General features: G+C 71.8%; 48 protein-coding genes and 2 pseudogenes (1 of these 50 cut by a window edge). 28 read left to right on the top strand and 22 right to left on the bottom strand.

Annotated features, from left to right (window positions below):
• The 3 genes from ACIQCZ_RS10320 to ACIQCZ_RS10310 all read right to left on the bottom strand — a co-directional run.
• Positions 1-347 carry the 5' end (the start) of a 3-oxoacyl-ACP reductase gene (locus ACIQCZ_RS10320; RefSeq protein ID WP_402281207.1) on the bottom strand. Its footprint begins 595 nt before the window's first position, so the window shows 347 of its 942 coding nt (coding positions 1-347); the start codon lies at positions 345-347; its stop codon lies off the left edge, out of view.
• 62 nt (positions 348-409) lie between these two features.
• Complete coding sequence (locus ACIQCZ_RS10315) at positions 410-1,486, bottom strand: Zn-dependent alcohol dehydrogenase (RefSeq protein ID WP_351079672.1); 1,077 nt, start codon at positions 1,484-1,486, stop codon at positions 410-412.
• A gap of 43 nt (positions 1,487-1,529) precedes the next feature.
• A complete protein-coding gene (locus ACIQCZ_RS10310; RefSeq protein ID WP_402281206.1) occupies positions 1,530-2,402 on the bottom strand; it encodes a MaoC/PaaZ C-terminal domain-containing protein in 873 nt (290 codons plus the stop codon).
• A gap of 277 nt (positions 2,403-2,679) precedes the next feature.
• Between ACIQCZ_RS10310 and ACIQCZ_RS10305 the strand changes: the two genes are divergently transcribed.
• Genes ACIQCZ_RS10305 through ACIQCZ_RS10290 form a run of 4 tightly spaced genes read left to right on the top strand, consistent with a single transcriptional unit; the run spans position 2,680 to position 6,231 of the window.
• Entirely contained in the window at positions 2,680-3,630 is a 951-nt protein-coding gene (locus ACIQCZ_RS10305) for an ABC transporter ATP-binding protein (protein ID WP_402281205.1), read from the top strand.
• A complete protein-coding gene (locus ACIQCZ_RS10300; RefSeq protein ID WP_402281203.1) occupies positions 3,630-4,349 on the top strand; it encodes an ABC transporter permease in 720 nt (239 codons plus the stop codon). Before ACIQCZ_RS10305 ends, ACIQCZ_RS10300 begins: the two co-directional genes overlap by 1 nt.
• An 11-nt stretch (positions 4,350-4,360) precedes the next feature.
• Positions 4,361-5,593 (top strand): sensor histidine kinase, encoded by a 1,233-nt coding sequence (locus ACIQCZ_RS10295; RefSeq protein ID WP_402281202.1) that lies wholly within the window; start codon positions 4,361-4,363, stop codon positions 5,591-5,593.
• 5 nt (positions 5,594-5,598) lie between these two features.
• Complete coding sequence (locus tag ACIQCZ_RS10290; protein WP_402281285.1) at positions 5,599-6,231, top strand: response regulator; 633 nt, start codon at positions 5,599-5,601, stop codon at positions 6,229-6,231.
• Between the two features lie 24 nt (positions 6,232-6,255).
• Here the strand turns inward: ACIQCZ_RS10290 and ACIQCZ_RS10285 are convergent, their stop codons facing one another.
• The 3 genes from ACIQCZ_RS10285 to ACIQCZ_RS10275 form a co-directional block, all read right to left on the bottom strand.
• On the bottom strand, positions 6,256-7,686 hold the full coding sequence (locus ACIQCZ_RS10285) for a DHA2 family efflux MFS transporter permease subunit (RefSeq protein ID WP_402281200.1): 1,431 nt from the start codon (positions 7,684-7,686) through the stop codon (positions 6,256-6,258).
• A gap of 249 nt (positions 7,687-7,935) precedes the next feature.
• The gene (locus ACIQCZ_RS10280) at positions 7,936-9,132 is read right to left on the bottom strand and encodes a lipid-transfer protein (protein WP_402281283.1); all 1,197 of its coding nucleotides are present in this window, start codon (positions 9,130-9,132) and stop codon (positions 7,936-7,938) included.
• A gap of 81 nt (positions 9,133-9,213) precedes the next feature.
• The gene (locus tag ACIQCZ_RS10275; RefSeq protein WP_402281199.1) at positions 9,214-11,391 is read right to left on the bottom strand and encodes an acyl-CoA dehydrogenase; all 2,178 of its coding nucleotides are present in this window, start codon (positions 11,389-11,391) and stop codon (positions 9,214-9,216) included.
• Between the two features lie 365 nt (positions 11,392-11,756).
• Between ACIQCZ_RS10275 and ACIQCZ_RS10270 the strand changes: the two genes are divergently transcribed.
• Positions 11,757-13,571, top strand: a complete 1,815-nt coding sequence (locus ACIQCZ_RS10270; protein WP_402281198.1) for an MFS transporter — start codon at positions 11,757-11,759, stop codon at positions 13,569-13,571.
• Between the two features lie 55 nt (positions 13,572-13,626).
• Here ACIQCZ_RS10270 and pepE read toward each other — a convergent pair whose 3' ends face one another.
• Positions 13,627-14,355 (bottom strand): dipeptidase PepE, encoded by a 729-nt coding sequence (pepE, locus tag ACIQCZ_RS10265; RefSeq protein ID WP_391742290.1) that lies wholly within the window; start codon positions 14,353-14,355, stop codon positions 13,627-13,629.
• A gap of 56 nt (positions 14,356-14,411) precedes the next feature.
• Entirely contained in the window at positions 14,412-15,242 is an 831-nt protein-coding gene (locus tag ACIQCZ_RS10260; protein WP_351079736.1) for an IclR family transcriptional regulator, read from the bottom strand.
• 172 nt (positions 15,243-15,414) lie between these two features.
• On the opposite strand from ACIQCZ_RS10260, the gene ACIQCZ_RS10255 reads away from it, so the two are divergent.
• The 8 genes and pseudogenes from ACIQCZ_RS10255 (at position 15,415) to ACIQCZ_RS10220 (ending at position 23,421) form a co-directional block, all read left to right on the top strand.
• Positions 15,415-16,368 carry a DUF1177 domain-containing protein gene (locus ACIQCZ_RS10255; protein ID WP_376215666.1) on the top strand — a complete coding sequence of 318 codons (954 nt, stop codon included), beginning with the start codon at positions 15,415-15,417 and terminating at the stop codon, positions 16,366-16,368.
• Positions 16,368-17,756, top strand: a complete 1,389-nt coding sequence (locus tag ACIQCZ_RS10250; protein WP_402281196.1) for a cytosine permease — start codon at positions 16,368-16,370, stop codon at positions 17,754-17,756. The genes ACIQCZ_RS10255 and ACIQCZ_RS10250 overlap by 1 nt, the downstream gene beginning before the upstream one ends.
• Complete coding sequence (locus ACIQCZ_RS10245; RefSeq protein ID WP_376215671.1) at positions 17,753-19,081, top strand: M20/M25/M40 family metallo-hydrolase; 1,329 nt, start codon at positions 17,753-17,755, stop codon at positions 19,079-19,081. The genes ACIQCZ_RS10250 and ACIQCZ_RS10245 overlap by 4 nt, the downstream gene beginning before the upstream one ends.
• Before the next feature lie 132 nt (positions 19,082-19,213).
• Positions 19,214-19,500: pseudogene (locus tag ACIQCZ_RS10240) on the top strand (VapC toxin family PIN domain ribonuclease); the annotation flags it as partial.
• A gap of 136 nt (positions 19,501-19,636) precedes the next feature.
• Entirely contained in the window at positions 19,637-20,293 is a 657-nt protein-coding gene (locus tag ACIQCZ_RS10235; protein WP_402281194.1) for a class I SAM-dependent methyltransferase, read from the top strand.
• A gap of 24 nt (positions 20,294-20,317) precedes the next feature.
• A complete protein-coding gene (locus tag ACIQCZ_RS10230) occupies positions 20,318-21,262 on the top strand; it encodes an N-acetylmuramoyl-L-alanine amidase (protein ID WP_402281192.1) in 945 nt (314 codons plus the stop codon).
• Between the two features lie 192 nt (positions 21,263-21,454).
• Positions 21,455-22,291, top strand: coding sequence for a hypothetical protein (locus ACIQCZ_RS10225; RefSeq protein WP_402281190.1), 837 nt, complete (start codon positions 21,455-21,457; stop codon positions 22,289-22,291).
• Between the two features lie 122 nt (positions 22,292-22,413).
• Entirely contained in the window at positions 22,414-23,421 is a 1,008-nt protein-coding gene (locus tag ACIQCZ_RS10220) for an LLM class F420-dependent oxidoreductase (protein ID WP_402281281.1), read from the top strand.
• Positions 23,422-23,560: 139 nt separating this feature from the next.
• On the opposite strand, the gene ACIQCZ_RS10215 is transcribed toward ACIQCZ_RS10220, so the two are convergent.
• From ACIQCZ_RS10215 to ACIQCZ_RS10195, 5 genes and pseudogenes are all read right to left on the bottom strand, one after another.
• The gene (locus ACIQCZ_RS10215) at positions 23,561-24,163 is read right to left on the bottom strand and encodes a VOC family protein (protein WP_402281188.1); all 603 of its coding nucleotides are present in this window, start codon (positions 24,161-24,163) and stop codon (positions 23,561-23,563) included.
• Positions 24,160-24,453, bottom strand: a pseudogene (locus tag ACIQCZ_RS10210) (histidinol phosphatase); the annotation flags it as partial. The pseudogene ACIQCZ_RS10210 and the gene ACIQCZ_RS10215, both read right to left, overlap by 4 nt.
• Positions 24,454-24,604: 151 nt before the next feature.
• On the bottom strand, positions 24,605-25,381 hold the full coding sequence (locus tag ACIQCZ_RS10205) for a maleylpyruvate isomerase family mycothiol-dependent enzyme (protein WP_402281186.1): 777 nt from the start codon (positions 25,379-25,381) through the stop codon (positions 24,605-24,607).
• Between the two features lie 41 nt (positions 25,382-25,422).
• On the bottom strand, positions 25,423-25,989 hold the full coding sequence (locus tag ACIQCZ_RS10200) for a hypothetical protein (RefSeq protein WP_402281279.1): 567 nt from the start codon (positions 25,987-25,989) through the stop codon (positions 25,423-25,425).
• 160 nt (positions 25,990-26,149) lie between these two features.
• On the bottom strand, positions 26,150-29,119 hold the full coding sequence (locus ACIQCZ_RS10195) for a BTAD domain-containing putative transcriptional regulator (protein ID WP_402281185.1): 2,970 nt from the start codon (positions 29,117-29,119) through the stop codon (positions 26,150-26,152).
• A 355-nt stretch (positions 29,120-29,474) separates the two neighbouring features.
• Here ACIQCZ_RS10195 and ACIQCZ_RS10190 point away from each other — a divergent pair, with 355 nt between their 5' ends.
• Positions 29,475-29,672 (top strand): hypothetical protein, encoded by a 198-nt coding sequence (locus ACIQCZ_RS10190; RefSeq protein WP_388580060.1) that lies wholly within the window; start codon positions 29,475-29,477, stop codon positions 29,670-29,672.
• A gap of 94 nt (positions 29,673-29,766) precedes the next feature.
• Here the strand turns inward: ACIQCZ_RS10190 and ACIQCZ_RS10185 are convergent, their stop codons facing one another.
• The 3 genes from ACIQCZ_RS10185 to ACIQCZ_RS10175 form a co-directional block, all read right to left on the bottom strand.
• Positions 29,767-30,840 carry a prenyltransferase gene (locus tag ACIQCZ_RS10185; protein ID WP_402281184.1) on the bottom strand — a complete coding sequence of 358 codons (1,074 nt, stop codon included), beginning with the start codon at positions 30,838-30,840 and terminating at the stop codon, positions 29,767-29,769.
• Positions 30,837-31,592 carry a class I SAM-dependent methyltransferase gene (locus ACIQCZ_RS10180; protein ID WP_402281182.1) on the bottom strand — a complete coding sequence of 252 codons (756 nt, stop codon included), beginning with the start codon at positions 31,590-31,592 and terminating at the stop codon, positions 30,837-30,839. Before ACIQCZ_RS10180 ends, ACIQCZ_RS10185 begins: the two co-directional genes overlap by 4 nt.
• 62 nt (positions 31,593-31,654) lie before the next feature.
• On the bottom strand, positions 31,655-32,986 hold the full coding sequence (locus ACIQCZ_RS10175) for a glycosyltransferase family 4 protein (RefSeq protein WP_402281180.1): 1,332 nt from the start codon (positions 32,984-32,986) through the stop codon (positions 31,655-31,657).
• 229 nt (positions 32,987-33,215) lie between these two features.
• Between ACIQCZ_RS10175 and ACIQCZ_RS10170 the strand changes: the two genes are divergently transcribed.
• The 8 genes from ACIQCZ_RS10170 (at position 33,216) to ACIQCZ_RS10135 (ending at position 40,235) form a co-directional block, all read left to right on the top strand.
• Complete coding sequence (locus ACIQCZ_RS10170; protein ID WP_402281178.1) at positions 33,216-33,845, top strand: TetR family transcriptional regulator; 630 nt, start codon at positions 33,216-33,218, stop codon at positions 33,843-33,845.
• 92 nt (positions 33,846-33,937) lie between these two features.
• A complete protein-coding gene (locus tag ACIQCZ_RS10165) occupies positions 33,938-34,288 on the top strand; it encodes a DUF4190 domain-containing protein (RefSeq protein ID WP_402281176.1) in 351 nt (116 codons plus the stop codon).
• 209 nt (positions 34,289-34,497) lie between these two features.
• Entirely contained in the window at positions 34,498-35,745 is a 1,248-nt protein-coding gene (locus ACIQCZ_RS10160; protein WP_402281175.1) for a substrate-binding domain-containing protein, read from the top strand.
• A 3-nt stretch (positions 35,746-35,748) separates the two neighbouring features.
• Complete coding sequence (locus ACIQCZ_RS10155; RefSeq protein ID WP_402281173.1) at positions 35,749-36,540, top strand: ABC transporter ATP-binding protein; 792 nt, start codon at positions 35,749-35,751, stop codon at positions 36,538-36,540.
• Entirely contained in the window at positions 36,537-37,280 is a 744-nt protein-coding gene (locus tag ACIQCZ_RS10150) for an ABC transporter ATP-binding protein (protein WP_402281172.1), read from the top strand. Before ACIQCZ_RS10155 ends, ACIQCZ_RS10150 begins: the two co-directional genes overlap by 4 nt.
• Positions 37,280-38,167: a branched-chain amino acid ABC transporter permease gene (locus ACIQCZ_RS10145; RefSeq protein ID WP_402281170.1), complete on the top strand. Its 888-nt coding sequence runs from the start codon at positions 37,280-37,282 to the stop codon at positions 38,165-38,167. The genes ACIQCZ_RS10150 and ACIQCZ_RS10145 overlap by 1 nt, the downstream gene beginning before the upstream one ends.
• On the top strand, positions 38,164-39,318 hold the full coding sequence (locus ACIQCZ_RS10140) for a branched-chain amino acid ABC transporter permease (RefSeq protein WP_402281168.1): 1,155 nt from the start codon (positions 38,164-38,166) through the stop codon (positions 39,316-39,318). Before ACIQCZ_RS10145 ends, ACIQCZ_RS10140 begins: the two co-directional genes overlap by 4 nt.
• Positions 39,315-40,235 carry an alpha/beta fold hydrolase gene (locus ACIQCZ_RS10135; protein ID WP_402281167.1) on the top strand — a complete coding sequence of 307 codons (921 nt, stop codon included), beginning with the start codon at positions 39,315-39,317 and terminating at the stop codon, positions 40,233-40,235. Before ACIQCZ_RS10140 ends, ACIQCZ_RS10135 begins: the two co-directional genes overlap by 4 nt.
• A 218-nt stretch (positions 40,236-40,453) precedes the next feature.
• Here the strand turns inward: ACIQCZ_RS10135 and ACIQCZ_RS10130 are convergent, their stop codons facing one another.
• The 5 genes from ACIQCZ_RS10130 to ACIQCZ_RS10110 form a co-directional block, all read right to left on the bottom strand.
• The gene (locus ACIQCZ_RS10130) at positions 40,454-42,430 is read right to left on the bottom strand and encodes a helix-turn-helix domain-containing protein (RefSeq protein WP_402281166.1); all 1,977 of its coding nucleotides are present in this window, start codon (positions 42,428-42,430) and stop codon (positions 40,454-40,456) included.
• A gap of 30 nt (positions 42,431-42,460) precedes the next feature.
• Positions 42,461-43,303: a 3-hydroxybutyrate dehydrogenase gene (locus ACIQCZ_RS10125; RefSeq protein WP_402281164.1), complete on the bottom strand. Its 843-nt coding sequence runs from the start codon at positions 43,301-43,303 to the stop codon at positions 42,461-42,463.
• Between the two features lie 207 nt (positions 43,304-43,510).
• A complete protein-coding gene (locus ACIQCZ_RS10120) occupies positions 43,511-44,266 on the bottom strand; it encodes a copper homeostasis protein CutC (RefSeq protein ID WP_402281162.1) in 756 nt (251 codons plus the stop codon).
• Positions 44,263-45,786 (bottom strand): M81 family metallopeptidase, encoded by a 1,524-nt coding sequence (locus tag ACIQCZ_RS10115; protein ID WP_402281160.1) that lies wholly within the window; start codon positions 45,784-45,786, stop codon positions 44,263-44,265. Before ACIQCZ_RS10115 ends, ACIQCZ_RS10120 begins: the two co-directional genes overlap by 4 nt.
• A 22-nt stretch (positions 45,787-45,808) precedes the next feature.
• Positions 45,809-47,029, bottom strand: coding sequence for an ROK family protein (locus tag ACIQCZ_RS10110; RefSeq protein ID WP_402281159.1), 1,221 nt, complete (start codon positions 47,027-47,029; stop codon positions 45,809-45,811).
• 282 nt (positions 47,030-47,311) lie between these two features.
• On the opposite strand from ACIQCZ_RS10110, the gene ACIQCZ_RS10105 reads away from it, so the two are divergent.
• The 5 genes from ACIQCZ_RS10105 to ACIQCZ_RS10085 are packed head-to-tail and all read left to right on the top strand — an operon-like array spanning position 47,312 to position 53,673.
• Positions 47,312-49,129, top strand: coding sequence for a peptide ABC transporter substrate-binding protein (locus tag ACIQCZ_RS10105; protein WP_402281157.1), 1,818 nt, complete (start codon positions 47,312-47,314; stop codon positions 49,127-49,129).
• Positions 49,130-49,179: 50 nt separating this feature from the next.
• The gene (locus ACIQCZ_RS10100) at positions 49,180-50,139 is read left to right on the top strand and encodes an ABC transporter permease (protein WP_382943603.1); all 960 of its coding nucleotides are present in this window, start codon (positions 49,180-49,182) and stop codon (positions 50,137-50,139) included.
• Entirely contained in the window at positions 50,136-51,035 is a 900-nt protein-coding gene (locus ACIQCZ_RS10095) for an ABC transporter permease (RefSeq protein WP_376273313.1), read from the top strand. Before ACIQCZ_RS10100 ends, ACIQCZ_RS10095 begins: the two co-directional genes overlap by 4 nt.
• Positions 51,032-52,741: a dipeptide ABC transporter ATP-binding protein gene (locus tag ACIQCZ_RS10090; RefSeq protein ID WP_402281154.1), complete on the top strand. Its 1,710-nt coding sequence runs from the start codon at positions 51,032-51,034 to the stop codon at positions 52,739-52,741. Before ACIQCZ_RS10095 ends, ACIQCZ_RS10090 begins: the two co-directional genes overlap by 4 nt.
• Positions 52,738-53,673 carry an ROK family protein gene (locus tag ACIQCZ_RS10085; protein ID WP_402281151.1) on the top strand — a complete coding sequence of 312 codons (936 nt, stop codon included), beginning with the start codon at positions 52,738-52,740 and terminating at the stop codon, positions 53,671-53,673. Before ACIQCZ_RS10090 ends, ACIQCZ_RS10085 begins: the two co-directional genes overlap by 4 nt.
• Positions 53,674-53,886: 213 nt before the next feature.
• On the opposite strand, the gene ACIQCZ_RS10080 is transcribed toward ACIQCZ_RS10085, so the two are convergent.
• Positions 53,887-54,873 (bottom strand): aldo/keto reductase, encoded by a 987-nt coding sequence (locus tag ACIQCZ_RS10080; protein ID WP_402281149.1) that lies wholly within the window; start codon positions 54,871-54,873, stop codon positions 53,887-53,889.
• A gap of 225 nt (positions 54,874-55,098) precedes the next feature.
• On the opposite strand from ACIQCZ_RS10080, the gene ACIQCZ_RS10075 reads away from it, so the two are divergent.
• Complete coding sequence (locus ACIQCZ_RS10075; RefSeq protein ID WP_402281147.1) at positions 55,099-56,571, top strand: PHB depolymerase family esterase; 1,473 nt, start codon at positions 55,099-55,101, stop codon at positions 56,569-56,571.
• The last annotated feature ends 340 nt before the right edge of the window (positions 56,572-56,911 follow it).

Raw genomic sequence — 56,911 nt, 5'->3', positions numbered from 1 at the left:
TCGGTCATGGAGAAGATCATCCGGTCGCGCAGGATCCCGGCGTTGTTGACCAGGATGTCGAGCTTTCCGTACGTGTCGACGGCCAGCTCCACCAGGGCGCGGGCCTGGTCGTGGTCGGAGACGTCGCCGAGGTGCGCGACCGCCCGGCCGCCCGCCGCCCGGATCTCCTCGGCGACCTCCTCGGCCGGGGTCGCGGACGCCTCGCCCGAGCCGTCGCGGCCCGGCTGTCCGTAGTCGTTGACGACGACGGACGCGCCGAGCCCCGCCAGTTCCAGTGCCTCGGCGCGTCCGAGGCCGCGGCCCGCGCCCGTGACGATCGCGGACATGCCGTCCAGGGGAAGTGACATCGGAATCTCGGAGTCCTCTCAGGTGGGAACAAGGAGCGAGCAGGGCGGGAACGGAGCGGGGATCAGAGTTCGACGCAGGTACGCAGCGACTCGCCGGTCCTCATCTGGTCGAGGGCGTCGTTGATGCCGTCGAGCCGCACCCGGTGCGTGATCATCGATTCCAGGTCGATCCGGCCGGCCCGCCAGAGCGCGATGGCCCGTTCGTACGACCGGAGCACGTCCCCTCCCCCGTACATGGAGGGCAGGATCCGCTTCTCGTCGAAGAACAGCTCGAACATGTTGGCCTGGAAGTTGTCGTCCATCGCGCCCGCGCCGACGATGCAGAGGGTGCCGCCGCGCCGGGTGTTCTCGTACGCCGTGCGGGCGGTGGCGGACTTGCCGACGACCTCGAAGACGTAGTCGAAGCCCTCGCCCGCGGTGATCCGCTGCTTGGCGTCGGTGAGTTCGTCCGGAGAGACGGCCTCGGTCGCGCCGAACCGCAGCGCCGCCTCGCGCCGGGAGGCCACCGGGTCCACGGCCACGATCTGGGCGGCGCCCCGCACCCTGGCGCCCTGGATCGTGGAGATGCCCACTCCTCCGCAGCCGATGACGGCGACCGACGAACCCGTCTCCACCTGTGCGGTGTTGATGGCCGCTCCCAGGCCCGTGGTCACCCCGCAGCCGATCAGTGCGGCGATCTCGAACGGCACGTCGTCGGGGATGGGCACCGCGCAGCCCGCGCCGACGACGACCTCCTCGGTGAAGGTGCCGGTGCCCGCGAAGCCGAAGACGTCTCCCCCGGGGCGCTTGAAGTTGGGGGTGCCTGCGTTCATGAAGCCGGCCAGGCAGAGGTGGGTCTGGCCGCGTCTGCAGGACGGACACGCCCCGCAGGCGGGCAGCCAGCAGACCAGCACCCGGTCCCCCGCGCTCAGCCCGGTGACGCCGTCGCCGACGTCGACGACCTCGCCCGCACCCTCGTGGCCCGGGATGAAGGGGGCGGGCTGCGGCAGCACCCCGTTCATCGCGGAGACGTCGGAGTGGCACAGTCCGGTGGCCCGGATGCGGAGCCTCACCTTGCCGGGGCCGAAGCCCACCGCCTCGACGTCGTCGAGGACCTCCAGTTTGTCCTGACCGATCTCGTGCAGTACGGCTGCGCGCATGGTGCGGCTCCCCTCATGGGCCCGTGGACCTCTTGGAGTTGGTTCAGGAGTGTTCGACGAACGTGTCGCCGAGGACCGGGGCGTCGTCCCGCTCGACGGCCCCCACCTCGACCCGGACGCGGTCCTCGCCGGTCCACATCCGGATGCGGAGGGTCTCGCCGGGGAGGACGACCCCGACGAATCGGGTGCGGTAGGAGCGGATACGGGTCACGTCACCGCCGAGCACCGTGTCGGTGACGGCCTTCAGTGTCATTCCGTAGGTGCACAGCCCGTGCAGGATCGGCCGGTCGAAGCCGGCCAGCCGGGCGAACTCGGGGTCGGCGTGCAGCGGGTTCCAGTCCCCGGAGAGCCGGTACAGCAGCGCCTGGTCGGGCCGGATCGGCCGCTCCACCACATGGTCGGGCGCGGTCTCGGGACGGGCGACCCGTTCGGACGGTCCGCGCTCACCGCCGAAGCCGCCCTCGCCCCGGACGAAGATCTGGGCGTCGTTCGTCCACAACGGGCCCTCGTCGTCGGCGGCTTCGGTACGCAGCACCAGTACGGCCGCCTTGCCCTTGTCGTACACCGCGGCGACCTTCGAGGTCTGTACGGCGGTGCCCTTCACGGGGATCGGCCGGTGCACGCGTACGGACTGCCCGCCGTGCAGGACGGCGGCCAGGTCGACGTCGACACCGGGCGAGGAGAGCCCGCCGACGACGCCCGCGCCCGCCCCCGCGACGGTGGCGAAGGAGGGCAGCACCTGGAGCCGTGACTCCAGGGTGTAGCGCAGTTCGCCGGGGTCGGTGGCCGGGTCGGCCCGGTCGGGGTCGGCTCCGGCGCCGATCCCCAGGTGGTAGAGCTGCACGTCCTTGTGGTCCCAGCTGATCCGGGTGGACCGCGGTTCGGCGGCGACAGCCTTTTCGGCATCAATGGGCATGGCGAAGCTGCTCCTTGATGGTGGGAAGACCTCGGCGCGGCCGTCCGCACCGTCGGCCGCACCGAGGTCGTGCGGGACCGGCCGCCACGCCCCGTTCTAGAACGCGTTCTAGCCGATGACCCCATGTATAACGCAGCGTCCAGCAGTTGTGAAGACCACTGCTGACGTGGCGTCAGATCCGTTGCCGGGCCCGTCGCGCACCCATGACAAATGTCATCGCGAAGTCCGTACGCACACCCCTGCCCGGCCTCGGGCCCCTTTCCGTAGCGTCGTGGCCATGAAGCAGACAACGGGGAATCCGGCCGCGGTGGACCTCACCGGGGCGGTCAAGACCTTCGGCCGGGCGGGCCGGACCGTACGGGCCGTGGACGGGATCGACCTGTCCATCGGCCGCGGCGAGACCGTCGCCCTGCTCGGCCGCAACGGCGCGGGCAAGTCCACCACCATCTCCCTCCTGCTGGGGCTGGACGAGCCGGAGTCCGGCAGTGTGCGGGTGCTGGGCCGAACCGCCGAGCAGGCGGTCCGGGCCGGTCTGGTCGGCGCGATGCTCCAGGACGGGAGGCCCATCCAGCGAGTCACCGTCCGCGAGCTGATCACCTTCGTCGCCTCGACCTACCCGCGGCCGATGCCGGTGGCCGAGGCGCTCTCCCTGGCGGGCGTCACCGGGTACGCCGACCGGCGCGTCGACAAGCTCTCCGGTGGCCAGACCCAGCGCGTCCGTTTCGCCGTCGCGCTGGCCGGAAACCCGGAGCTGATCGTCCTGGACGAGCCGACCGCCGCCCTGGACGTGGAGGCGCGCCGGACGTTCTGGGAGTCGATGCGGGCCTACGCCCGGCGCGGCAACACCGTCCTGTTCTCCACCCACTATCTGGAGGAGGCCGACGAGAACGCCGACCGGATCGTCGTCATCGACCGGGGCCGGATCGTCGCGGACGGGAACGGCGACACGATCAGGGGCTCGGTCGGCAGCAGCCTCGTCTCCTTCGACCTGGCGGGCCGGCCGACCGAGGGCCTGGAACTGCTGCCCGGCGTCGTCACCGTGGAGGTGACCGGGGACCGGGCGCTGCTGCACACGGACGACTCGGACGCCACCGTCGTGGAGCTGGCCCGCCTCGGCCTGATCCATGGCCTCCAGGTCTCCCGCGCCACGCTGGAGGACGCCTTCCTCGCCCTCACCGCACCGGCCGCCGGGGCGGCCCCGACCGATATCGAGAAGGAGATCGCGTGATGTTCCGCTACATCGTGCTGGAGGTCCGCCGGACCCTGCGTGACGGCTTCTTCCTGATCTTCGGGACCGGGATGCCGGTGATGATGTACCTGCTCTTCACCAACATCGGCGGTGGCGCTGCCGATGAGTGGAAGACGGCCTCGATGGTCGGCATGGCCGCGTACGGAGCACTGGGCTCCGCCATGTCGATCGGTACCGGGGTCGCCTCCGACAGGACCCTCGGCTGGCTGCAGCAGCTGCGGGTCACTCCGCTCGCCCCTTCGCACGCGGTCGTGGGCCGGGCGATCAGCGGTTCGGTGACCGTGCTGCCGACGATCCTGACGGTGCTGCTGGCCGGCGGACTGGTCAACGGGGTGCGGCTGTCCGCCTGGCAGTGGACCGCCCTGACGCTGCTGCTGTGGATCGGGGCGCTCCCGTTCACCCTGCTCGGCCTCGGCAACGGCTACCGGCTCACTCCGCAGGGCACCGGGGTCGTCAACATGGCCTGCCTGATGGGCTTCGCGATCGCCGGCGGGCTGTGGTTCCCGCTGGAACTGCTTCCCGGATGGCTCCGTTCGATCGGCCGGTTCACCCCCGCCAACCGGTTCGCCGACCTGGGCTGGGCGGCCACCGACGGACACGCGCCCGGCGGCGGCACGATCGCCGTGCTCTGCGCGTGGCTCCTGCTGTTCGGTACGTACGCCGTGGTCTCGTACCGTCGGTCCGCGAGGACCGTGTGACAGGAGTGGACATGGCCGGGATTCGGACGGTTCGGTGGACGGGTACGCGTCGGGAACGGCGTGCACAGCGGTGCGAGAACCAGCGTCCGGGCCCGCCCGGACCGTACACCCTGCTGCCCTGGCTGCTGATGGGCATGGGCGCCTTCTCCAACCTCTTCCAGGGCGAGGCGCCCAACCCCTGGCTCGGCGGTGTCGGGCTGTTCGTCTTCAACTCGCTCTACATCTCCGTGGTGTTCCGCGGCTTCGACAGGAAGAAGCGCGAGAGCCCGGTGTCGTACTGGCTGCTCGCGGCGATGGCCGTCGTCACGTTCGGGCTCGCGATCGGCTACGGCGGGAGCTGGCTGCTGTTCTTCCCGCTGCTCTCGCTGGCCTGCGGCACCATACTGCGCAACCGGCGGCTGGCCGCCGGTCTGCTCTCGCTCTCCGTGGTGGCCACGGTCATCGCCGTGTGGCGCGGGGACGGCGGCTCCACCCCGTGGACCATCGGGTACGGCACCTTCATCTCCGGCGCCGTGACCGCCGCGATCCTCACCCTCGCGGAGACCGTGACGGAACTGCGCGCGACCCGGCAGGAACTGGCCCGCACCGCCGTCGAGAAGGAGCGGCTGCGGTTCTCCCGCGATCTGCACGATCTGCTGGGCCACACGCTCTCCGTGATCGTGGTCAAGTCGGAGGCCGCGCGCCGACTGGCACCGCGCGACATGGATGCGGCGCTCCTTCAGGTCGCGGACATCGAGTCCGTCGGCCGCCAGGCCCTCACCGAGATCCGTGAGGCCGTCACCGGCTACCGCGAGGGGAGCCTCGCCACCGAACTGGACCGGGCCCGCTCCGCGCTGACCGCCGCCGGGATCGAACCGGTGCTCCGCCGCTCCGGGCCGCCGCTCGCCCCGCAGGCGGAGGCGCTGCTGGGCTGGGCGGTGCGAGAGGCCGTCACCAATGTCGTACGCCACTCCCGCGCCACCACCTGCACGTTCATGGTCGACGGCACGCCCGAACGGGTCCGGCTGACGGTCACGGACGACGGCTGCGGACCGGACCCCGACGCACCGGCCACCCCCGGCATCGGCGGCACCGGACTGACCGGCCTGACCGAGCGCCTCGCCGCGGCGGGCGGCTCCCTGAAGGCGGGCCCGAGGCCGGAGCGCGGCTTCGTGCTCACCGCCGAACTGCCGGTGGACGGGCCGCACCCGGCGGACGGGAAACCGGCCGCCGGGCACGCCCCGAGCCCTACGCTGGGCCGGTGAACGAGATGCCGCAGGATCACCGTCCCACCACGTCCGTACGCGTCCTCCTCGCCGAGGACCAGGGGATGATGCGCGGCGCGCTCGCGCTGCTGCTCGGACTGGAACCGGACATCGAGGTGGTGGCCCAGGTGGCCGCGGGGGACGAGATCGTGGACGCCGCCCTGCTGTCCCGCCCCGATGTGGCGCTCCTGGACATCGAACTCCCGGGCCGCAGCGGCCTGGACGCCGCCGCCGATCTGCGCGAGGAGGTGCCGGACTGCCGGGTGCTGATCCTCACCACGTTCGGCCGTCCCGGCTATCTGCGCCGCGCGATGGAGGCCGGGGCGGCGGGGTTCCTGGTCAAGGACGGACCGGTCGAGGAGCTCGCCGACGCGATCCGCCGTGTGCTGAGGGGCGAGACGGTCATCGACCCGGCGCTGGCCGCCGCCGCGCTCAGCGCCGGTCCCAGCCCGCTGACCGCGCGGGAACGGGACGCGCTGAACGCCTCGGTGGACGGGGCGACGGTCGCCGACATCGCGGCGAAGCTGCATCTGTCCGAGTCGACGGTGCGGAACTATCTGTCGTCGGCGATCGGCAAGACCGGTACGCGCAACCGGATGGAGGCGGTACAGGCGGCGCGGCAGCAGGGGTGGCTGTAGGCGGGCGGGACGGCTTTGTCCGGGTCAGTGCGGAGCGGACCGGTGGCGCGGCAGCCACAGCGCCATCAGCAGCAGTCCGCCCAGCAGCACCGTGCCGGCCGTGCGGAACGCCAGTGCGTACCCGGCGGTGAGCTCCGCCGCCCCGGTGCCACCCGCGGTGCGTGCCGCGGCGACGGTGGAGAGCGCGGCGAGACCGAGCGCGCCGCCCATCGTGCGGGAGGTGTTGACGAGACCGGAGACCAGACCGGATTCACCGGAAGCCGCGCCCGTGATGGCCAGCGAGGCGAGCGGGGTGGACGCCAGACCGGCACCGGTCATCATCAGGACGCCGGGCAGACAGACCGAGGTGAGGTAGGAGCCGTCGGTCCCCATCGTGGACTGCCAGCCGAAGCCCGCGGCGGCGACGGTCGTACCGATGAGCGCCAGGTTCTTCGCACCGACCCGGGCCATGACGCGGGGCGCGCACTTCGAGCCGAGCACGACGGCCAACGACGTGGGCATCAGGGCGAGTCCGGCCTCCAGCGGGGTGTAGCCCAGCACGGTCTGGGCGTACACCGTCATGAAGTACCACATGGAGAACGTCGCGGAACCGATCACGAACATCGCCGCGTTCGCCGAGGTCACCGCCCGCGCACCGAGCACCCTGAGCGGCATCAGCGGCTCCGCGGTCCGAGCCTCCACGGCCACGAAGGCGATGAGCACGGCCACCCCGCCGAGCAGCGGCACCAGGGTCGCGGCGGCGGTCCAGCCCGACTCCTCGGTCTGCACGATGCCGTACGCGACGGAGGCGAGGCCCGCCGTGACGAGGACCGCGCCCAGGAGGTCGATCCGCCGCCGCTCGGCCGCCCGGCCCTCGGCGAGCCAGAGGGCGGCACCGGCCAGGACGAGCACACCGACGGGCACGTTGATCAGCAGCACCCACCGCCAGGAGAGCAGATCGGTGAGCGCTCCGCCGATCAGCCCGCCCGCCGCGCCGCCGCCCGCGCCGACGGCCATCCAGGTGCCGATCGCCTTCGTCCGGGCGGGGCCCTCGGGGACGGCGGCGGTGAGCAGGGTGAGGGTGGCGGGGGCGAGCACGGCGGCACCGAGTCCCTGCGCGGCACGGGCGGCCAGCAACTGCCAGCCCTCCTGGGCGAGTCCGCCGCCCAGGGAGGCCGTGGTGAAGAGCCCGAGGCCTATGAGGAACATCCGCTTGCGCCCGTATATGTCGGCGGCCCGTCCGCCGAGCAGCATGAATCCGGCGAACGCGATCGAGTAGGCGTTGAGCACCCACTGCAGTCCCGCCGCGCTCATCCCGAGGTCGGAGCGCATGGACGGCAGGGCGACGTTGACGACGGACACGTCGAGCACGACGAGGAACTGGCCGGTACAGGCGGCGAGCACCGCCGCCCAGGTGCGGGTCCTGGGCCGGTGCAGCCGGGGTGCGGGCGTCGTGACGTCAACCATGACGGTCATCCTCGCAGCCGTTCGGAGGCCCGTACATCGGTATTCGGACCGACCCCGGCCCGGTCCTGCGACGTAAGGGCTGTCCCGTGATCCGCGGTGGATCAGCGCGCGGCGTCGGATGCGGTGCATCGTAAGGCGGAGGGGCGTCCGCATACTGGATGTATGTGGACGTTCCGACAACGCGGCGAGGTGCCGTAGCTGTCGTCGCGCGCCCGCCGGGGATTACGGGACAGCCCTTACCGGGACGCGCGCCGGCCGTCAGCGCCGCAGCAGCGTCACCACCGCCGCCCCGCCGAGCCCGATGTTGTGCGCCAGGCCGACCCGCGCGTCCTTCACCTGCCTGCCCTGCGCCTCCCCCCTGAGCTGCCAGGTGAGTTCGGCGGCCTGGGCGATTCCGGTGGCGCCGAGCGGGTGCCCCTTGGAGATCAGCCCGCCGGACGGGTTGACCACCCACCGGCCGCCGTACGTGGTGGCCCCCGACTCGACGAGCTTCCCGGACTCGCCCTCGCCGCACAGGCCGAGCGCCTCGTACGTGAGGAGTTCGTTGATGGAGAAGCAGTCGTGCAGCTCGATGACGTCGAGGTCGGCGGCCGAGAGCCCCGAGGCCTCGTACACCTGCCGGGCGGCGGCACGCGACATCGGCTGTCCCACGGCGTCGATGCAGGTGCCGGAGGCGAAGGAGTCGTCGGTGTCGGTGGTCATGGCCTGGGCGACGATCTCGACCGCCCGGTCGGCCAGGCCGTGGCTCTCGACGAACCGTTCCGACACGACGACCGCGGCGGCCGCCCCGTCGGAGGTGGGTGAGCACTGGAGCTTGGTCAGCGGCCGGTGGATGGTCTTCGTGGCGAGGATCTCCTCGACCGTGTACGGGTCCTGGAACTGGGCGTACGGGTTGTTCACCGAGTGCCGGTGGTTCTTCGCGCCGACCGCGGCGAGCTGGGCCTCGGTCGTCCCGTACCGCTCCATGTGCTCACGGGCCGCGTTGCCGAATATCTGGGCGGTGGGCGGGCTCATCCCGAAGCCGTGGGCGGCGGCCATGATCCCGTAGTGCCGGGCCACGGGTGATGTCCGGAAGTCCGAAGCGCCGCCGTCGGCGCCGCCGCCGCCGAGCGCACCGCGCGCCATCTTCTCGAAGCCGAGCGCGAGGACGCAGTCGCTGCCGCCGCCCTCGACGAACTGCCGGGCCGTCATCAGCGCGGTGGAGCCGGTGGCGCAGTTGTTGTTGACGTTGTAGACGGGCACACCGGTCAGCCCGAGTCCGTACACGGCGCGCTGGCCGGCGGTGGAGGCCTGGAAGCAGTAGCCGACGACGGCCTGCTGGACCTGGTCGTAGGTGAGCCCGGCATCGGCGAGCGCCGCCGTCCCGGCCTCCTTCGCCATGTCCCAGTACTGCCAGTCGCGGGTCTCGGGCTTCTCGAACTTCGTCATGCCGACACCGACGACGTACGCCTTCATGAGCTTCATCGGCTTCATCGGCACGGACTGCGTGGGCTGCACGGATTGCGTGGGTTTCGTGGGCTTCATGGGCAAGTCCCTTCAATCGCGCGGGAGGCCGAGGATGCGCTCGGCGACGACATTGAGCTGAACCTGGGTGGTGCCGCCCGCGATGGTCAGACAGCGGGACATCAGGAAGCCGTGCACGGCCCGCTCCCCCGCGCCTTCGCCGACCGCGCCGGCCGGGCCGAGGAGTTCGAGGGCCAGTTCGGCGACCTTCTGCTGATGGGTGGTCTGGACGAGTTTGCGGACGGAGGCCCCCGCGCCCGGTTCCAGACCGGACACCTGCCGCAGGGTGGTCCGCAGTCCGATGCAGGCCAGTGCGTGGGCCTCGGCCGCGAGTGCTCCGATACGGGCCCGGTACGTGCCGTCGAGTTCGCCGGAGCGGGCGATCAACGCCTCCAGGCCGGTGTCGAAGGTCATCTGGTCGGCCATGTGGACGCGTTCGTTGCCGAGGGTGTTGCGGGCGACCCGCCAGCCGTCGTCGATCTCGCCGACGACGGCGTCGGCGGGCAGCAGGACGTCGTCGAAGTAGACCTCGTTGAAGAGACAGTCGCCGGTGATCTCCTTCAGCGGGCGGATGTCGATGCCCTCGGTGTTCTTCATGTCGACGAGGAAGTAGCTGAGCCCCCGGTGCTTGGGGGCGTCCGGGTCGGTCCTGGCCAGCAGGATTCCGTGGTCGGCCGACCGGGCTGCGCTCGTCCACACCTTCTGCCCGTTGATCCGCCAGCCCTCCTCGGTCCGTTCCGCCCTCGTGCGGAGCGAGGCGAGGTCGGAGCCCGCGCCGGGTTCGGAGAACAGCTGGCACCAGAGGAGTTCGCCGCGCAGGGTGGGCAGCACATAGCGCTCCTGCTGCTGCGGTGTCCCGTGGGCGAGGAGCGAGGGCACCACCCAGGTGGCGATCCCCAGATCGCTCAGCTTCACCCCTTGATCCCTCAACTCCTGCTGCACGGCGAGCTGCTGGACGGGTCCGGCACCCAGACCGTAGGGGGCGGGGAGGTACGGGGCGGCGTGGCCGGTGGGCGCGAGGGCGCGGCGGGCGGCCTTCGGGTCGAGGCCCCGGGCGGTGGCTACGGCCTCGCGCGCCTCGGCGCGGTGGGCGGCGGCCTCGGCGGGGAGTTCGAGGACGAGCTCGCGGCGCGCCCCGCCCTCGGCCAGCCGGGCGGCCCGCAGCCGATGGGCGTCGCCGGCCCCCAGCAGCTGCCGGGCCACCAGGGCCCGGCGCAGATACAGATGGGCGTCGTGTTCCCAGGTGAAGCCGATGCCGCCGAGGATCTGGACGCAGTCCTTGGCGCAGCCGTAGGCGGCGTCGAGGGCGTCCGACGCGGCGAGGGCGGCGACCATGGACCGTACGTCCGGGTCCTCCTCGTCGGCGGCGCGGGCCGCGTCCCACACCAGCGCACGGGCCCGCTCGACCCGTACGAGCATGTCGGCGCAGAGGTGCTTGATGCCCTGGAACCGCCCGATGGGGCGGCCGAACTGTTCGCGGACCTTGGCGTACTCGGCCGCGGTGTGCAGCGCCCTGGCCGCGGTTCCGCACGCTTCGGCGGAGAAGAGGACGGCGGCGAGGTCACGGACGTGCGCGGTGTCGGTCCGTACGACGCGTTGTGCGGGGACGAGTACGCCCTCGGCGCGGATCTCGGCCGTGGGGCGGGTCGGGTCGGCACTCCGGTGCGGGCGGGCGGTGAGCCCTCGGGTGGCGGCGTCGACGGCGAACCACAGGGTGCCGGTGGCCGATTCGGCGGAGAGCAGGAGGAGGTCGGCGTCGGCGCCGGAGAGGACCGGTGGGGCCGTTCCGTCGAGGAGATGGCCGTCCTCGTGCTCCACGGCGGTGAGGGTGCCGGGGCCGAGCGCGACGGCGCCGATGCGCGTACCGGCGGCGAGGTCGCGTACCTGCTCGTCCGCGCCCGCCGCGTGCAGTACGGCGCAGGCGAGGGCGCTCGCGAGGTACGGACCGGGAAGCGCGGCCCGGCCCGCCTCCTCCAGGACCACGGCCAGGTCGAGGAGTTGACCGCCTCCGCCGCCGCACGCCTCCGGCAGATGGATGGACAGGAGGCCCTGTTCGGCGAGCCCGTCCCAGTATCCCGGGCGCACGCCGGGGGTGGCAGGGGTGTCGGCGTCGAGGAGCTTGCGGATCTCCTCCGGTGGTACGGCGCGTGCCAGCCACCCCCGTACGGCCTGCGCCAACTCCTTCTGTTCTTCGGTGATTCCGATGCCCATGCGGATCCTCGCCGGTCGCAGCCACTGGAACGGCGCAAGAGTAGAACACGTTTCATTCTGACGGAAGGTCAGCGCAGCGCCGGATGACGGCCGGCACGACGGCCGGAGGGATGACCGGGGAACGTCCGGGAAGCGGCCGGGAACGGGCAAGGGAGTGGTTCGGGGCGCCCGGATCGGCGCACGCTCCGGGCCGAGTGCGCGGCCGTGCCTCGTTCGCGCCGTTGTGCCCCGTTCGCTCCTCGTTCACCGGAATACCCCGGCGACAAGGAAGGTTTCACCCTGCACATACTTGGCGGTCGGCGCTGCCCGCGCCGGATCCGCACCCCGCTCCACACCCTCGATCACGCTGCCCGGAGGCCGCACGGATGCCACAGCCGACGAACGAACAGCACAGCGGGGAACTCCCCGATCCGCGGCCGCGCAGGGCGGGCGGCGGGGTCGTCCCCGTACTCGCCTTCGCGGGTATCACCGTCGCGGTGATGCAGACCCTGCTCGTCCCCGTCATCAAGGACCTGCCCGCCCTTCTGCACACCGATCCGTCCAACGCCACCTGGGTGATGACCGCGACCCTGCTCGCGGGCGCCGTCGCGACCCCGATCATGGGGCGGCTCGGCGACCTCTACGGCAAGCGGAAGATGCTGCTCGCCAGTCTCGCCGTGATGGTGATCGGTTCACTGATATGCGCCTTCACCGACGATCTCGTGATCATGATCGTGGGGCGCGCGCTCCAGGGCTTCGCCATGGGTGCCATTCCGCTGGGCATCGGCATCATGCGCGACGAGCTGCCGCGCGAGAAGCTCGGCTCGGCGATGGCACTGATGAGCTCCTCGATCGGGGTGGGCGGTGGACTCGCGCTGCCCGCCGCCGCGCTGGTGGCCCAGCACGCCGACTGGCACACCCTGTTCTTCGGCGCGGCCGGTCTCGGCGTGCTCTCGATGGCGCTCACCGTCCTCGTCGTGCCGGAGACCACGCTGCGCGCTCCCGGCCGGTTCGACCTGATCGGCGCGCTCGGGCTCTCCCTCGGCCTGGTCTGTCTGCTGCTGCCCGTCACCAAGGGCAGTGACTGGGGCTGGACGTCGGGGAGCACGCTCGGACTGATCGCCGCCGCCGTGGTGATCCTCGTCCTGTGGGGCCTCTTCGAGCTGCGCAGCCCGGCCCCGCTGATCGATCTGCGGACCACGGCCCGGCGCGAGGTGCTGCTCACCAACCTCGCCTCGATCATGGTCGGGGTCGCGTTCTACGCCGTCTCGCTCGTCCTGCCGCAGCTGCTCCAGCTGCCGGAGTCGACGGGGTACGGGCTCGGCCGGTCGATGGTGGTCGCGGGGCTGTGCGTGGCGCCGCTGGGTCTGACGATGATGTTCGTCGCCCCGCTGTACGCCCGGCTGTCCGCCCGCCGGGGCCCCAAGGTCTCGCTGATGCTCGGCATGCTGATCATCGCGATCGGTTACGGGGCGGGGCTCGGGCTGATGAGCGCCGCCTGGCAGACGGTCGTGATCGCGGTGGTGCTCGGGGCCGGTATCGGACTCGCCTACTCCTCGCTGCCCGCGCTGATCATCGGAGCCGTGGATCCGTCCGAGACGGGAGCGGCCAACGGTCTGAACACCTTGATGCGGTCGATCGGCACGTCGGTGTCCAGCGCGGTGATCGGGATGGTGCTGGCCAACACCTCGGTCCGGACGGGCGGGGTGTCGCTGCCCTCGATGGAGGGGTTCCGCATCTCGTTCCTGATCGCGACGGGCGCGGTGGTGGCCGGGCTGGTGCTGGCCTCGTTCCTGCCGTCGCGGCGCGAGGCGATGCGCCCGGCCCTGCTGGCGAGCAGCGACCACGACGCACCGGTCGCCGCGCGCTCCGTCTCCCGCCCCGTCACCGGCTCGGGCGGCTTCCGCGGCCGGGTGCTGGACGCGGACGGTGCGCCGGTGGCCCGCGCCAATGTCACGCTGATCGACCACCGGGGCCGGCAGGCAGGTCTCACCGTGGCGGACGAGGACGGCCATTACATGCTGGCCGCCCCGTCCGGCGGCAGCTACGTGCTGGCCGGATCGGCCGCCGGGTACGCGCCGCGCGCCCGCCCGGCGGTCTACCCGGGCAACGGGCTGCCGGTCGACGCCGACCTGGTGCTGACGGCCGGGACCTCTCGCCTGGATCACGCCGGGCTCGCGGGCCCCGGCACCGCACCCTGATCCGCCCCGATCCGGCCCGCCCCGGCCCGACCCGCGCCGGTCCGGACGAAGGGCCTCAGCGCACCGGGGCGTCGAACCGCGGTGTCGTCGTGAGCAGATGAGAGACGTCCGACCCCGCCGGAAGCTCCTGCGGCCGCGCGCCGCGGGTGAACAGTCGGGCGGGGTGGGCGCCCTGCACCCGGGCCTGGCGCCCGTTGACCCGCAGCCAGGACCCCTCGCGCAGGCCGAGCACCGGCACGTCGTTCTCCTCCAGGAACTCGGTGAGCCGCTCCTCGCGGGTCTCGCCCTTGTGGGTGCTCTCCGGGTCCGGGTCCAGGTAGTGCGGGTTGATCTGGAAGGGGACGAGGCCGAGGGTCTCGAAGGACGGCGGCTGCACGATGGGCATGTCGTTGGTCGTACGGAGGGTGGGCGCCGCCATGTTCGTCCCCGCGCTGGCTCCCATGTACGGCAGCCCGCCGCGCACCGCTTCGGTCACGGCGTCCCGCAGACCTGTCCGGTACAGGGCGCTCAGCAACCGGAAGGAGTTGCCGCCGCCTATGAACACGGCGTCGGACGCGGCGAGTTCGGCGACGGGGTCGGCGTTCTCGTGGACCCCTCGGACACTGATGCCGGACGGCGCGAGGGCGTCGCGGACGCGTGTGGTGTACGCGGTGTAGTCGGCGAGCGCGTAGGGGACGAAGGCCAGCCGGGCACCGGAGGGCAGGAAGGCGGTGACGGTGTCGAGGGCGTGTTCCAGATAACCTCGCCCGTACTGGGTGGAGTTGGAGAGCAGCAGCAGATTCACAGGGTTCCTCTTGGTTCTGTTCCGGTAAGTGTTCCGGTTCTTGGTTCTGTTCTGGTTCATCGGTCGGTACGAGGGCGGCGGGCGCGGGGTTTCGGCCGCTGCGGGGGCTGGGTCAGCCGCCGTTCCAGCAGCTGGGCCGCGTGGCGCAGGGCGTCGAGCCGGTCCTCGGGCGCCCCGCGGAAGAGCTCCTCGGCGCCGCCGAGGCTGAGGCTCCCGTACGGCTCCCGCCCGAGGAACACCGGTACGGCGACGGTCGCGATGCCGGTGTCGTACTCGCCGACCGTCCAGGCGTACCCCTGGGCGCGGACCTTGAGGAACTCCTCCTCCAACCGGTCCGGGTCGGTCACCGTCCGGTCGGTGAAGCGGGCCATCGGGCGGCCCCGGAAGAGCCGGTGGCGCTGGTCGTCGGGCAGATACGCGTAGTACGACTTGCTGGTCGCCCCGGCGTGCGCCGGGTAGAGCTCGCCGACCAGCGGGTAGTAGCGCAGCGGCCCGGCCTCGCCCTCCTCCGCGGCGACGCACCGCATGTGGAAGCTGTCCGGCAGACAGAACAGGACGGTGTCGCCGGTGACCCGGCGCAGCTCCTCCAGGACCGGTCCGGCCAGCAGCTCCAGTGAGCCGGAACGCTCCCAGAGCCTGCCCAGGCGCAGCACGGCGGGGCCGATGCGGTAGCGGCGGGTGGCGGGGTCGGAGACCAGGAAGCCGCGCCCGGCGAGGGTGGCGAGCAGCCGCTGGGCCACCGAGGTGTCCCAGCCGAACTCCTCCGCGACCTCGGTGACGCCCCAGTCGGGCCGGGTCCGTTCGAAGGCGAGCAGCACCAGGAGCGCCCGGTCGACGGTTTGCAGCGCCCCGGCGGGAGTGCGCCGGTCCAGATCGAAGTCCGCCATCGTCATCTCACCATTCAGACCTGAATTGCAAATAACGGGAAACAGTTGCGTTCAACGCTATCCGATCCCGAATGTTGCCTCAGCACCCCGCCCCGCGCTTCCCCGTCGAGCGCCGGCCCGGGTGCCCGGACTGCGCCGCCCCGGGTGTCCGGCTGAGTGAGAAAGGCCCTCCATGCTGAAGTACGTGCTGGACATCGTCGAGCTGTTGGACGATCCCCAGGTCAATGGCAAGACGGTCGCCGAGTACCTCGACTCCGTGAGCGGGGCCGAGGGATCGTCCGCCCAGGTCACCACGGTCACCGGCGAGCGGGGCTCGACGGACTTCGTGATGGTCCGCATCCCCGGCTCCCAAGGGCGTACGTCCGGGGGCAGTGCCCGCACGCTGGGCGTGGTGGGCCGGCTCGGCGGCATCGGCGCCCGGCCCGAGGTGACCGGCATGGTCTCCGACGCCGACGGCGCGGTCTCCGCGATCGCCACCGCCGCCAAGCTGCTCGACATGCGCCGCCGCGGCGACGTGCTGCCCGGCGACGTGATCGTCGCCACCCACATCTGCCCGGACGCGCCGACCGAGCCGCACGACCCGGTGCCGTTCATGGGCTCGCCCGTGGACATCGCCACCATGAACCGCCACGAGGTGACCGGCGAGATGGAGGCCGTGCTCTCCATCGACACCACCAAGGGCAACCGCATCATCAACCACAAGGGCCTCGCCCTGTCGCCCACCGTCAAGGAGGGCTGGGTGCTGCGGGTCAGCGAGCAGCTCGGCGAGCTTCTCGCCGTGGTGACCGGTGAGCCGTTGGTCACGTACCCCGTGACCACGCAGGACATCACCCCGTACGGTAACGGGGCACACCACATCAATTCGATCCTGCAGCCCGCCACCGCGACGGCCGCTCCGGTCGTCGGCCTGGCCATCACCTCGGCCGCCGCGGTACCGGGCTGCGGTACGGGCGCGAGCCACGAGACGGACATCGCGTCCGCCGCCCGCTACGCCGTGGAGGTCGCCAAGGCCTACGGCAGTGGCCACCTGGACTTCCACGACGCGGTGGAGTTCGACAACCTCGTCAACCGCTACGGGTCGCTGGCTCACCTCCAGACCCTCGGCCGTACACCCCAGGAGTCCTGATGGCAGCCGCCCCGCAGGCCGAGGCCGTGGCCCACGAGACCAAGAGCATCGGCAGCGACGACTACGCGCTCTCGCGCGTCCCCCGTGACAAGCGGTTCGGCTTCTGGTCCATGCTGCTCCAGTGGCTGGCCCAGTCCGGCTCGATCTCGCAGTTCACCCTCGGCGCCACCATCGGTGTCGGCATGACCTTCGGCGACGCCTTCCTCGCCTTCACGCTCGGCGCGGTGATCCTGGAGATCGTGATCTTCGCGATCGGTCTGGCCGGTATGCGCGAGGGGCTGGCGACCCCGATGCTGACCCGCTGGGTCGGCTTCGGCCGCAACGGCTCGGCGCTGGTCAGCTTCGTCATCGCGGTCAGTCTGGTCGGCTGGTTCGGCGTCCAGAACACGATCTTCGGCAACAGCGTCTCGGCGCTGGTCGGCGGCCCGTCCTGGATGTGGTGCGTACTGGCGGGCATCGCCATCACCGCACTGGTGATCTTCGGCTTCAAGTACATGGCCGTCTTCGCCAAGATCGTCACGCCGCTCTTCTTCGCGATGGTCGCCTGGTCGATCGTCTCGACGCTGAAGGACCACTCGATCAGCGATCTGATCCACTCGCAGGCCCCCGGCCAGACGATTCCGCTCGCCGTCGCCGCCACCGCCATCGCGGGCGGCTTCATGACCGGCGCGATCGTGGCCCCGGAGATGACCCGGTACAACACGAAGGGCTCGCACGTCTTCCTGCAGAGCGCCTCGTCGATGATCCTCTCCGAGTACATCGTCGGCATGACCGGTGTGCTCCTCGGTCACCTGGTCAAGAGCAACGAGGTCTCGCACATCGTGCTCTCCACCTCGGGTGCCTTCGGTGTGATCGTGGTCCTGATGTCCACCGCCAAGATCAACGACTGGAACCTGTACGGCTCCTCGCTCGGCGTCGTCAACTTCTTCCAGGTCGTCTTCGGCAAGCGGATCCACCGCGGCGCGGTCACGATCGTCCTCGGCATCGCCGGCACGGTCCTGTCCGCGGTCGGGATCATGACCCACTTCACCGAGTTCCTCTCCATCCTCGGCGTCGCGATCCCGCCGATCGGCGGCATCATCGTGGCCGAGTACTGGGTCGTGAAGCGGATGCGCAAGCCGCTGGACGACACACGGGAGTCCGAGACCCTGCCGACGTCCTCGCCGACCTGGGTGCCGATGTCCATCGCCATCTGGATCGCGGCGTTCTGCGTCGGCAAGTTCTACGAGGGCGGCATACCGGCCCTGAACTCGCTGGCCACCGCCTTCGTCCTGTACAGCGTCCTCGGCCTGCTGGGCTGGGTGAGGCCGTACGGCACCTCCGCCCTGGACGACGAGGACGCCGACGCCCCCGCCGCCCGCGCGACAACCACTGTGGGAGCAGCATGACCACCTCCGACCCCACCGCCTCGTTCGTCCCGGCCTCCGACGAGGCACAGGAAGAGGTCATCGGACTCTGCGCCGAGCTGATCAGGTTCGACACCTCCAACCCCACCAGCGACGAGCGCGCGAGCGCCGACTGGGTGGTGAGCCGCCTCGCCGAGGTGGGCATCGACTCCGAGCTGATCGAGTCGGCGCCGGGTCGCGCCAGCGTCGTCGCGCGCATCGCGGGCCGCGACTCCGGACGTGGCGCCCTCCTGGTCCACGGCCATCTGGACGTGGTCCCCGCCGACGCCTCCGAGTGGCAGGTCCCGCCGTTCTCCGGCGAGATCCGCGACGGCTACCTCTGGGGCCGCGGCGCGATCGACATGAAGGACACGGTGGCCGTCATGCTGGCCACCGCCCGCCACTTCGCCCGTACCGGCACCGAGCCGTCCCGCGACCTGGTCCTCGCCTTCCTCGCCGACGAGGAGGCGGGCGGCAAGTTCGGCGCCCACTGGCTGGTCGAGCACCGCCCCGAGCTCTTCGCAGGCGTCACCGAGGCGATCGGCGAGGGCGGCGGCTTCTCCTTCGCCATCGACGACACCCGTCGCCTCTACCCGATCGAGAACGCCCAGCGCGGCATGGCCTGGATGGAGCTCACCGCCACCGGCCGGGCCGGCCACGGCTCGTCCCCCAACGACGAGAACGCGGTCACCGATCTCGCGGAGTCGTTGGCCCGCATCGGCCGCGAGACCTTCCCGATCCGTCTGATCGAACCGGTCCGGGCCCTGCTCGAAGAGGCCGCCCGCCTCTACGGCGTCGAGTTCGACGAGAACGACATCGAGGGCAGCCTGGAGCGGCTGGGCCCGGTCTCCGACTTCATGCAGGTGGTGCTCCGCAACTCCGCGAACCCCACCATGTTCAACGCGGGCTACCAGACCAACGTCATCCCCGGAAAGGCGACCGCCCGGGTGGACGGCCGCTTCCTGCCCGGCCACGAGCAGGAGCTGGTCGACACGATCGACAGGCTCCTCCTCCCGTCGGTCAGCCGCGAGTGGGTCAACCACGACATCGCGATGGAGACGACGTTCGACGGCCCGCTGGTCGACGCCATGTGCGCGGCCGTGCGCGCCGAGGACCCGGACGGCCACCCGGTCCCGTACTGCAACCCCGGCGGCACCGACGCCAAGGCCTTCACCCATCTCGGCATCCGCTGCTTCGGCTTCAAGGGCCTCAAGCTCCCGCACGACCTGGACTACGGCCGCCTCTTCCACGGCGTGGACGAGCGCGTCCCGCTGGAGGGCCTGCGCTTCGGCGTCCGCGTCATGACCCGACTCTGGCAGAGCTGCTGACCTCCATATCGCAGCCCCGCCGGGGGCGCCCCGACCCGGGCTCACCCCTCGTACGCCCCCGCCGATTCCTTCGACGGGGGCGTACGGCATTGCGCTCACGGTGTGACATCCAGTAGCACCCAGTAGCACTACCACGACGAATACGCCGAGCGGGCCCGACGACTCGATGTCCTCCAGCGCGCCGAGAACGAGTTCGACCCGATCCCCTTCGACACGGAGGCAGCCCGGATCCATGGCAGGGTCTGCGCTGCCGTGATCGGCGCCGGCCGCAAACCGCGCCGCCGGGTGGCCGAATGATGATCGCGTCCATCGCCGTCGCCGAGGAGCTTCCCCTTTTCACCACGGACCCCGACGATTTCAAGGGGCTGGACGACCTGCTCACTGTTGTCCCCGTCGCGCGACCGCGGGTCCTCCACGATCGATGGACCGCCGGGGCGCACCCCGCCCCGAGCTCACCCCTTGTGCGCCCCCGCCGACGCCCTCGGCAGGGGTGTACGGCACGATGGGGCGCCGTCGAACGCGTCCCCGCAGAACCGTCCCCACCAGGAGGAACCCGTGCCCGCCGAGTCCGTCGCCGAGCCGTCGCCCGAGATTCTCGCCGCCTTCCAGGCCGCCAAGGGCTTCATGCCGGTGGTCGAGGGACTCGCGCTGTACGCGGCCGCCGCCGAGGCCGCCGCGCTGGGGCTGCCGGTCCTGGAGGTCGGTACGTACTGCGGACGCTCCACCATCCTGCTCGCCGACGTCGCCCGCGCGGCCGGCGTGACGGCCCTCACCGTCGATCACCACCGCGGCAGCGAGGAGCAGCAGCCGGGCTGGGAGTACCACGACCCGACCGTCGTGGACCCGGAGGTCGGCCGGATGGACACGCTGCCGACGTTCCGCCGGACCCTGCACGCGGCGGGGCTCGAAGACCACGTCGTGGCCATGGTCGGACGGTCTTTGCAGGTCGCCGCCGTCTGGAGCGGGAAGCTCGGCTTCGTCTTCATCGACGGCGGGCACACCGACGAGCACGCGGGCGGTGACTACGAGGGCTGGGCGCCGCATGTCGCCGAGGGCGGACTGCTGGTGATCCACGACGTGTTCCCGGACCCGGCGCACGGCGGCCAGGCCCCGTACCGGATCTATCTGCGGGCGCTGGCCTCCGGCGCGTTCACCGAGGTCTCGGCGACGGATTCGCTGCGTGTGCTGCGGCGCACGGGACCGGGTATCTGAGGCGCGCCCCGATAGCATCGCGTGGTGCCGTACGACGAGAGCGTTCCCCCCACCCCGCGCCGCCGGCCCCTGCTCGCCGCCGCCGCGCTCGCCGCCGTGTGCCTGACCGCTGCGGGCTGCGGCGCGGGCGACGACAGCGGCGGAGTGCGGGCCGAGCCCCGGCAGGGCGGCGGCGGCACCTCCGCGGCGCCGCAGCCGTCCTCGCCGTCCAGGACCGCTCCGGCTCCGGGGAGGACGTCCGCCTCCCCCGCCCCTTCGGCGAAGCCCTCCGGGTCCACGGGCGGCCGGGCCTCCAAGCCGCTGTCGGGCAGGACCGTCGTCATCGACCCCGGGCACAACCCGAACAACCGTCTGCACACCCGCGAGATCAACCGCCTGGTCGACATCGGCACCGCGCACAAGGAGTGCGACACCACCGGCACCTCGACCGACTCCGGTTATCCGGAGGCCGAGTTCACCCTGGATGTGTCGCACCGGCTGCGCACGCTCCTGAAGGCGCAGGGCGCACACGTCGTGCTGACGTACGACAACGACCGTCCGTACGGCCCGTGTGTCGACGAGCGGGCCCGAATCGGCAACGAGGCCAAGGCCGATGCGGTGGTCTCGGTCCACGCGGACGGTTCCGCGGCCGGCAACCGCGGTTTCCATGTGATCCTCCCCGGGCCGGTACGAGGAGGGAAGGCGGACACTACGAAGATCGTCGAGCCGTCCCGCGACCTCGGTACCCGGATCGCCGGTCTCTTCGTCCGCGATACCGGAAGTGCGCCTTCCAATTATGTCGGCGGCAATAGCGGGTTGGACATCCGCAAGGATCTGGGCGGACTTAATTTGTCGACCGTGCCCAAAGTGTTCATCGAATGCGGCAATATGCGTGATCCGAAGGACGCCGCTCTGCTCACCAGCGCGAACTGGCGTCAGAAGGCTGCGCAGGGCATTGCCGATGGCATCAGCAGTTACCTCAAGGGGTAACAAGAGGTAGTTCTGCGGCGAAATTGGGGGGAAGTGCGTCCAGGGTCCGGTCAGGGACACAGTCCTGACCGGCAGACGATAGATTCATCCGTACGATGGGGAGCCACCCCCGAGCCTTGCCCCGTGCCCGCCGCACCCCGGCGGGCCGCAGCGACGACCACCCCGACGAGACGACCGACTAAGGATCTTTACGTGAATATGCGCTCCCTCACTCGAGGCGACGGCGTGGTGATCGGAGCAGCGGTGGTGCTGTTCATCGCCTCTTTCCTCCACCTCTACGGTTACGAATGCCCCTCGGGCCTCAACTGCTCCGGCTACTCGGCCCCGAACGCCTGGGACGCGCTCGCGGCCCTCATGAGCATCTACCTGGGCGGCATCATCGCCGCGGCGCTGGTCGTGGTCGGCCGCACCATGCCGCCCCGCAAGGTCCTCGGTTTCGAGCTCGGCCAACTCGGCGCGGCCTTCAGCGTCTTCACCCTGTGGACCGCGTTCTGGTCGACCATCGACGCCAGCAACGCGGGCGCCGGCCTGATCCTCGGCCTGCTGGGCACGGCCGTGCTCGCGGTCGGCGCGGTCGGGACTCCGCTGATTCCCACGCTCAAGGCTCCGCTGATGGGTGCCCCGCGCCCGCAGGCCGTGCAGTCGCCGTACGGCGGCCAGCCGCAGCCCGGCCAGGGATACGGCTACCCCGGCGCCCAGCAGCAGCCGTACGGTGCGCAGCCGGGTCAGCAGCAGCCCTACGGCGCGCAGCCGCAGGCCGGTCAGCCCCAGCCCGGCCGGCCGGAGCCGCAGCAGGCCCAGCAGACTCCGGCGGCCGGCGCGCCGTCCGGTGACTTCACGCCGTTCTGGTTCGCGGTGCCGGTGGCCCGTCCGCTGTACGGGGAGGACGGTTCGCCGTCGCCGATCGCCGAGCTGGCTCCGGGCACCTGGTACCTCGCGGTGGAGCAGCGCGGTGCGAGCCTCATCGCCCAGACGCAGGACGGCCGTCGTGGTGTGCTCCAGGACACCACGGGCATCCAGCGCGGCTGAGCCCACCCGCCCGCAGCACGATCAGCGACCCCTCGCCCCTTCCGGGCGGGGGGTCGCTGCCGTACTCTCCGTCCGTGCGTCGATTGTCTGACATGGCGTCAGAATCCTTGGGAGGCGGCGGAATGCGGCTCGGACTCGCGCTCGGCTACTGGGGTCGCGGCCCCGACCCGGCCCAATTGGAGCTCGTCCGTCAGGCCGAGGAGCTGGGGTACGGGTCGGTGTGGACGGCGGAGGCCTGGGGCTCCGACGCGTTCACCCCGCTGACCTGGATCGCCGCACACACCTCCCGCATCCGGCTGGGCACCGGCATCGCGCAGATGGCGGCGCGCACCCCGACCGCGACCGCGATGCACGCCCTCACCCTCGACCATCTCTCCGGCGGCCGGATGATGCTCGGCCTCGGTCTGTCCGGGCCGCAGGTCGTGGAGGGCTGGTACGGGCGGCCGTTCCCGAGGAGCCAGCTGACCGCCACCCGCGAGTACGTCGACGTCATCCGCCAGGTGCTCGGCCGTGAGGCCCCCGTCGAACTGGACGGACGCTTCCACTCCCACCCGTACAACGGTCCCGACGCCACCGGCCTGGGCAAGCCGTTGAAGTCGATCACCCATCCGTTGCGGTCCCGGCTCCCGGTACTGCTCGGGGCGGAGGGGCCGAAGAACATCGCGCAGACGACGAGGATCGCCGACGGCTGGCTGCCGCTGTACTGGTCACCGCTGCGCACCGATGTGTACGAGGCGTCGCTCACGGACCTGCCCGACGGGTTCATGATCGCGCCGATGGCCCGTGCGCGGGTCTGTGACGACATCGCCGAGGGGCTGCTGCCGGTGAAGGCGATGCTCGGCTTCTACATCGGGGGGATGGGGCACGCGGCACGGAACTTCCACGCCGACCTGATGGCACGCATGGGGTTCGAGGAGGAGGCACGGCGGATCCAGCGGCTCTTCCTCGAAGGACGCAGGGAGGAGGCGGTGCTGGCCGTGCCGGACGCGTTCGCCGATGAGATCTCGCTCGTCGGTCCGCGTGAACGGATCGCGGAGCGGCTGGAGTTGTGGCGCAAGGGGCCGGTGACCGATCTGCTGGTGACGGCGCCGGACCCGCATACGCTGCGGGTGCTCGCAGAGCTCGACTGACGACCTGGTGCACGATGGGGAGTGGCTCGCTGTCGTGCACCAGGCCGTAAGGGCTGTCCGCAATCCCCGGGGGATCGGTGCGCGGCGTCGGGTGCGGCGCATCGCGGGGCGGGAGCATCCGCACACCGGACGTATTCGCTCATCCGGTCCGATCCGCACGAAGGACCCCGGGCCCCGGCCGGGCCGGGTCCGTCGGCCAGGTCCCGGTGCCGACCGGGGCGGGGCGCACCCGTCGGCGTGATGCGGTGCGTTCCCAGGGCTGGGGGTCGGGGTACGTGAGGAGTTCCAGCGTGCTGCCCCAGGGGGTGCGCAGATACGCGAAGCGGTTGCGCTCCCCCGCCTCGGGGCCCGGCAGCGGCCGTGCCTCGGCGAGCAGTGAGGCGCCCGCGGCCACGCAGTCCCTCACGGCCGCGTCCAGGTCGTCGGCGTAGAGCGCCACGTGCTGCCAGCCGAAGTCGCAGGGCAGCGCCGGGGGCTCCCGGCGGGGGCCCTCGAACTCGAAGAGCTCGATGGCCGGACCGTCGCCGGGGAGGGCCAGCATCCGGATCGCCAGCTGCTGGGTGCCCGCCGGGACGCCGAGCCGCCGCTCGACGTCCAGACCGCCGAGCGGCTCGTCCTGGCGCCGCAAGGTGTCGTAGAGCACCTCGGCGCCGAACGCCCTGGTGAGGAAGAGGGTCGCGGTCTCCAGATCGGGGACCGTGACCCCGATGTGGTCGATGCCGCGCACGCTTGTGGCCGTCATGGGTTCACCGTTCCTGTCCCGGGGCCGCGCCGATGCGTCCCGTCCGCCCCGGAGCGGGCCCGCCCCGGGGTCGTGCCCGCGCGGGACCGGGCCGGCAGTTCGTCGGCCGGCCGGGTGGAGACGACGTGCTCCGCCGGGACGCGGCGCTTCTCGGCGCGGGCGCGGATCCGCCGGTCCGGCTGACCGGGCGCGTGTGCGTCGGTGTCGACGGCGAACAGGCTGCCCGCGGCAACGGCTCGGCGCAGCAGCCGGGGGGGCGGGTCGAGCCGTTCGGGCCGACTGCCGCGTTCCGGCAGGAAGGCGATCCGTCTCAGGGCGCGGACGGGCTCCATCGGCACCTCCACGGGGGCCGCCGGACACACGGGCTGTCGCTTCCAGCTTGGCGCAGCACCGCCCCGTCCGCACAGCGGGCGGGGCGGCTCCGCGGCGGCCTGCGGCGGCTCAGCCGAATGCGGAGTGTTCCAGCCAGAAGTCCAGCAGCTTCGTGTCCCCCAGCACCTCGACCCGGTCGCTGTCCGCCGGGAGGCGCCGGTTGAAGACCAGCAGGACGTCGGTGAGCGGGCCCCGCAGCGCCACGGTCGCCTTCTCGTGGGCCCGCCGCCAGGTGAAGCCGTCCTCGCCGAGCTCGATCAGCCACTCGGCACCGGGCACGTCCGTGGCGTGCAGATGGATCGAGCCCCCGGCGCCGGCGAGCTCGGCCGCCTTCCCGTGGCCCGCGGCCCGCGCGAAGGCGACGATCTCCAGCCACTCGTCGATCGTGTCGGCCGCCAGCTCGGGTGCCACCTCGTAGCCGGTCCCCGCGGTGAGCGCGGCGTCGGCCTGGTGGACGATCGTCTCGTGCGCCATGCGACGCGCCCAGAAGCCCGTGCTGCGCTCCCAGCCCCAGGACCACACCTTCTGGTCCGGACCGGCGGCGCGCAGCGCCTCGACGGTATCGGCCGCGCCCTCCGCCAGCCAGGCATCTAGCGCGGCGAGGTCGTCGCTCCCGGGGGCGGAGTCCGGTACCTGCTCGTTCGGGACCATCTCGGTGGCCCGGGTGCGTACGATCTCGCCGACCCAGCGATGGGCCCGGCCGACATGGAGAACGAGCTCACGCAGGGTCCAGTCGGGGCAGGTCGGGACGGTGGCACCGAGGTCCGCGTCACGGATCGTGGCTCTCAACGCGTCGGTGCGGGCGATGATTTCGTCACAGTATCGGTCGTACGTGAGTCGGCTCATACCATGCACCCTAGTTCGATCACCGACCGAACCCGCATCGATTACCCGCCGAGTTGTGAGGCGCTCGGCACCTTGTCCTTCACCTCGGCGCCCGCGCTGCTGCCGGCTGACTTGACGCCGTTGATCACACTCTCGAAGGCGCCGACGTCACCCGCGCCCGCCTCGCCCCTGCGGAGCTTCTCGCCGAGCCCCTTGAGCGATTCGATGCCGGCGCTCAGCGGCGCGACCGCCTTGGACAGCAGCGGATCGCCCTTGGCGTTGGCCACCGCCGCCTTCAGCCGGTTGTAGGTGAAGCCGCCCGCGAGCCCGGCCTTGACCAGGGCGAACGTCCGCCCGTCCGCGCCCTTCTTGAACTTGCCCGCCCGGTACGGCTTCACGATCCACTGGTACGTCGCACCGGCCGCGAGCCCGGCGTTGGCGACGAATCGCGTCTTGGCCAGTTTCTGCGCCTGCGCCGACGGCGTCCCGCCCGGGGACGCGGTGACACTCGGGGACGCGGAAGGGCTCGCGCCGCCCTTGCCGCCGCCGCACGCGGTGGCGCCCACGACCAGGGAGCAGCACAGCAACGGCGGGACGACGAGACGGCGCAACGGTACGGAACCGGTCACGGCGGAACTGGGCACAGCGGGCCTCCCTGGCCGGGCACATCGGGGCGAACTCTACGGTGAGTGACGAAAGCGGCCACTCTCGGTAAGGTTCGCCCGGACCCGGGCGGCGTGCCACTCGGGCAACGCCGTCCGGGTCCACACCGCCGGTGCGGCGATCCGGTCAGGCGACGCTGTGCGTCGGGCGAGGCTGCCCGTCGAGGAGCAACGCGCGCACCGCCTCGGCCTCCGGGGCGTGCAGCCGCTCGTAGACGTCGAGTGCCTCGTTCCACGAAGCGACCGCACGTCCGGTCTGGCCCAGTTCCGAAAGCGCGTGGCCGAGCACGGTCAACACGTTGCCCCGACGCCACTCCCCGCCGATTCCGCCCAGCGTGATCAGCGCCCTCTCGGCGTCGGCCGCGGCCTCTGCCGGGCGCCGCGCGGCGAGGTCGACCTCGGCCAGACGGAACAGGCTCATGCCCTCCCACAGCCTCTGGCGGCTCTCGCGGAAGACGTCCAGCGCCTGGTGGAGGCAGTCGCTCGCGGAGTCCAGCTCGCCGCTCCGGGTGAGGGCCAGAGCGAGCGCGTAGCGGCCGTTGGCGCCGCGCAGGGTGCTGCCCATGGCGTCGTAGATGTCGATGCCCTGCCGTGCCAGCGCGATGGCGCTCGCCGTCCGGCCGGTCGCGAGGTGCACGCGCGAGAGGTTGCACAGGACGGCGGCCTCGCCGGGGCGGTCGCCGAGCGCACGGAAGTACTCGATGGCCCGGGAGAGATGGGCCTCCGCGTCCCCGTGCCGGTTCTGATAGAGCGCGATGACGCCTCTGCTGTTGAGCGCGTCGCCCGTGGTCCAGGAGTCGCCGGTCGAACCGCCGAGCCGTACCGCCTCGCGCGCTTCGTGGTCCGCCTCCCGGAAGCGGCCCATGAGGGAGTGCAGGTGGGCGAGAACCGCTCGCATCCGTGCCTCCGTCCGCTCGTCGCCGGTTTCCACAGCGGCACCCAGCAGGGCCGTGACCACCGACTCGTAGCGCTTGAATTCGCTGCCGGACTCGGCGAGGTCCCGCACCGCGAGCAGCAGATCGGCCGCCTTGCGCAACTCGCCCGTACCGACGGCCTGCCGGGCCGCGGACAGCAGTGCCCTCGCTTCACCGAACAGCCAGTCCAGCGCCTCGGAGCGGTCGACGAAGAGCAGCCCGTCGCTCGCGGTCGGCGCCAGGTGCTCGACCAGGCGGTCGCCGGGCCGCTCCAGCGCGTACACGCGCGCCGCGGTGGCCAGGTAGAAGTCGAGCAGCCGGGACAGGGCCGCCGCCCGCTCACCGGGCCCTTCCTCGTCCCTCTCCGCGCAGGTACGTGCGTAGAGGCGGAGCAGGTCGTGATACCGGTACCGGCCCGGTGCCGGCGACTCCACCATCGACGTGTCGACGAGGGTCTCCAGGAGTTCCTCGGTGTCCTCCGCGGGAAGGTCGAGCATGGACGCGGCAGCCGACAGAGAGATGTCCGGTCCGTCGGCCAGACCCAGCAGACGGAACGCGCGTGCCTGCGCGCGTTCCAGCTGCCCGTGGGCCAGCTCGAAGACGGCCTTCACCGCCAGGTCCCCGGACTGCAGCTCGTCCAGTCGCCGCCGCTCGTCCGCCAGCTTCGCGGCCAGTACCGAAACGGTCCAGGTCCGCCGCACCGCCAGCCGCGTCGCCGCGATCCGGATCGCCAACGGCAGGAAGCCGCACGCGGCAACGACGTCGAGCGCCGCCGTACGCTCGCCGTCGACACGTTCACTGCCGACGATCCTGGTGAACAGTTGCAGGGCCTCCTCCGGACTCAGCACGTCGACATCCACCAGGTGGGCGCCCGCCAGGTCGCCCAGGTGTCCCCTGGACGTGATCAGCGCGGCGCATCCCTCCGTGCCCGGCAGCAGCGGTCTCACCTGAGCGGCGTCGCGCGCGTTGTCCAGGAGCACCAGCACCCGCCGCCCGTTCAGGACCGAGCGGTACAGCGCAGCCCGGTCCTCCAGGGAGTCGGGGATCGCCGCGTCCGGCGTGCCGAGAGCGCGCAGGAAGGAACCCAGAACCGTCTCGGGCTCCGCACCCCTCGCCCGCGGGCCCTGAAGATCGACGTACAGCTGGCCGTCGGGGAATTCCGGGCGGGCCCGGTGAGCGACGTGTACCGCCAGCGTCGTCTTGCCGACGCCCGCGATTCCCGACAGTGCCGACACCGCCATGACCTGGCCGTTGGCCGACGCCAGCACCTCCCCCAGCTCCTCCACGTACGGCGCACGGCCCGTGAAGTCGGTCACGGTCGCAGGGAGTTGGCCGGGCCGAACGAGGGCCACGGGAGGCCCGGGCTCCGGGGCGGACGGTTCCGCCAGGGCCGGGTCCGCCTGCAGGATCCGGCGCTGCAGCTCGGCCAGGTCGGAGCGGGGGTCCACGCCCAGTTCGTCCGCCAGCAGCCGCCTGGTGTCGGCGTACACCGCCAGCGCCTCCGCCTGACGGCCGCTGCGGTACAGCGCCAGCATCAGCAGTTCCCGCAGCCGCTCCCGCAGCGGGTGCACCGCCGTCAGCGACGTGAGCTCCGAGACCGCTTCCGCGTGGTGGCCCAGTTCGAGCTCCATGTCCAGGCAGGATTCGCTCAGTTGGAGGCGCCACTCGTCCAGGCGGGCGCGTTGGTTCTCCGCGTACGGGCCCGGCACCCCCGACAGCGACTCGCCGTCCCACAGTGCCAGCGCCTTGCGAAGCAGATCACGCGCATGGCCCGGATCCCCGTCGCTTCTGGCCCGCTCCGCCCGCTCCGCGAGATCCTGCGCCGTCGCCAGGTCCAGGGCTCCGTCGGGCAGGCCCCGGATCGCGTAGCCGCCCGACTCACTCACCAGGACGCCCGGTTCGAGGACCTTGCGCAGCCGGGAGACATAGGTCCGGACGGCGGCCAGGCCCTGCGACGGGGGCTCCTCGCCCCACAGCGCGTCGATCAGTTCGGCCGCGGTCGCCGTGCGGCCCGCGCGCAGCAGCAGGGCGGCCAACAGGCCACGCTGCTGCGGTGATCCGGTCGGCAGTGCCTCGGTTCCGCGCCAGGCGCGCACCGGGCCGAGTACGCTGAAACGCAGCGCTGTCGGCCCCTCGGGCGACGTGGCGGAACGAAGCTCCGGCACCCGTCGCACGACATCCATAGCTGCCCCCCCCCTTTCGGCAGCGTATCAACTCGTTTAGCAGACGTATATGGATCGTTTATCGGCGCCTGCGACCATCGACGCATCGCACTCTGTGACTTGCCCAGTCCGGGGTTGCGCCGAGGCGGGTCCCCGGGAGTGGCATCCCGGGTCCCGACCACCCGGCCTGACAGCCGATCATTTCGCGCTGCGATTTTCAGCAACTCTAGCTCGGTCGAGCGACTTTGAGCTACCGTCATCCCGTTGCCGCGGACCGCGGACGGGTCGGCCCCTGCCAAGGGCCCCGAATGGCCCGCCTGTTGGTGCGCGCTGCAGATCCGGACTGGGCACCGTCATAGGGAGAACGAGCATTGTCATGCAATCAATCAGCCCACCCGTGCTGTGGGCCGGAGTCGTGGTCACTCTGGCCTATTTCGTATTGGTCGGATACCTCATCAGGTCACTGAGGTCCAACAAGCGGCTGCCTTCGGCGATCGCAGCCGTGACGGGGCTCGTGGGTGCGCTTCCCGTAGTGCTCTACGCCCTGTATGCCGTGCTCAGCACTCCGGCATAGGCATATCCGCACGAAGTACGTGTCGGCTCGGGGAAGCGGTGGAACAAGCGCCGCTTCCCCCGGTCGCGCGGCCGGTGCCCGGCCTGGGCCGGTGCTATCCGCAGCAGTCCGGTTCCAGCCCGCGCGGCAGCCGTTCGCCGCCGAATACCGCGGTGGTCGCCTCGTCGCCGCCGAGCGCGGCCACCGCGAGCAGCAGCGAACCGGCGGTCCAGGTGGTGAGCTCCTCCGGCCAGAAGGCCCGGTTGCCCTCGAAGACGTACCCCGTCCAGTACATGCCGCCGTCGGCGCGCAGGTGCTGGATGGACTGGAGGATCTCCAGCGCCCGGTCGGACTCGCCCATCACCCAGAGCGCCAGGGCGAGTTCGCAGCTCTCCCCGCCGGTCACCCATGGGTTGGGCAGCACACAGCGCACCCCTAGGCCGGGCACCACGAAACGGTCCCAGCCCTCCTCCATCCGCTCCTTGGCGGCCGCTCCGGTGAGCGCGCCGCCCAGCACCGGGTAGTACCAGTCCATCGAGTAGCGGCTCTTGTCCAGGAAGCGTTCCGGGTGGCGCCGGATCGCGTGGGCCAGCGCACCGGTCGCCAACTCCCAGTCCGGCTGCGGCTCCTCGCGCCGCTCGGCGAGGGCGAGTGCACAGCGCAGCGCCTGATGGATGGAGGAACAGCCGGTCAGCAGCGCGTCGTCGACGGGGGTTCCGTCGGCTTCGCGCTTCCAGCCGATCTGGCCACCGGGCCGCTGCAGCCGCAGCACGAATTCGACGGCGGCGTAGACGGTCGGCCACATCCGGTCGACGAACGCGTCGTCGCCGGTGGCGAGGTAGTGGTGCCAGACGCCGACGGCCACGTACGCGCAGAAGTTGGTCTCCCGGCCCCGGTCGGTCGGCCGTTCCGGGTCGCCGTCGTGGTACGCGGCGTACCAGGAGCCGTCCTCGTTCTGGTGCCGGGCCAGCCAGTCGTACGCGCGTCCCGCGGCGGCGTGTTCGCCCGCCGCGTCGAGGGCCATGGCGGCCTCGGTGTGGTCCCACGGGTCGAGGTGGTGGCCGCGGAACCACGGCAGCGCACCGTTCTCGCACTGCGCGGCGAGGAGGGCGGCGACGGTCTCGGCGGCCTGCTCGGCGGTGAGGACTCCGGGCAGTACGAGGTGTTCTGTCTGCTCGGGAACGGTCACGCCTCGGCCTTGGAGAGATCCTCGGCGGTGGCCGCGGGCAGGTGCGGCTTGGTCGCGTACGCCACGAAGCTCTTGCCGACGACCGGGTTGAGCAGTTGCTCGGCGACCCGGGTGACGGCCGGCTTCTTCATGATGTCCCAGACCAGCAGCTTGTGATACGCGCGCACCGGCAGCGACTTGTCGTTGTCCACGCCGAACGCGCACTTGAGCCACCAGTACGGCGAGTGCAGGGCGTGGGCATGGTGGGTGCCGTACGGCTTGAGGCCTGCGCCGCGCATCTTGCCGAGCAGTTCGTCGGCCTTGTAGATGCGGATGTGGCCGCCCTCGACCTCGTGGTACGCGTCGGAGAGCGTCCAGCAGACCTTCTCGGGGCCGTAGCGCGGCACGGTGACCGCGATCCGGCCGCCGGGCCTGAGCACCCGGACCATCTCGGCGAGCACGCCCTTGTCGTCGGGGATGTGCTCCATCACCTCGGAGATGATCACCACGTCGAAGGACTCGTCGGGGAACGGCAGATTGAGCGCGTCGCCCTCCATCGCGGTGGCGGTGGCGCCCTCGGGTGCCTCCCCGGCCTCCTTCATCGCGGCGAACCATTTCGCGACTTCGCGGATCTCCTCGCCGTTCCGGTCGAGGGCCACGACCTGGGCGCCGCGCCGGTAGGCCTCGAAGGCGTGGCGTCCGGCGCCGCAGCCCAGGTCGAGCACTCGGTCACCTGCGGCAAGCGGGAAGCGGGTGAAGTCCACGGTCAGCACGAATGCCTGCTTTCGCGGTCGAGGGGGTCAGAGGGCGGGGACAGCGTGGGCGGACTGCGGGGTCACCGTCGGCCGCCGGGGCGCGTGGTGCCCGCGCGGGCGGCGATCGCCTCGCGGTACAGGGCGGCGGTGCCGATGGCGGCCTGCTTCCAGGTGAACCGGGACAGCACCCGGGCACGGCCCGCGGCGCCGAGCCGGGCGCGCAGTTCCGGATCGCCGAGCAGCCGGGCGAGCGCGTCGGCCAGCGCCCCGGCGTCGGCGGGCGGGACGGCCAGGCAGGTCTCGCCGTCCGGGCCCGCGACCTCGGGGATCGCGCCGCCGGTGGTGGCGACCAGCGGCGTGCCGGTGGCCATGGCCTCGGCAGCGGGCAGCGAGAACCCCTCGTACAGCGAGGGGACGCAGGCGACCTGCGCGCTGCGCACCAGGTCGACGAGTTCGGCGTCGCTGATGCCCTTGACGAATTCGACGGCGTCCTGGAGTCCGTGCCGCTCGATGGCCTGCGCCACCGGTCCGTCCTCGGCCCGCTTGCCGACGACCACGAGGTGCGCCCGCGGGTTCTCGGTGCGGAGCTTGGCGAGCGCCTCGACGAGGTGGACGAGGCCCTTCAGCGGGACGTCGGCGCTGGAGGTGGTGACGATCCGGCCGGGGACCTCGGCGACGGACGGATCGGGCGACCACAGTTCGGTGTCCGCGCCGATGTGCACCACATGGATGCGGTTCTCGCGCACCCCGAGGTGGTCGACGATCTCCTGCTTGGAGGAGCCGGAGACGGTGAGCACCGACGGCAGCCGGCGCGCGACCCGCTTCTGCATGCGGGTGAAGGCGTACCAGCGGCGCACGGAGGCGCGCCGGCGACGGGTCGCGGCGGCGGCCAGGTCCAACTGCCGGTCGACCGTGATGGGGTGGTGGATCGTGGTGACGAGCGGGGCGCCGAGGTCCGCCAACAGCCCGTAGCCGAGGGTCTGGTTGTCGTGGATGACGTCGAACTCGCCGCGTCGGGACGCGAGATGGCGTCGGGCGCGGAGGCTGAAGGTGAGCGGCTCCGGGAAGCCGCCGGTCCACATGGTGGCGACCTCGGCGGCGTCGATCCAGTCCCGGTACTCGCCGCGTTTCGGGGTGCGGAAGGGGTCGGGCTGGCGGTAGAGGTCCAGGCTCGGCAGCTCGGTGAGCGGGACGCCCTCGTCGAGCACCGGATAGGGCTGGGCGCCGATCACCTCGACGCTGTGGCCGAGGCGGGCGAGCTCACGGCCGAGGTGGCGCACATAGACGCCCTGGCCGCCGCAGAAAGGATTTCCCTTGTAGGTGAGGAGTGCGATGCGCAGCGGGCGTTCGCCGGGGCTGCCCGACACGTCGCTGCCCGTGCGGGGGCCCGACTCTATGGCCTCAGCGGTCACACTCGGCCCCCTTCTCACTGCGTGTTCGCCGGAGCGTAACCGCTCACGCTAATCTAGAACAAGTTTCAGACTGGATCGTTCAATGAGCTACGAATCTACCGGCAGGTAGCGTCGGCGCAACGGCCGGACCGGGTGATTCGCGCCACGGCCCGGCACCCTGGCATGCTGTGCGCCGCCGGGAGACCGAGCGCCTCCCTCGGTTGCGGACAGAAGCCATGGATGGGGACACATGACAGCGGAAGCCAGGCCGGCATCACCGCCGCTGACGGAACGCCAGGAGGCCCGTCGCCGCCGCATCCTGCACGCCAGCGCCCAGCTCGCCAGCAGGGGCGGGTTCGAGGCGGTGCAGATGCGTGAGGTCGCCGAGGCCGCCGAGGTCGCCCTGGGCACGCTGTACCGCTACTTCCCCTCGAAGATCCACCTGCTGGTCGCCACCATGCAGGACCAGCTCCAGCACATGCACACGACGCTGCACAAGCGCCCCCCGGCCGGGGACGACGCGGCGCAGCGGGTCGCCGGCACCCTGATGCGGGCGTTCCGCGCACTGCAGCGCGAACCGCATCTGGCGGACGCGATGGTACGGGCGCTGACCTTCGCGGACCGCAGCGTCAGCCCGGAGGTGGACACCGTCTCGCGGATCACGACGACGATCATCCTGGACGCGATGGGCCTGGAGCATCCGACGCCGGAGCAGCTGTCCGCGGTCCGGGTCATCGAGCACACCTGGCACTCCGCACTGATCACCTGGCTGTCGGGGCGTGCGTCGATCGCCCAGGTGAAGATAGACATCGAGACGGTGTGCCGACTGATCGACGTGACGGCTCCCCCGGGCACGTCCCGGCGCTCCGAGGCGACCTGACAGGTTCATCACACATCCCTCACCGTTCTGTCCGGGAGCACCACGAACCTCTCCTTAACATGATCATGACCAGTATCGACGGAGAGGAAGACATGACTGACCAGTCAGGCAGCACGGGCGTCCCAGCGGGGGCACAGGCCCCGGGAGGACCGGGATACGGCGTCCAGCCCCCGCCCGGCTACGGCTACCCCGGTGGTGCCTCGCTGCCCAGCGGCAAGGCGACGGCCTCGATGGTGCTCGGCATCCTCGGGCTGGTGCTGATCCCGATCATCCTGCCGATCATCGCGCTGTGCCTCGGCGTCTCGGCCCGGCGCATGGCCGACCGGGGCGAGGGCGGCGGCCGCGGCATGGCGACCGCCGGAATGGTGATGGGCATCATCGGCATCGCGTTCGCCGCACTCGGCTTCACCGTCGCCACGCTCCAGGCGATCGGCGCCGCGTGACGGGCCACCGCCCGCGGCACTGACGCCTCGCGCGCCGCGCCGCGCCCCGGGACCGGATCCCGTCCCGGGGGCGCGGCCCGCGGCCCCGCCCCATGTGCGGCCCCCACATGCGCACCACGTCAGGTGGGGTGCCCTGCACCATGTCGACGGCGGCAGGGTGTTCATACGGTTCGGCGACATCACATGAACACGCCGAGGAGCCGGTCATCATGCGTCGCAGAGCCACAGGCACCGTCCGTCGTCACAGATCCCTCTCCGCCGCCGTCGCACTGGCCTCGGCCGGTCTTCTGCTCGCCGGGTGCACCGCCGCCGGGAAGGCGGGCGAGGCCGATTCCGCGTCCGGGAAGGACGCGAAGAACCAGACCGTCAAGGTGGGCCTGGTCTACTCCCGTACGGGGCTGCTCGCGGACTACGGGAAGCAGTACCGCGACGGGTTCATGGCGGGCCTGGACCACGCGACGAAGGGCACCGGCAAGGTCGCCGGGCACCGTATCGAGGTCACCGAGCAGGACGACGCGGGCGACCCGGGCAAGGCGGTCGCCGCGGCCAAGAACCTCATCGGCAAGGGCTACAAGGTGCTGGCCGGCACCACCGATTCCGGGGTGGCCCTCCAGATGGCGCCGCTCGCCGCCCAGAACAAGGTGCTGTACATCAGCGGCCCGGCCGCCACCGACGCCGTCACCGGGATCAACGACTACACCTTCCGCTCGGGCCGGCAGTCCTACCAGGACATCCTCACCGCCGGGGCGATGCTCGGCGAGGCCAAGGGCAAGAAGGTCACGGTGCTGGCCCAGGACTCCACCTTCGGCCAGGCCAACGTCGCCGCCGTGAAGGCCGTCCTCGGGGCCGAGGGCGCGAAGGTGGGCTCCGTACTGGCCCCGCCCAGTGCCACGGACCTGACCCCCTTCGCCCGGCAGGTCAAGGCGGGCGGACCCGATCTGGTCTTCGTCGCCTGGGCCGGGTCCACCGCGCCGGCGCTGTGGACCGCGCTGGACCAGCAGGGCGTGCTGAGCGCGAGCAAGGTCGTCACCGGCCTCGCCGGAACGGCCTCGTACCCGGTCTTCGGGAACGCCGGTTCCAAGGTGTCGTTCCTGGCGCACTACTTCCCTGGCGCGGGCGGCGGCAACGCCGTGGAGAAGTCCATGCTCGACTCGGTCACCAAGGCGGGCGGCACCCCGGACCTGTTCACCCCCGACGGCTTCACCGCGGCACAGATGGTCGTGCGCGCCGTGGAGGAGGGCGGCGCCACCGACTCCGCCGCCATGGTCAAGGCCCTGGAGGGCTGGAGCTTCGACGGAGTGAAGGGCAAGGAGCAGATCCGTGCGCAGGACCACGCACTGGTGCAGCCGATGTTCGTCGCGAAGCTCCGGGGGAAGGGGGCCGGTGCCCGGCCGGAGCTGGTGGGCACCGAGCCGATGGACAAGGTGGCGCCGCCCGTGAAGCCCTCGGCGGGCTGACCGATGGCCGCACCGGACACCATCGCAGAGCAAGCGGCCGGGGCGCGGACCACCGCCCCGGTGCTCCGGCTGACCGGCCTCGGCTGGGCCGTCGGCGGGGCGACGATCGTCGAGGACGTCACCCTCAGCGTCCACGAGGGCGAGTTCCTCGCCTTCATCGGCCCCAACGGGGCGGGCAAGACCTCACTGTTCAACCTGATCAGCGGGCTGACCACGGCCACGTCGGGCACGATCGAGCTGGACGGTACGGACATGACGGACCGCCCCGCGCACGCGCGGGCGAGGCGCGGCATCGGCCGCACGTTCCAGACGTCCAGCCTCTGGCCGGGGATGACCGTGGCCGACCACGTCCGGCTCGCCGCGCAGGCCGCCGGGGGCGGTTCGTACCGGCTGTGGCGGCGCGCCCGCCCGTACACGGCCGAGGTGGCCGGCGTACTGGAGCGCACCGGTCTCGGCCACCGGGCCGAGGTGCCGGCGTCCGAGCTGTCGCACGGCGAGAAGCGGAAGCTGGAGCTGGCGGTGCTGCTGGTGGGCGAGCCGCGGCTGATGCTGCTGGACGAGCCGATGGCCGGGGTCAGCGCCGAGGAGGTCCCCGCGCTGACCGAACTCATCCGCACCCTGCACCGGGACGAGGGCCGCACCGTCCTGATGGTCGAGCACCACATGGACGTGCTGCTGGGTCTGGCCGACCGGCTCGCCGTGATGCACCACGGACGGCTGCTGGCGCTGGACACCCCCGATGCCGTGACCGCCGACCCGACCGTGCAACAGGCCTACCTCGGGGAGGGGTTGTGACGAAAGGGACCCTGCTCGCCGTACGGGACCTGCGGGTCCTGATCGGCGGCCGGCACATCCTGCACGGCGTGGACCTGGACGTCGCCCGGCACGGGGTGACCGCGCTCCTCGGCCGCAACGGCGCCGGCAAGACGACGACCGTGCGCGGCGTCCTCGGCCTCGTCCCGCGCACCGGCAGCGTGCTGCTGGACGGCGAGGAGACCGTGCCGATGCCCACCCACACCGTGGTGCGGCTGGGCATCGGCTACGCCCCCGAGGACCGGGGTGTCTTCGCCGGGCTGACCGTGGCGGAGAACCTGCGCCTGGCCGAGCGGCGCGGCGCGGGCGAGCCCGCCTACCCGCTCGTCCATGAACTCTTTCCCGAACTGAAGGCACGGGAGCGGCAGTTGGCCGGGACGCTGTCCGGCGGGCAGCAGCAGATGGTGGCCATCGGGCGGACACTCCTGAACGGAAACCGGCTGATCATCGCCGATGAACCCACCAAGGGCCTGGCGCCCAAGGTGGTCACCGAGGTCGCCCAGGTGCTGGAGCGGGCCGCCGAGGCGGTGCCGGTGCTGCTCGTGGAGCAGAACCTGGCCGTCGTGCGACGCCTGGCCGAGCACTGTGCGGTGCTCGCCGACGGCCGGACGGCCCATCAGGGCCCGGCCACCGAGCTGCTGGGCGACGCGGAGGCGGCTCGCAGGCTGCTCGGCGTGGGCCACGGCCCGCTCACCGCACACACCGTGGAGGCGGATTCCTGATGTCCACCGTCGTCCTGCTCACCATGACCGGACTCGGTCTGGGGGCGCTCTACTTCCTGATCGCGTCGGGACTCTCACTGATCTTCGGCCTGATGGACGTACTCAACTTCGCGCACGGGGCGCTGCTCTCCATCGGCGCGTACGGCACCTGGTGGGCGGCGTCCGGTCATCTGCCGGGCGCCGGGCCGGGCGGAGCGGGATTCGTCCTCGCGGTCCTGTTCGGTACGGCGGTGGGCACCGCCGCCGCCGTGCTGCTGGAACTCGCCGTCGTCCGCCCGCTCTACACCCGGCCGCGCGAGCAGGTGCTCGCCACGGTCGGGGTGGGGCTCGCCGTCCCCGCGCTGCTGTCGGGGATCTGGGGCTCGGACGCCCGGACCTTCCCCGGGCCGAAGGCGCTGTCCGGCACCATCGGCCTGCTCGGCGCGCAGGTCCCGGTCAACCGGCTGGTGCTGGTCGCGGCGGCGGTCGTCGTCCTCGTGGCGCTGCGGCTCTTCCTCGGCCGCACCCGGCACGGTCTGGTGGTGCGGGCCGGGGTCGAGGACCGGGCGATGGTCACCGCCCTCGGCATCGACGTGCGGCGGGCGTTCACGCTCGTCTTCGCGATCGGTGGCTGCGCCGCCGCGCTCGGCGGGGCGCTGGGCGGGCTGTACTTCGGTTCGGTCGACCCCCGGCAGGGCACCTCGCTGCTGATCTTCGCGTTCGTCGTCGTGGTCACCGGAGGCATGGGCTCGGTGACCGGCGCCGCCGTGGCGTCCGTCGTCATCGGCCTGGTCCAGCAGTTCGCCAACTACTACACCGCAGCGGGTCTCGGCGACCTGGCCGTCGTCGTCCTGCTCGCCGCGCTGCTGCTTCTGCGTCCGCGCGGACTGACCGGGAGGCTCGCGTGAGCACCGCCACCGAGACACACGACCGCACCGGCGACCGGCACACGGTCGTGCCGGCGCCCGGGCACACCGCCCGGCTGCTGCGCCGCTGGTGGCCCGCCGCCGCCCTGCTGGTCCTCGCCGTCGCGCCGTACAGCGCGCTGCCGCTGCCCGGCCTCCTGGACGGACCCCTCGGCAGCCCGGGAAGTCTGCAACTCCTGGCCACCTGCCTGCTGTTCGGCGCCCTGGCGACCGGATACGACCTGCTGCTCGGCCGCACCGGGCTGCTCTCCTTCGGGCATGCGCTCTACTTCGCCGTGGGCAGTTACGCCACCAGCATGTTCCTGCTGGAGGCGGGCCTCCCGTTCGCCGTCTCCGCGCTGCTGGGCCTCTGCTCCGGGATCGTGCTCGCGCTGGTGCTGGGATCGGTGAGCCTGCGGGTCACCGGCATCGGCTTCTCCATGGTGACGCTGGCCTTCGCCCAGGCGGGCTCGATCCTGGTCTCGCGCAACCCCGGCGGCCTCACCGGCGGCGAGGAGGGGCGGGCCGCCCCCGCCGATCTGCTGCCGTCCGGGCTCGTCGGCATCGAGCACACCGCGAACCTCTACTGGGTGGCGCTCGCCTACCTCGTCCTCACCCTCGCCGTCGTCCACTGGGCGGTCCGCTCCCCCACCGGCCGCGTCTGGGAGGGCATCAGGGAGAACGAACGCCGGGTGGAGGTGCTGGGGCTGAAGCCGTACGGATTCAAGCTGACGGCCTTCGTCCTGGCGGGTGCGCTGGCCGCGCTGGGCGGACTCGTGCATCTGCTGCTCACCGGCGGCTCGACCCCGCAGACGACCACCTCCGACTTCACGCTGTCCCTGCTGGTGATGGTGGTGCTGGGCGGATCGGGCACCCGCTGGGGCCCGATGGTCGGCGGCATCCTCTACACCTGGGCCGATCACCGGCTCGGCGACCTGGCCGGGTCGGGCGCGGTCGCCGACCTGCCCGCGGTGCTGCGGGTACCGCTCTCCCAGCCGCTGTTCCTGCTGGGCGTGCTGTTCGTGGCCGTGGTACACCTGCTGCCCGGCGGCCTGGCCCGGCTGCCCTCCCGACTGGCCGCGGTACGCCGCGGGCCCACCGCCACCGAAACGCTCCCGGCCGTGCAGGCCCGGAAGGAGAACGGACGCCCGTGATTCCGTACGAAGAGATTCAGGTCCCCGTGACCGGGGGCGAGCTGGCGGTACTGCGGTGGCCGGCCGCCGATCCGGGCGCGCCGGCCGTCGTCGCCCTGCACGGCATCACGGCCAACGCGCTGTCCTGGGCCGCGGTGGCGAGACGGCTGGAGGGCCGCCTCACCCTGATCGCCCCGGATCTGCGCGGCAGGGCCGGGAGTTCGGCCCTGCCGGGGCCGTACGGGATCGCCGCGCACACCGATGACGCCGCCGCGCTGGCCGAGGCGCTGGGGCTGGACCGGGTGGTGCTGGCGGGCCATTCGATGGGCGCGTTCGTGGCGGCGCTGGCCGCCGTACGGCATCCGGAACGGTTCGGGCCGCTGCTGCTGGTCGACGGCGGCATCGGCTTCCCCGCCCCCACCCATCTCTCCCCGGACGAACTGATGACCGCCGTGATCGGCCCGGCCATGGACCGGCTGTCGATGACCTTCCCCGACCGGGCCGCCTACCGCTCGTTCTGGCAGGCGCACCCCGCGTTCGCGGCTGCCTGGTCGGCCGAGGTGGACGCGTACATCCAGCGGGACCTGACCGGGGACGAACCCGCCATGCGCTCGACCTGCCGGATCGACGCGGTACGCACCGACGGCATCGGCCTCTTCGACGAGGAGGTGCTGACGGCGGTACGGAAGCTGCCCGCCCCGGCGACGCTGTTGTGGGCGCAGCGGGGGCTGATGGACGAGGAGCAGGGCCTGTACGACGAGACCCGCCTGGCGGCGGCCGGGCTCGACGACACGGAGGTGACGCCGGTGCCGGTGCGGGACGTCAACCACTACACGCTGCTGACGGGCGACACGGGCGCGAAGGAGATCGCCCGCCGCCTGCTGGCCCTGACCGGGGCCCCGGGCGCGTCCGACGCCGGCGCCCCGCCCGGGACCTGAGCACCCCCCGCGAGCCCGCTCGCGGGGGCCCCGCCCCGAGCGGCCGGGCGGCCGCTGGTGCTGTGGCCGGAGAGGTCTGCCGGGAGGCTCGCGGCGTCCGGTGTGGTGCGTCGCAAGGCGGAGGATCGCCCTCGTGCCGGCCGCACTCGGGTGATGCGACAACGCGGCGAGGTGCCGTACCGGGCGCCGCGAGCCGGTGAACCTTTCCGGCCACAGCACTAGCGATCCCGGCCGCCCGCCAACCGGTGCAGACGCAGCGCGAGTTGGATCTCCAGGGCCCGCCCCGGCTCGTTCCAGTCCCGCCCCAGCAGCACCTGCACCCGGTCCAGGCGCTGCACCACCGTATTGACGTGCACGTGGAGTTCGTCCTTGGCGCGGATGAGACTGCCCCCGGAACCGAAGTAGGCGCCGAGGGTCCGCACGAGCTGGGTGCCGCGCTGCGCGTCGTACTCCAGCAGCGGTCCCAGCGTCGCCGAGACGAATCCGTCGACGTCCTGGGCGTTGCCCAGCACCACGCCCAGGAAGCCGAGTTCGTCGACGCACGCGCCTTCCCCGGTACGCCCCAGGACCCGCATGGCGCGCAGGCAGCGGGCGGCCTCCCCGTATGCGGAGGCCAGCTCGCGGGCGCCACGCGCCGGTCCGGTGGCGGCGACGGTGACGGGGGCCTGGATCAGCTGCCCGAGCTGGGCGGCGGCCGAGCGCGCCGCGTCACCGGCGGCCGGGGCGGGGTCGTCGCTCGCTATCAACAGCACCACGTGCCCGGCGTGTTCGGCGCTGACCCCGCTGATGTCCCCGCCGAACAGATAGCGCATCGCGGCAGGGGCCAGCCGCTCCCGGGGTCCGCCCTCGGCCACCAGCAGCAAATGCGGACGGTCGAGGTCGATACCGAGGCGCCGGCCGCGTTCGGCCAGTCCGGCCGGGTCGCGGTCCGCGTCGGTCAGCAGGTCGGTGATCAGCTCGCCGCGGACCCGGTTCTCGGTCTCGGCGACCGTACGGCGCAGCAGCAGAAGGAGTCCGGTGACCACCGAGGCCCGTTCGAACAGCCGCCGGTCGGAGTCGTCGAGCTGTTCGCGCCGGTGCAGGACGAGGCCGGCAAGGAGTTCCTGTCCGGCGAGGACGGCACAGATCCAACGGCCGTCGCGGTGCACGGCACGGGCTCCGGTACGGGACGCCTCGGCGGTCTCGGCCAGCCATCCGGCGTCCGTGCTGTCGGCGGCGAAGTCCGCGCCGTCGGGCCGGACCGCCGCCAGGAGCCGGCCGCCCGGGTCGTGAATGGTGAGCGGGGAGTCCAGCAGCCCCGCGACCGCCTCGGCGACGTCCTTGACGTCACGGCCGCGCAGGACCAGGTCGGTCAGCCGGTCGTGGGACTCCTCGGCCCGCCGCATGGCCGCCGAGTGCGCCCGGACGGCCGCGTTCGCCTCCGCCAGCTCGGCGTTCGCCCCGGCCAGTTCGTCCAGAGCGGACCGGGTGTCGGCGAGAGCGCGGGCGGTGTCGATGGCGATGGCGGCGTGTGCGGCGAGGGAGCACAGCAGGGCGACCTCGTCCGGGCTGAAGACGCGGGGCGCGCGGTCGGCCGCGAAGAGGACGCCGATGACCTTTCCCGTACCGCCGCGGCTGGAGCCCAGGAGCAGGGGGACGCCCAGGATGGCGACGAGCCCCTCGTCCAGCACCCCGGCGTTGATGTTGCGGGTGTGGTGGAAGCGGTCGTCGGTGCGGTAGTCATGGGTCGCGTACGGGCTCGCGGTCTGTGCCACCAGACCGCCGAGCCCATCGCCGAGCTCCAGCCGCAGCCGCTGGAAGAGCACCGACACCGACCCGTCGGTGACCCGCATGTAGGTGTCCCCCGCCTCCTCGTCGGGGAGCGTGAGATACGCCGTGTCCGTGCCGAGCAGCATCCTGGCCCGGCGGACGATGGCCTTCAGCACCTCGTCCAGGTCGCGGGAGGCGGCGAGATCACCCGCGGTGTCGAAGAGCGCGGTGAGCTGGAGCTCGCGGCGCCGGTGCTGCCGCAGGGCGCCCCTGATCCGCAGGGCGGTGGCGGTGGCCCGCTCCACCTCCGCCAGATCGCCCGCGGGCACGCCGGCGGCCCGCGCCTGCGAGGAGACGGCGCCCAGTGCCTCGGCGGGGGCGTCGTCGGCCAGCAGTTCGAACAGGCGCCGCAGATGGGGAGCGGCGGAGGCGGACGGTTCAGACATGGGCGGCCAGCGTTCGTAGGGGGCGGGAGGTCAGTTGGCGGTCCAGCCGCCGTCCATGGAGAGCGAGGTGCCGGTGATGTGCCCGGTACGCGGTCCGCAGAGCCACAGCACGGCCTCGGCGACCTCGTCGGGTTCGATGAGCCGCTTGATCGCGCTGCGTTCCAGCATGATCCGGCCCACCACCTCCGCCTCGGAGACGCCGTGCGTACGGGCCTGGTCCGCGATCTGGTTCTCGACCAGGGGGGTGCGTACGTACCCGGGGTTGACGCAGTTGCTCGTCACCCCGTGTTCCGCCGCTTCGAGCGCGACCACCTTGCTGAGTCCCTCCAGTGCGTGCTTGGCCGTCACATAGGCCGATTTGTAGGGGCTGGCCCGCAGGCCGTGCACGGACGAGATGTTGACCACGCGCCCCCAGCCGCGTTGGTACATCCCCGGCAGGGTCCGGCGCAAGATGCGGAACGGGGCTTCCACCATGACGCGCTGGATCAGCGCGAAGCGGTCCGGCGGGAATTCGTGCACGGGGGCGACGTGCTGGAGCCCGGCGTTGTTGACCACGATGTCCGCGTCCGCGGGCAGCGTGTCCACCGCCTCGGGCACCGACAGATCGACCACCCACGCCGTTCCGCCGAGCGTCTCGGCCAGCTCCCCGGCGGCTCGGGCGGCCTTGTCCACCACGTGGACGTGGGCGCCCGCGACGGCCAGGGCCTGTGCGCAGGCCCGCCCGATACCGCTCGCACCACCGGTCACCAGGGCGGTGCGCCCGGCGAGGGGCCGGTCTGCGGATGCCGGCGAGGAGCCGGCGGCGGGCGAGGGGACGGTGAGCGGGGCGGTGTGCGCGCCTGGCCCGTGGTCCGGGCTCTGAGGAGTCTCCATGGTCGTCACCGTAAGGAGACCGAAGCCCACGTCACACGGGGTCGGTGCACACACCGACGCACTCCGGCATGGTGGCGGCGTACATGGTGCGGGTCCGGCCGGTGGCCGTCGGTGGGTCATCGAGGGCGGCGCCCGGCTGCGGCCCGGCACCGTGGACGGGGCGGGGCGGGTCCGCCGCGTACCGCCGGCTCGTGCCCCGGTCCGAGGTCAGCCCGCCGCCTGAACCGCCCGTCGCGCCTCGGCCACCACTTCGGGGTCGGTGACGAAGTGGGTGTCCTGCTCGGCCGACGCGCCTCCGGCGCCGAGCGGTATCCACTTGCCGCCGCGCCGGGGCAGCGCCCTCGCCTTGGCGGAGAGGTGGACAGCGGCGACGCCGACCGAGGTCAGAGCCGGGATGTCGGCGGGGCGCACGCCGCCGCCGGCCATCACCTGCACCCCGGGTGCGGCGGCGGCCATCGCGGCGATCGCCGCCAGCCCGTCGGCCGCGACAGGAGCGCCGCCCGAGGTGAGGACCCGGGTGAGACCGAGTGAAGGCAGCAGTGCGGCGGTGGCCACCGGGTCGGCGGCCTGGTCGATGGCACGGTGCAGGGTGATGTCCACGGGGCGGCCCGGGGCGCGGGCCGCTTCGGCGAGCCGGGCGACCGCCGCGGTGTCCAGGGCGCCGTCGACGGTCAGCGCGCCGATCACCACGCCGGAGGCACCGGAGGCGATGACGGACCGCACCTCGGCGGCCATGAGCGCGATCTCCTCCGCGTCATGGACGAAGTCGCCGGGCCGGCACCTGACCAGCACGTGCACCGGCAGCCCTTCCGCGGCGACCGCCTCCACCAGGGCTGCCGACGGGGTCAGGCCGCCCAGCTCCAGGGCGGTGCAGAGTTCGACCCGGTCGGCGCCGTGCTCCCGGGCGGTCCGGGCGCCGGCCGGTGAGGTGACGGCGATCTCCAGGGCGGGGCGCACGGTCACTCGTCGTCCCCGGTCAGCGGCTGGTCGGAGGCGGGGATGATGCGGGCCGACAGATCCGGGTCTGCCATCTCGCGGTCGAAGGGGAACATCGGGCGGCGGATGCGGTGGTGGCCCAGGCGTACCAGGTCCTGGTCCACGCCGCCGGGGGTGAGCGCCATCTTCCACCCGACCGACATGTCGAAGAGTTCGGGCTCCAGGTAGCCGATCTTCACGATCACGATGTCGGCGCCGCGCGGGTCGAGGTCCAGGTCGGTGAAGTCGTGCTCGTGGTGGTAGGGCTTGCGAAGCCCGGTGAGGATCGCGTACACGCTGCCGACCCGGATCACGACCTCGGTCCGGGCGTCGCGGTCGCCGTGCCGGATGGCGTGCACCACACCGGTCAGGGTGACGGGGCCCGCGTGCCGGTCGTCCACCTCGGCACCGGCGGTGACCGTGACGGTGGCGCCGACACCGGCGGCGACGGCGGTCTCGACGGCGGCCGGTCCGGGCACCGAGGCGTAGATGACGGTCGGGCCGTCGTCCTTCCGGAACTCCGGGCGGGCCAGCAGCCGGGTCAGGCCCCAGGTCATGTCGCCGGCGCCGCCGGCGGTCGGGTTGTCCCCGGTGTCGCTGATGAAGTACGGGCGCTGGTCGGAGCCCAGGGCCTCGTCCAGGATGCCGTCGAAGGTGCCGGTCGGGGCGACGAAGTCGAAGTCGTCGCGGGCCTTCCAGAAGCCCTCGGCCAGGCGCTCGGCACCGGCCGAGACGGCGCCACGGTCGGTGCCGGTGACCACCACCACGGCCCGGTTGCGCGGTTCGTCGGCCCAGGCGTAGCCGACCCATATCGCGGCGTCGATCACACCGTCCATGGCCTCGACCTCGTCAACAGCCGCGTACACGCTCCTGGCCGGCTCGATCCGGGTGGAGGTCTGCTCTCCGGCCAGCAGCACCGGCACCGGCACCCAGGCCTTGACCGGGCGGGGCGCGCCGGAGGCCAGCAGGTCCACCAGGTTGCGGACGGCCCGCTCCTTGGTCTCCATGTGGTCCTCGTGCGGGGCCATCCGGTAGCAGGTGATCAGGTCGCTGCCGTGGGCGAGTTCGCGGGAGACGTTGCCGTGCAGGTCCATCGAGGTGGAGATGATCACGTCGGGGCCGACGGTGGCGCGGATGCGCTCCAGCAGCACCGCCTCGGCGTCGTCGATGCCCTCCACGGTCATCGCGCCGTGGATGTCGTACCAGAGGCCGTCCGGGTGGGGCAGCGCGGCGAGCCGTTCGATCAGCTCGTCGGTCAGCTCGGTCCAGGCGGCGGCGGTGACGGTGCCGCCCGGCAGCGACTTGCCGACCAGGGCGCCGTGCCAGTCGGCCGCCTCGCGCAGCTCCTCACCGGGGGCCAGGAAGGGGTAGCGGTCCAGCACTTCGGCGCCGCGCGAGGGGTGGAAGGCGGGGGCCTGGGTGCGGGCGGGGGAGAAGGTGGACGACTCGATGCCGAGTCCGGCGATGGCTATGACCGGGCGGGCTGCGGCGGTGCGGGATTGCGACATGGCTCCTCGTAGGGGTGGGGCGTCAGACATGACGGGGCGCGGGGGCGCGGAACTGGTCGGCGGCGCCGACCTCGCCCAGGGCGCGGGCCAGGGAGCGCTGCAGGGCGAACTGCCCGGCGCCGACCAGTCCGGCGTCGGCGCCGAGGCTGGCCCGCTCGATGGTGAGGTGTTCGGTGACGAGCGGGTGGCAGCTCTCGTAGAGCTGGCTGCGCACGGCGGCGACGAACGGTTCCAGGGTGGAGAGGATGCCGCCGAGGTAGACGGCGTCCGGATTGAAGAAGTTGACGTTGGCGGCGAGCACTTGGCCGAGGTAGTCGCCGGCCCTGCGGACCGCGCGGGTGGCCAGCGGGTCCGCGTCGACGGCGAGTCGGGCCACGTCCTCGGGGCTGCTGACGTCGGCCCCGCGCTCGCGCAGGATGCGGACCAGGGCGGCGCCGGACGCCACGGTTTCCAGGCAGCCGGTGTTGCCGCAGGAGCAGGGGATGTCGGCGCCGCCGTCGATCCGGATATGGGTGATGTCACCGGCCGCGCCGGTGCCGCCCCGGTAGAGGCGTCCGTCGACGATGACGCCGGCGCCGATCGCGGAGCCGATCTTCACCATGATCGTCTGCCGGTGCTCGGCGGGCCGTACGGTGTGCTCGCCGACCGCCATGCAGTTGGCGTCGTTGTCCACGGCGGCCGGGACGCCGAAGCGTTCCTCCAGCCAGGCGGTGACCGGGAAACGGTTCCAGCCCGGCATCCGCGACGGCAGGACGACCGCCCCCGACGCGATGTCCACCGGCCCGGGCAGCGAGAGCCCGACTCCGCGCAGCCGGCCACGTCCGCGCTGCTCGGCCAGCGCCTCCAGGGTCTCGGCGAGCCGGGGCAGGGCCGCCTCGGGGCCGTCGGCGATCACGAAGGGGACGGTCGATACGTCGGTCAGACCGCCGCCGGGCAGCACCACACCGATCCGGGCGTGCCGGCCGCCGAGGTCGGCGGCGACCGCGAACTCGTCGCTGCTTCCCAGTCTCAGCGCTTTGCGGGGGCGCCCACCGGTGGAGGACTGGGTGCCCTCCTCGGCGATCAGCCCGCGCTCCACCAGATGGGCCACGGTGAGAGAGATGGTGGAGGCGGCGGCCCCCAGCAGTCCGGCGAGTTCGGCGCGTGACGAGGCCTGGCCCGATGCGACGAGTTCCAGGACCCGCGCGGCAAGGGCTGGAGTGCCTTTTGCGGCCCTGCGGTCCCATGCACTTATTTCAGTCATGTACGAAGTAACTTCCGCAACTGTGGGTGTGGCGAAGACAATACGCCCGCGCCCAGCACGGGGGAACAGCTTCGCGAAGGAAGTAGACCCTGCCTTAAAGCTATTCAATCCACCCAAATACCCCCAATGGGGCGAGGTGATTGAAGCAGGAGAGCTTTTGTCGAAGGTGCAGTAACTTACTTTTTACTAATTCTTGTTTGTTTCTTCGGTGTGTCCGGCGTTAGCTGTCGTGAACGCAGTGCCGGTCCCGGACATACGGGTCCTTTCACTCTGAGGAGAGTCATGTTCCTTGCTCACACGGCGAACAGCCGCCGCTGGGCCCTTGTCGCGGGCGCCGCTGTCACCGCGGGTGCTCTGCTGACCGGTTGTTCCGGGGGCGGCACCTCGTCGTCCGCCTCCGGTTCGTCGGACACCATCAACTACGCACTGCCGGCCAACTTCACGCCGAACTGGATCCTCCCCGTCGGCACCGCCGCGCACCTGAACACCAACAACTCCTCCATATCCCAGTCCCTCTGGGAGCCGCTGATCGCGTACGACGGCTCCACCGGCAAGGTCGGCTGGAACAAGGACAACTCGCTCGCCACCGCCGCCGACTTCGCCAAGGACAGCAAGAGCGTCACGATCACGCTCGGCGACCGGCACTGGAGCGACGGCAAGCAGATCACCTCCCGCGACGTGGAGTTCTGGTTCAACCTGGTCAAGGCCAACAAGGCCGACTGGGCCAGCTACAGCCCGGGCAAGGCACCGGACAACTGGACCTCTCTGAAGGTCGTCGACGACACGCACTTCACCATCACCTTCGACCGGGCGTACAACCAGCAGTGGATGCTCGCCAACGAGTTGAGCATGATCCGCCCGATGCCGCAGCACGTCTGGGACAAGACCAGCGACTCGGGCACGGTGTCGGACCTCGACCGCACCGCCGCGGACGCCAAGAAGGTCTGGGCGTACCTGAACGACGCCGCCAAGAAGATCTCCGGTTACGCCACCGACCCGCTCTGGAAGACGGTCAGCGGCCCGTACACCATCAAGTCGTTCTCCACGGCCGGCAAGGTCCAGCTGACGGCCAACGCCAAGTACGACGGCGGCGGCAAGGCCAACATCAAGACCGTGAACCTGCTGCCGTTCACCACCACGGACGCCGAGGAGAACGCGCTCCGGGCAGGCACGGTCGACTACGGCTACATCAACGCCACCAACCTCAGCCAGGAGTCGTCCTTCACCGCCAAGGGCTACACGGTGAAGCCGTGGTCCGGCTGGGCCATCACGTACATGCCCTACAACTTCAACAACCCCGCCATGGGCGCGGTGTTCAAGCAGCTCTACGCCCGCCAGGCGATCCAGATGTCGGTGGATCAGACCACCCTCTCCAAGGTCGTCTTCAACGGCACCGCGGTCCCCACCTACGGCCCGATCCCGCAGGGCCAGAGCTCGTCCTTCGTCTCGCCGGAGCAGAAGAACAACCCGTACCCCTTCTCCACCGCCAAGGCGAAGCAGCTGCTGACCGGCCACGGCTGGACCGAGCAGAACGGCACCATGGTGTGCACCGCGCCGGGCACCGGCGACAACCAGTGCGGCGCCGGCGTGGACAAGGGCACCAAGTTCCAGATGCAGGTGCTCTCGCAGTCCGGTTCGACCGTGACCGACAACATGATGAGCGCCCTGCAGTCGTCGTTCGCCAAGACGGGCATCGACTTCACCATCAAGACCGCCCCGGTCAACTCGGTCCTCTCGCAGGCCGGCCAGTGCAAGGCCGACCAGGCCGGCTGCAAGTGGCAGCTGTCGTTCTTCGGCACCGCGGGCAGCTGGTACTTCCCCGCCTACCCGAGCGGTGACTCGCTCTTCGCCACCGGCGGCGGCTCCAACTTCGGCAGCTACTCCAACCCCGCCGTGGACAAGCTGATCACCCAGACCACCACCTCCTCCTCCGACGAGGCGGTGCAGAAGTACAGCGCGGCCCTGGCCGAGGACCTCCCGGTCATCTGGCTGCCGGAGCCGGACTACCAGGTCTCCGTGGTCAAGAAGGGCCTGGGCGGCTTCGCCCAGGACTCGCTCGCCAACTTCCACCCCGCCATGTGGAAGTGGACGACCAAGTGAGCCCGGCCGGTGACCCCGCGTACCACTGAGCCGAAGCGACCGGAAAACACATGAGCACTTCCTCGTACCTGATCAGGCGGGTCCTCCAAGCCGTCGTGGTGATCGTCATCGTGACGATCGTGGTCTTCGGTCTGCTGCACGCCCTGCCCGGGGGTCCCGCTCGCGGGATCCTCGGCCCGCAGGCCACGGCGCAGCAGATCGCGTCCTTCAACCACGAGCAGGGCCTCGACAAGCCCCTTCCCGTGCAGTACTTCTACTATCTGAACCAGCTGCTGCACGGCGACCTCGGAACCTCGTACACCCTCAATGAGCCGGTCTCCCAGCTCATCACCGAGCGGCTGGCCAAGACCCTGCTCCTCACCTCCCTGTCGGCGATTCTCGGCCTCGTGCTGGCCATCCCGCTGGGCATGTGGCAGGCCGTCCGGCGCAACAAGCCGGTCGACTACGTCATCACCACGCTGAGCTTCATCGCCTACTCCACGCCCGTGTACTTCCTCGGGCTGATCCTGGTGATGGTGTTCAGCCAGGCGCTGCCGTGGTTCCCGTCCCAGGCCCCGCAGGGGGACACGCTCGCCCAGGTGTTCTCCGAACCGCAGGCGCTGGTGCTGCCGGTCGTCGCCGGTGCCGCCTCGATGATCGCGGTGTTCAGCCGCTACATGCGGGCGGCCACCCTGGAGAACCTCTCCGAGGACTACGTCAGGACGGCGCGGGCCGGCGGTTCCCGTTCCCGCGCCATCCTGTGGCGGCATGTGTTCCGCAACTCGCTGACGCCGGTGGTCGCCATGCTCGGCTACTACGTGCCGGTGCTGTTCGGCGGCGCCCTGGTGGTCGAGCAGCTCTTCAACTACCCCGGTATGGGGCTGCTCTTCTGGACCGCCGCGCAGTCCTCCGACTACCCGGTGCTGCTCGGCTGCGTGCTGGTCATCGCGGCCGCCACGGTGGTCGGTACGCTCCTCGCCGACATCGTCCAGCGGATCATCGACCCCCGAGTGAAGGCAGGCCGGGCATGAGCGCCGCCATCCAGCCGGGCCAGGCGCCCGGCACGGCCACCGCCGCCGCCACGGCGTCCGGCTCCCGGCTCGCCGTCCGGCGCTTCCTGCGCAACCGGCTCGCCGTGGTCGGGCTCGGCGTCGTGGTCTTCTTCTTCCTGCTCTGCTTCGTCGGTCCGCTGGTGTACTCCACCGACCAGACCCACACGATGCTCCAGCAGGTCAACCTCGCCCCCAGCGGCTCGCACTGGCTCGGCACCGACGCGGTCGGCCACGACGAGCTGGGCCGGCTGATGTACGGCGGCAAGGTGTCGCTGATCGTCGGTCTCGCCGCAGGCATCCTGGCCACCGTGATCGGCACCCTGTGGGGCGCCGTCGCCGGCTACGCGGGCGGCTGGGTCGACGCGGTCATGATGCGGATCGTCGACGCGGGGATCGCCATCCCGGCGCTCTTCATCCTGCTGGTGGTCTCCGCCATCACCACCCCGGGCCTGACCGGACTGATCGTCCTCCTGGGCTTCGTCTCCTGGCTGGTGCCGTCCCGGCTGATCAGGGCCGAGACGCTCTCCCTGAAGAACCGCGACTACGTCCTGACCCTGCGGGCCATCGGCGGGACGCACGCCCGGGCGATCACCCGGCACATCCTGCCGAACTCGGTCTCGACCATCATCGTCGCGGCCACCTTCCAGATCGCCGACGCCATCCTGCTGGTCGCCTACGTCTCCTACCTGGGACTGGGCGTCCAGCCGCCGGCCACCGACTGGGGCGGCATGCTCTCGGCCGGTCTCACCGCCGCCTACTCCGGCTACTGGTGGCTCATCCTGCCGCCGGGCCTGGCCATCATCCTGGTGGTGTGGGCGTTCAACGCGATCGGGGACGGGCTCCGCGACGCATTCGACGTGAGGGGACGCGGATGACCGCCACCCAGGGCTCCGCCGCCCCGCAGGCCGGGCCGATTCTCGAACTCGACGACCTCGGTGTCGTCTTCACCACCGAGACCGGCGAGGTACCGGCCGTGCGGGGTGTCTCCCTGCACGTCCGCCCCGGCGAGACGCTCGCCCTGGTCGGCGAGTCGGGTTCCGGCAAGTCCACCATCGCGCTGGCCGCGATGGGCCTGCTGGACGGCAACGCCCGTGCCACCGGCAGCGCCACCGTCGCCGGCCACCAGGTGGTCGGTGCCCGCGAGGCCGACCTTTCGGCGCTGCGCGGCCGGACCGTCTCCATGGTGTTCCAGGAACCGGCCACCGCGCTCGACCCGCTGACCCGGATCGGCAGGCAGATCGCCGAGGTGATCCGCAACCACCGCAAGGTGTCCGCCAAGGAGGCCGCCGCCGAAGCCGTCGAACTCCTCCGCAAGGTCGGCATCCCGGAGCCGGAGAGGCGGGCCACCGCCTACCCCTTCCAGCTCTCCGGCGGACAGCGCCAGCGGGTGGTCATCGCCATGGCCATCGCCAACGAACCGGCCCTGCTGATAGCCGACGAGCCGACCACCGCGCTGGACGTCACGGTGCAGGCCGAGATCCTCGACCTGCTGCGCCGGCTCGCCGTCGAGACCGGCACCGGTGTCCTGCTGGTCACCCACAACATGGGCGTGGTCGCGGACTTCGCCGACCGGGTCGCCGTGATGTACCACGGCGAGATCGTGGAGACCGGACCGGTCGAGGACGTACTGCTCCGCCCGTCCCACGAGTACACCGAGCGGCTGCTGGCCGCGGTGCCCCGGCTGTCGGTCGCCGAGCAGGGCCGGCCGGCCGCGCCGGCTGCCGCCGCCCGCCCGGACACCGACCCGGTGGTCGAACTCCGCGACATCTCCGTGGTGTTCGGCCGTGGCAAGGGCGCCGTGCGCGCCCTGGACGGGGTCTCGCTCGCCGTACACGCCGGGGAGACCCTGGGCCTGGTGGGTGAGTCGGGCTCCGGCAAGTCGACCGCGTCCCGGGTCGCGCTCGGTCTGATCCCGCCGAGTTCCGGCACCGTCACGCTGTTCGGCACCGACCTGGGCAGCACCCGGTCCCGGGCCCGCCGGGCGCTGCGGGCCGGTATCGGTGTGGTTCTCCAGGACCCGGTGGCGTCGCTGGACGCCCGGATGACGGTCGGCGAATGCGTCGCCGAGCCGCTCAGGGTGCACCGCCGCGAGCTCTCCGCCAAGGACCGCCAGAGCAAGGTCGCCGACGTCCTCGACCGGGTCCGGCTGCCGCGTGAACTCGCGCGGCGCGCACCTCGGGAGCTGTCGGGCGGTCAGCGCCAGCGGGTCAGCCTGGCCCGCGCCCTGGTTCTGGAGCCCCGGCTGCTGGTCGCCGACGAGCCCACCAGCGCGCTCGACGTGAGCGTGCAGGAGGCGGTGCTCGAAGTGATCTCCGAGCTCCAGCACGAGCTGGGCTTCGCCTGTCTTTTCGTCTCCCACGACCTGGCCGTCGTACAGCACTTCGCGCAGCGCGTCGTGGTGATGCGGGCCGGCCGGGTCGAGGAGCAGGGCCCCACCGGGGCGACCCTGCTGCACCCGGAGACCGACTACACCCGCCGGCTGCTGGCCGCCGTGCCGGTGCCCGACCCGGTGATCCAGCGCGGTCGCAGAGCCGAACGTCTGGCCACCCTGGCGGCAGGCCGTACGGAGGCGCAGGTATGAGCTTCCGTGACCGTACGCTCTTCGCCGGAGTGGACATCGGCGGCACCACGACCCAGGTGGTGGTCTGCGCCGAGGACCTCACCGTGCTGGACCGCGCGGAGGTGGCGACCCCGGCGGCCGACGGCGGCCGGGCCATGATCGGCGCGGCCCTGGGCGCGCTGGCCCCGCTGCTGGAGCGCACCCCCGGCCGGCTCGCCGGTTGCGGGGTCGGCGCGGCCGGCGTGGTGGACTCCGCCACCGGCCGCATCCTGGTGGCCAGCGACTCCTTCACCGGCTGGGCCGGTTTCGCGGTGACGGACGCCGTCGAGGAGGCGCTGGGCGTCCCGGCGTTCCTGGACAACGACGTCAACGCCTTCCTCTACGGGGAGGTGTGCGGCGGCGCCGTGCGCGGCGAGTCGGACGTCCTCGGGATGACGCTGGGCACCGGCGTCGGCGGCGCGCTGTGGACCGGCGGCGCGCTGTTCGCCGGGCCGCACGGCGCGGCCGGCGAGATCGGGCACATCCCCGGCTTCGGTGATCTGCTCTGCTCGTGCGGCGGCCGGGGCCATCTGGAGACCCTGGCCTCCGGCCGTTCCATCGGCGCCCGTTACGCGGACCGCACCGGCCGCCGACTGACCGCCCGCGAGGTCGCGCAGGCCGCCGACCGCGGTGACCAGGACGCCCTCGCGGTGTACCGGGCCGCCGGTGCCGGGATCGCCCGGGCGATCGTGATGACGGCGGGCGTCGTCGACATCACCACCGTGGTGATCGGCGGCGGGGTCAGCCGCGCCTGGCCCCTGCTGGAACCCCTCATCCTGGCGTCGCTGGCCGCCGACCCGCCGGTCAGCGGCCACCCCGTCCGGCTGGTCAGGGCCTCCCTGGGGGCCGACGCCGTACCGGTCGGCGCCGCGGCACGGGTGCGACAGGAATTCGCGACGAGGGTCGAGGTCTGAGAGCCTGTCGGGTGACCTCCGACCGGGCGGCCACGCCCCGGCACGCACGTTTCCCGCATTGTCGTCGGTCACCCGACAGGCTCTGAGGAGGCCGGTCGTGGCTCGCGCGCCTACGCTCCGATGCTGTCGTGTCCGGATACGCCGCGGCATCGGAGCGGGCGGCGTGTCGACCGCTTCGGGGACGGGGCGATCTGGGCGCCGGGTCCAGGGCCGTCAGTGGGCCGCGTCCAGCACCGCCCGCTGCTCCGCGGTCAGTTCCAGGTCCACCGCGGCCAGGCTCTCGTCCAGCTGCGCGACCGAGGAGGCCCCGACCAGCGGGACGAACGGGATGTCGCCACCGATGAGCCAGGCCAGGACCACCTGGTTGACGGTCGCCCCGGTCTCCTCGGCCACCGCCCGCAGCGCCGCCTGCCGGACGGGCGTGCCCGGGTGGTCGAACTCCGGGCCCAGTGGCTTGTCCGTGCGGACGTAGGCCCCGGCCAGCAGCGGGGAGTAGGCCACCGGCACGAGCGAGGGCTCGGCCCGCAGATAGCTGAGCAGGTCCCCGCCCGCCACGCCCTCCTGGCCGTCGGGGGAACGCCGGCTCGGCGCGTCCGTGCGCCGGCGCAGATAGGTGTGGTGGTACTGGAGGACGTCGTACCCCGGCAGCCCGGCGTCCGCCGCGATCCTGCGGGCGCGTTCCACCTGCCACGCCCAGTGGTTGCTCACCCCGAGCAGGCCGACGGTGCCTTCGGTGACCAGCTCCGCGAAGGCCTCGACGGTCTCCGTCATCGGCACGCTCCGGTCCTGGACGTGTGCGTACAGCAGGTCCAGCTTGTCCACGCCGAGGTGCTCCCGGCTGCGCTCCGCGGACTCCCGTATCACCTCGGCCGAGAGTCCTGCGATGCCTTGGGAGAAGTCGGTGGCGGGGGCGTTCGGCCGGGCCCCGAGCTTGGTGGCGATGACGATCTCGTCCCCGACACCGCGGCTGCGGCGCCAACGGCCGAGCAGCTGCTCGCTCTCCCCGCCCCGGGTGCCGTTGATCCAGAACGCGTAGTTGTCGGACGTGTCGATGAAGGTTCCGCCGGCCTCGGCGTACCGGTCGAGGATCGCGAAGGACGTCGCCTCGTCGGTGCGTGTGCCCATCAGCATCGCGCCGAGGCTGAGCACGCTCACCTCCCGGCGGGTGGCGGGGTCGGTGCCGATGGTGCGGTAGCGCATGCGGGGTCCTTTCCCAACTGCCCGTACCTGTGCGGGCGTCGACGGGAGTCTGCGTGTTGGAGCGCACTCCATGTCAACGAGCGCAAGAGCGGCGGCGCACACAGCCACGCGCGGGCAGTGTCCGCGGGGCCCATGGGCGCGCCGGACGGGGGCTCATAGCGTCCGCCCCGCACTCGCCCGCATCGGACAGCCCGCACTGTCCGAACCTCACACAGGGAGGCACCCGTGCGCCCATCGACCCTGCGACGCCTGCTGCGGCGCGTCGCGACCACGGCCGTCCTCGTCCTCGTCACGGCGACGCCGAGTACCGTCGCGGCCGTACAGCCGGCCGCCGCCGCCGGCGGTCTGCAGCAGGTCACCGGCTTCGGCTCGAACCCCGGCAACCTCCGGATGTACGAGTACGCCCCGGCGAATCTGTCCGCCGACGCGCCGCTGGTCATCGCCCTGCACGGCTGCACACAGACCGCCGACGACTACTACACGAACTCGGGCTGGCCGAAGTACGCCGATCTGTGGGGCTTCGCCGTGGTCTTCCCGCAGACCACGTCCGCCAACAACGCGTTGTCCTGCTTCGGTTGGTTCGACCCGGCCGAGGACACCAGGGGCAGGGGCGAGGCCGCCTCGATCGTGCAGATGGTCGAGTACGCGAAGCAGCAGTACGGCTCGGACGCCCGCCGGGTGTACGTCACCGGCCTCTCGGCGGGCGGCGGGATGACGGCCGACCTGCTGGCGGCGTACCCGGACGTGTTCGCGGGCGGCTCCGTGGCCTCGGGGCTGCCCGCCCAGTGCGCGACGAGCCAGTCGGCCGCGTCCGGCTGCCAGACGGGCCCGCAGAAGCTGACGCCCGCGCAGTGGGGCGACAAGGTACGCGGCTCCTACCCCGGCTACTCGGGCCCCTGGCCCCGCGTGGCGATCTGGCAGGGCACCTCCGACTACACCGTGTACCCCGCCAACGCCACGGCCCTGCGCGACCAGTGGACGGACGTCTGGGGCATCGGCCAGACCCCGTCGTCCACGGACTCGCTCCCCGGGAACACGACACGCAGCGTCTACGACGACGCCTCCGGAAGGCCCGCCGTGGTGACGTACTCCGTCTCCGGCATGGGCCACGGCCTGGCGGTGGCTCCGGGCTCGGGCACCGACCAGTGCGGTACGACCGCCGCGTACTTCCTGAGCACCATCTGCTCGACGTACCACACCGGCGTCTTCTGGGGCCTGGACCGGGGCGCACCCGGTGGCGGCGAACAGCTTCCCGCCCCGTCCGGCCTCCGGGTCGCGTCCGTCACCGCGAACAGCGCCTCGCTGTCCTGGAACGCGGTCCCGGGCGCGGCCTCCTACACGGTCCACCGCGACGGCACGAAGGTCGCCTCCCCCGCCTCCACGACGTACACGGACACGGGGCTCACGGCCGGTACCGCCTACCGGTACACCGTGACGGCGGTGGACGGATCGGGCACGTCCGGTGCCGCCTCACCGCCGGTGACGGCGACCACCACCGGCTCCGCACCCGTGCGCTGCTTCACCGCGACGAACTACGCGCAGGTGACGGCGGGCAGGGCGCACACCACGGGCGGTCATGTGTACGCCAACGGCTCGGGCGAGAACATGGGCCTGTACAACGTCTTCGTCACGCACACGCTGAAGGAGTCGCCGGCCGGGTATTTCGTGGTCGCGGACAGTGGCTGCGCGGCCGGTTGAGCCGGGTCCGCGATCGAACCGGGATCGCGGGGCACGGACATCGTGGCCGCGCCGGCAATCCCCTCACCATGACATCGTTGTACTGACTCACGACTTCCGGAACACGAGTTACCGATTATCGTCGCAGGCGGTTTCCTTTCGCGCCTATCAGGACTACCGGCCAATTCGTCCCTCGCTGTCCTTCGACGCCGGCGTCCGCCCCGTTCGCCCCCTCGCCAGGGGGATCAAGCCGCCCCAGAAGCCCGCACACTTCGCGAACTCACGGCCGACTATCCGTACATCGGCAGTGAAATCAGCCAACTCACCATTGAGGAGACCGTTTCACGGATGAAGGCCGCGC

This window comes from Streptomyces sp. NPDC093149, assembly GCF_044754145.1.
In the GTDB taxonomy this organism is placed as follows: Bacteria; Actinomycetota; Actinomycetes; order Streptomycetales; family Streptomycetaceae; genus Streptomyces.
Note: the sequence above shows the minus strand (reverse complement) of the source record. Positions and strands in the feature narration are given on the sequence as shown.

Bases quoted from the DNA above. Each gene is read 5' to 3' on its own strand.
- ACIQCZ_RS10315 (WP_351079672.1), bottom strand. From the start codon at position 1,486: ATGCGCGCAGCCGTACTGCACGAGATCGGTCAGGACAAACTGGAGGTC.
- ACIQCZ_RS10310 (WP_402281206.1), bottom strand. From the start codon at position 2,402: ATGCCCATTGATGCCGAAAAGGCTGTCGCCGCCGAACCGCGGTCCACC.
- ACIQCZ_RS10305 (WP_402281205.1), top strand. From the start codon at position 2,680: ATGAAGCAGACAACGGGGAATCCGGCCGCGGTGGACCTCACCGGGGCG.
- ACIQCZ_RS10300 (WP_402281203.1), top strand. From the start codon at position 3,630: ATGTTCCGCTACATCGTGCTGGAGGTCCGCCGGACCCTGCGTGACGGC.
- ACIQCZ_RS10295 (WP_402281202.1), top strand. From the start codon at position 4,361: ATGGCCGGGATTCGGACGGTTCGGTGGACGGGTACGCGTCGGGAACGG.
- ACIQCZ_RS10290 (WP_402281285.1), top strand. From the start codon at position 5,599: ATGCCGCAGGATCACCGTCCCACCACGTCCGTACGCGTCCTCCTCGCC.
- ACIQCZ_RS10285 (WP_402281200.1), bottom strand. From the start codon at position 7,686: ATGACCGTCATGGTTGACGTCACGACGCCCGCACCCCGGCTGCACCGG.
- ACIQCZ_RS10280 (WP_402281283.1), bottom strand. From the start codon at position 9,132: ATGAAGGCGTACGTCGTCGGTGTCGGCATGACGAAGTTCGAGAAGCCC.
- ACIQCZ_RS10275 (WP_402281199.1), bottom strand. From the start codon at position 11,391: ATGGGCATCGGAATCACCGAAGAACAGAAGGAGTTGGCGCAGGCCGTA.
- ACIQCZ_RS10270 (WP_402281198.1), top strand. From the start codon at position 11,757: ATGCCACAGCCGACGAACGAACAGCACAGCGGGGAACTCCCCGATCCG.
- ACIQCZ_RS10260 (WP_351079736.1), bottom strand. From the start codon at position 15,242: ATGGCGGACTTCGATCTGGACCGGCGCACTCCCGCCGGGGCGCTGCAA.
- ACIQCZ_RS10255 (WP_376215666.1), top strand. From the start codon at position 15,415: ATGCTGAAGTACGTGCTGGACATCGTCGAGCTGTTGGACGATCCCCAG.
- ACIQCZ_RS10250 (WP_402281196.1), top strand. From the start codon at position 16,368: ATGGCAGCCGCCCCGCAGGCCGAGGCCGTGGCCCACGAGACCAAGAGC.
- ACIQCZ_RS10245 (WP_376215671.1), top strand. From the start codon at position 17,753: ATGACCACCTCCGACCCCACCGCCTCGTTCGTCCCGGCCTCCGACGAG.
- ACIQCZ_RS10220 (WP_402281281.1), top strand. From the start codon at position 22,414: ATGCGGCTCGGACTCGCGCTCGGCTACTGGGGTCGCGGCCCCGACCCG.
- ACIQCZ_RS10215 (WP_402281188.1), bottom strand. From the start codon at position 24,163: ATGACGGCCACAAGCGTGCGCGGCATCGACCACATCGGGGTCACGGTC.
- ACIQCZ_RS10205 (WP_402281186.1), bottom strand. From the start codon at position 25,381: ATGAGCCGACTCACGTACGACCGATACTGTGACGAAATCATCGCCCGC.
- ACIQCZ_RS10195 (WP_402281185.1), bottom strand. From the start codon at position 29,119: ATGGATGTCGTGCGACGGGTGCCGGAGCTTCGTTCCGCCACGTCGCCC.
- ACIQCZ_RS10190 (WP_388580060.1), top strand. From the start codon at position 29,475: ATGCAATCAATCAGCCCACCCGTGCTGTGGGCCGGAGTCGTGGTCACT.
- ACIQCZ_RS10170 (WP_402281178.1), top strand. From the start codon at position 33,216: ATGACAGCGGAAGCCAGGCCGGCATCACCGCCGCTGACGGAACGCCAG.
- ACIQCZ_RS10165 (WP_402281176.1), top strand. From the start codon at position 33,938: ATGACTGACCAGTCAGGCAGCACGGGCGTCCCAGCGGGGGCACAGGCC.
- ACIQCZ_RS10160 (WP_402281175.1), top strand. From the start codon at position 34,498: ATGCGTCGCAGAGCCACAGGCACCGTCCGTCGTCACAGATCCCTCTCC.
- ACIQCZ_RS10155 (WP_402281173.1), top strand. From the start codon at position 35,749: ATGGCCGCACCGGACACCATCGCAGAGCAAGCGGCCGGGGCGCGGACC.
- ACIQCZ_RS10145 (WP_402281170.1), top strand. From the start codon at position 37,280: ATGTCCACCGTCGTCCTGCTCACCATGACCGGACTCGGTCTGGGGGCG.
- ACIQCZ_RS10130 (WP_402281166.1), bottom strand. From the start codon at position 42,430: ATGTCTGAACCGTCCGCCTCCGCCGCTCCCCATCTGCGGCGCCTGTTC.
- ACIQCZ_RS10125 (WP_402281164.1), bottom strand. From the start codon at position 43,303: ATGGAGACTCCTCAGAGCCCGGACCACGGGCCAGGCGCGCACACCGCC.
- ACIQCZ_RS10115 (WP_402281160.1), bottom strand. From the start codon at position 45,786: ATGTCGCAATCCCGCACCGCCGCAGCCCGCCCGGTCATAGCCATCGCC.
- ACIQCZ_RS10110 (WP_402281159.1), bottom strand. From the start codon at position 47,029: ATGACTGAAATAAGTGCATGGGACCGCAGGGCCGCAAAAGGCACTCCA.
- ACIQCZ_RS10105 (WP_402281157.1), top strand. From the start codon at position 47,312: ATGTTCCTTGCTCACACGGCGAACAGCCGCCGCTGGGCCCTTGTCGCG.
- ACIQCZ_RS10100 (WP_382943603.1), top strand. From the start codon at position 49,180: ATGAGCACTTCCTCGTACCTGATCAGGCGGGTCCTCCAAGCCGTCGTG.
- ACIQCZ_RS10095 (WP_376273313.1), top strand. From the start codon at position 50,136: ATGAGCGCCGCCATCCAGCCGGGCCAGGCGCCCGGCACGGCCACCGCC.
- ACIQCZ_RS10090 (WP_402281154.1), top strand. From the start codon at position 51,032: ATGACCGCCACCCAGGGCTCCGCCGCCCCGCAGGCCGGGCCGATTCTC.
- ACIQCZ_RS10085 (WP_402281151.1), top strand. From the start codon at position 52,738: ATGAGCTTCCGTGACCGTACGCTCTTCGCCGGAGTGGACATCGGCGGC.
- ACIQCZ_RS10080 (WP_402281149.1), bottom strand. From the start codon at position 54,873: ATGCGCTACCGCACCATCGGCACCGACCCCGCCACCCGCCGGGAGGTG.